The organism is Rhizobacter sp. OV335, from assembly GCF_900142965.1.
In the GTDB taxonomy this organism is placed as follows: Bacteria; Pseudomonadota; Gammaproteobacteria; order Burkholderiales; family Burkholderiaceae_C; genus Rhizobacter.
In genome coordinates this window covers 281,607-338,444 of sequence record NZ_FRCQ01000002.1, presented here as the reverse complement: position 1 = coordinate 338,444, position 56,838 = coordinate 281,607, and the positions used below count along the sequence as shown (strand labels likewise).

General features: G+C 67.9%; 49 protein-coding genes (2 of these 49 running past the window's edge). 26 read left to right on the top strand and 23 right to left on the bottom strand.

Going from position 1 to position 56,838, the window contains the following annotated elements:
- Window positions 1–479, top strand: partial view of an N-formylglutamate deformylase gene (gene hutG / locus BUE42_RS03365; RefSeq protein ID WP_073462693.1) — the 3' portion only. The gene continues 328 nt to the left of window position 1, outside the view; 479 of the gene's 807 nt are visible here — the last part of the coding sequence; the start codon falls outside the window, past its left edge; the stop codon is at window positions 477–479.
- On the opposite strand, the gene hutI is transcribed toward hutG, so the two are convergent.
- From hutI to BUE42_RS03340, 5 genes are all read right to left on the bottom strand, one after another.
- Window positions 426–1,649, bottom strand: a complete 1,224-nt coding sequence (hutI, locus tag BUE42_RS03360) for an imidazolonepropionase (protein WP_073462691.1) — start codon at window positions 1,647–1,649, stop codon at window positions 426–428. The genes hutG and hutI overlap by 54 nt on opposite strands.
- On the bottom strand, window positions 1,646–3,031 hold the full coding sequence (locus tag BUE42_RS03355; RefSeq protein WP_073462689.1) for a formimidoylglutamate deiminase: 1,386 nt from the start codon (window positions 3,029–3,031) through the stop codon (window positions 1,646–1,648). The genes hutI and BUE42_RS03355 overlap by 4 nt, the downstream gene beginning before the upstream one ends.
- Window positions 3,028–3,603: a HutD/Ves family protein gene (locus BUE42_RS03350; RefSeq protein ID WP_073462687.1), complete on the bottom strand. Its 576-nt coding sequence runs from the start codon at window positions 3,601–3,603 to the stop codon at window positions 3,028–3,030. Before BUE42_RS03350 ends, BUE42_RS03355 begins: the two co-directional genes overlap by 4 nt.
- Window positions 3,603–5,318, bottom strand: a complete 1,716-nt coding sequence (gene hutU / locus BUE42_RS03345; RefSeq protein WP_073462796.1) for a urocanate hydratase — start codon at window positions 5,316–5,318, stop codon at window positions 3,603–3,605. Before hutU ends, BUE42_RS03350 begins: the two co-directional genes overlap by 1 nt.
- A 104-nt stretch (window positions 5,319–5,422) precedes the next feature.
- Window positions 5,423–6,358, bottom strand: coding sequence for a LysR family transcriptional regulator (locus BUE42_RS03340; RefSeq protein ID WP_073462685.1), 936 nt, complete (start codon window positions 6,356–6,358; stop codon window positions 5,423–5,425).
- A 142-nt stretch (window positions 6,359–6,500) separates the two neighbouring features.
- Between BUE42_RS03340 and BUE42_RS03335 the strand changes: the two genes are divergently transcribed.
- From BUE42_RS03335 to BUE42_RS03325, 3 genes are read left to right on the top strand one after another with little or no spacing between them, the layout of a single operon-like run.
- Window positions 6,501–6,734 (top strand): hypothetical protein, encoded by a 234-nt coding sequence (locus BUE42_RS03335; RefSeq protein WP_073462683.1) that lies wholly within the window; start codon window positions 6,501–6,503, stop codon window positions 6,732–6,734.
- 51 nt (window positions 6,735–6,785) lie between these two features.
- A complete protein-coding gene (locus BUE42_RS03330) occupies window positions 6,786–7,043 on the top strand; it encodes a hypothetical protein (protein ID WP_143171277.1) in 258 nt (85 codons plus the stop codon).
- Window positions 7,044–7,086: 43 nt separating this feature from the next.
- Entirely contained in the window at window positions 7,087–7,323 is a 237-nt protein-coding gene (locus BUE42_RS03325; protein WP_143171276.1) for a hypothetical protein, read from the top strand.
- A gap of 66 nt (window positions 7,324–7,389) precedes the next feature.
- On the opposite strand, the gene BUE42_RS03320 is transcribed toward BUE42_RS03325, so the two are convergent.
- A complete protein-coding gene (locus tag BUE42_RS03320; protein WP_073462676.1) occupies window positions 7,390–9,255 on the bottom strand; it encodes a phosphoenolpyruvate carboxykinase (GTP) in 1,866 nt (621 codons plus the stop codon).
- 320 nt (window positions 9,256–9,575) lie between these two features.
- On the opposite strand from BUE42_RS03320, the gene BUE42_RS03315 reads away from it, so the two are divergent.
- Together BUE42_RS03315 and BUE42_RS03310 are read left to right on the top strand one after the other, a co-directional pair.
- Window positions 9,576–10,385 (top strand): substrate-binding domain-containing protein, encoded by an 810-nt coding sequence (locus BUE42_RS03315; protein ID WP_159445362.1) that lies wholly within the window; start codon window positions 9,576–9,578, stop codon window positions 10,383–10,385.
- Window positions 10,386–10,398: 13 nt separating this feature from the next.
- The gene (locus BUE42_RS03310) at window positions 10,399–10,968 is read left to right on the top strand and encodes an MOSC domain-containing protein (protein WP_073462672.1); all 570 of its coding nucleotides are present in this window, start codon (window positions 10,399–10,401) and stop codon (window positions 10,966–10,968) included.
- Between the two features lie 22 nt (window positions 10,969–10,990).
- Here BUE42_RS03310 and BUE42_RS03305 read toward each other — a convergent pair whose 3' ends face one another.
- On the bottom strand, window positions 10,991–12,043 hold the full coding sequence (locus BUE42_RS03305; protein ID WP_073462670.1) for an AbrB family transcriptional regulator: 1,053 nt from the start codon (window positions 12,041–12,043) through the stop codon (window positions 10,991–10,993).
- A 121-nt stretch (window positions 12,044–12,164) separates the two neighbouring features.
- Window positions 12,165–13,172, bottom strand: coding sequence for a zinc-binding alcohol dehydrogenase family protein (locus BUE42_RS03300; protein WP_073462668.1), 1,008 nt, complete (start codon window positions 13,170–13,172; stop codon window positions 12,165–12,167).
- Between the two features lie 168 nt (window positions 13,173–13,340).
- Here BUE42_RS03300 and BUE42_RS03295 point away from each other — a divergent pair, with 168 nt between their 5' ends.
- The 4 genes from BUE42_RS03295 to BUE42_RS03280 all read left to right on the top strand — a co-directional run bounded on the left by BUE42_RS03295 (window position 13,341) and on the right by BUE42_RS03280 (window position 20,347).
- Window positions 13,341–14,183: a 23S rRNA (adenine(2030)-N(6))-methyltransferase RlmJ gene (locus BUE42_RS03295; RefSeq protein ID WP_073462666.1), complete on the top strand. Its 843-nt coding sequence runs from the start codon at window positions 13,341–13,343 to the stop codon at window positions 14,181–14,183.
- Window positions 14,184–14,497: 314 nt separating this feature from the next.
- Entirely contained in the window at window positions 14,498–17,740 is a 3,243-nt protein-coding gene (locus BUE42_RS03290) for a glycoside hydrolase family 3 protein (protein ID WP_073462664.1), read from the top strand.
- 637 nt (window positions 17,741–18,377) lie between these two features.
- Complete coding sequence (locus BUE42_RS03285; protein ID WP_083613843.1) at window positions 18,378–19,463, top strand: ParA family protein; 1,086 nt, start codon at window positions 18,378–18,380, stop codon at window positions 19,461–19,463.
- Window positions 19,464–19,474: 11 nt separating this feature from the next.
- Entirely contained in the window at window positions 19,475–20,347 is an 873-nt protein-coding gene (locus tag BUE42_RS03280; protein ID WP_073462661.1) for an SIR2 family protein, read from the top strand.
- A gap of 524 nt (window positions 20,348–20,871) precedes the next feature.
- On the opposite strand, the gene BUE42_RS03275 is transcribed toward BUE42_RS03280, so the two are convergent.
- From BUE42_RS03275 to glpD, 7 genes are all read right to left on the bottom strand, one after another.
- Window positions 20,872–22,605 carry an ABC transporter substrate-binding protein gene (locus BUE42_RS03275; protein WP_047586721.1) on the bottom strand — a complete coding sequence of 578 codons (1,734 nt, stop codon included), beginning with the start codon at window positions 22,603–22,605 and terminating at the stop codon, window positions 20,872–20,874.
- A gap of 89 nt (window positions 22,606–22,694) precedes the next feature.
- Window positions 22,695–23,003, bottom strand: coding sequence for a DUF2160 domain-containing protein (locus BUE42_RS03270; RefSeq protein WP_073462659.1), 309 nt, complete (start codon window positions 23,001–23,003; stop codon window positions 22,695–22,697).
- On the bottom strand, window positions 23,003–23,815 hold the full coding sequence (locus tag BUE42_RS03265; RefSeq protein WP_073462657.1) for a carbohydrate ABC transporter permease: 813 nt from the start codon (window positions 23,813–23,815) through the stop codon (window positions 23,003–23,005). Before BUE42_RS03265 ends, BUE42_RS03270 begins: the two co-directional genes overlap by 1 nt.
- Window positions 23,808–24,698, bottom strand: coding sequence for a carbohydrate ABC transporter permease (locus BUE42_RS03260; protein WP_073462656.1), 891 nt, complete (start codon window positions 24,696–24,698; stop codon window positions 23,808–23,810). The genes BUE42_RS03265 and BUE42_RS03260 overlap by 8 nt, the downstream gene beginning before the upstream one ends.
- Window positions 24,695–25,804, bottom strand: a complete 1,110-nt coding sequence (locus BUE42_RS03255; protein WP_073462654.1) for an ABC transporter ATP-binding protein — start codon at window positions 25,802–25,804, stop codon at window positions 24,695–24,697. The genes BUE42_RS03260 and BUE42_RS03255 overlap by 4 nt, the downstream gene beginning before the upstream one ends.
- 1 nt (window position 25,805) lies before the next feature.
- Complete coding sequence (locus BUE42_RS03250) at window positions 25,806–26,876, bottom strand: ABC transporter ATP-binding protein (protein ID WP_073462653.1); 1,071 nt, start codon at window positions 26,874–26,876, stop codon at window positions 25,806–25,808.
- Window positions 26,867–28,435 (bottom strand): glycerol-3-phosphate dehydrogenase, encoded by a 1,569-nt coding sequence (gene glpD / locus BUE42_RS03245; protein ID WP_073462652.1) that lies wholly within the window; start codon window positions 28,433–28,435, stop codon window positions 26,867–26,869. Before glpD ends, BUE42_RS03250 begins: the two co-directional genes overlap by 10 nt.
- Before the next feature lie 181 nt (window positions 28,436–28,616).
- Between glpD and BUE42_RS03240 the strand changes: the two genes are divergently transcribed.
- From BUE42_RS03240 to BUE42_RS03205, 8 genes are all read left to right on the top strand, one after another.
- Window positions 28,617–29,381 (top strand): DeoR/GlpR family DNA-binding transcription regulator, encoded by a 765-nt coding sequence (locus tag BUE42_RS03240; RefSeq protein ID WP_073462651.1) that lies wholly within the window; start codon window positions 28,617–28,619, stop codon window positions 29,379–29,381.
- A 13-nt stretch (window positions 29,382–29,394) separates the two neighbouring features.
- Window positions 29,395–30,897: a glycerol kinase GlpK gene (glpK, locus tag BUE42_RS03235; RefSeq protein WP_073462650.1), complete on the top strand. Its 1,503-nt coding sequence runs from the start codon at window positions 29,395–29,397 to the stop codon at window positions 30,895–30,897.
- Window positions 30,898–31,186: 289 nt separating this feature from the next.
- The gene (locus BUE42_RS03230; RefSeq protein ID WP_073462649.1) at window positions 31,187–36,316 is read left to right on the top strand and encodes a choice-of-anchor D domain-containing protein; all 5,130 of its coding nucleotides are present in this window, start codon (window positions 31,187–31,189) and stop codon (window positions 36,314–36,316) included.
- Window positions 36,317–36,378: 62 nt separating this feature from the next.
- Window positions 36,379–39,792 carry an RHS repeat-associated core domain-containing protein gene (locus BUE42_RS03225; RefSeq protein ID WP_159445361.1) on the top strand — a complete coding sequence of 1,138 codons (3,414 nt, stop codon included), beginning with the start codon at window positions 36,379–36,381 and terminating at the stop codon, window positions 39,790–39,792.
- Window positions 39,789–39,989 carry a CPCC family cysteine-rich protein gene (locus tag BUE42_RS03220; protein WP_143171274.1) on the top strand — a complete coding sequence of 67 codons (201 nt, stop codon included), beginning with the start codon at window positions 39,789–39,791 and terminating at the stop codon, window positions 39,987–39,989. The genes BUE42_RS03225 and BUE42_RS03220 overlap by 4 nt, the downstream gene beginning before the upstream one ends.
- A gap of 17 nt (window positions 39,990–40,006) precedes the next feature.
- Window positions 40,007–40,390: a hypothetical protein gene (locus tag BUE42_RS03215; RefSeq protein ID WP_073462647.1), complete on the top strand. Its 384-nt coding sequence runs from the start codon at window positions 40,007–40,009 to the stop codon at window positions 40,388–40,390.
- Between the two features lie 39 nt (window positions 40,391–40,429).
- On the top strand, window positions 40,430–40,834 hold the full coding sequence (locus BUE42_RS03210) for a DUF6258 family protein (RefSeq protein ID WP_073462646.1): 405 nt from the start codon (window positions 40,430–40,432) through the stop codon (window positions 40,832–40,834).
- A gap of 306 nt (window positions 40,835–41,140) precedes the next feature.
- Complete coding sequence (locus tag BUE42_RS03205; RefSeq protein WP_143171273.1) at window positions 41,141–41,536, top strand: hypothetical protein; 396 nt, start codon at window positions 41,141–41,143, stop codon at window positions 41,534–41,536.
- 200 nt (window positions 41,537–41,736) lie between these two features.
- Here BUE42_RS03205 and BUE42_RS03200 read toward each other — a convergent pair whose 3' ends face one another.
- The 3 genes from BUE42_RS03200 to BUE42_RS03190 all read right to left on the bottom strand — a co-directional run bounded on the left by BUE42_RS03200 (window position 41,737) and on the right by BUE42_RS03190 (window position 45,623).
- Window positions 41,737–42,660: a hypothetical protein gene (locus tag BUE42_RS03200; RefSeq protein WP_073462644.1), complete on the bottom strand. Its 924-nt coding sequence runs from the start codon at window positions 42,658–42,660 to the stop codon at window positions 41,737–41,739.
- A 42-nt stretch (window positions 42,661–42,702) separates the two neighbouring features.
- On the bottom strand, window positions 42,703–43,947 hold the full coding sequence (locus BUE42_RS03195) for a class I SAM-dependent methyltransferase (RefSeq protein WP_073462643.1): 1,245 nt from the start codon (window positions 43,945–43,947) through the stop codon (window positions 42,703–42,705).
- 359 nt (window positions 43,948–44,306) lie between these two features.
- Window positions 44,307–45,623, bottom strand: coding sequence for an Nramp family divalent metal transporter (locus BUE42_RS03190; protein ID WP_073462642.1), 1,317 nt, complete (start codon window positions 45,621–45,623; stop codon window positions 44,307–44,309).
- Between the two features lie 106 nt (window positions 45,624–45,729).
- Here BUE42_RS03190 and BUE42_RS03185 point away from each other — a divergent pair, with 106 nt between their 5' ends.
- From BUE42_RS03185 to BUE42_RS03175, 3 genes are all read left to right on the top strand, one after another.
- Window positions 45,730–46,113, top strand: coding sequence for a VOC family protein (locus tag BUE42_RS03185; RefSeq protein WP_235002051.1), 384 nt, complete (start codon window positions 45,730–45,732; stop codon window positions 46,111–46,113).
- A 63-nt stretch (window positions 46,114–46,176) separates the two neighbouring features.
- Complete coding sequence (locus tag BUE42_RS03180) at window positions 46,177–46,887, top strand: helix-turn-helix transcriptional regulator (RefSeq protein ID WP_073462641.1); 711 nt, start codon at window positions 46,177–46,179, stop codon at window positions 46,885–46,887.
- Window positions 46,888–46,949: 62 nt separating this feature from the next.
- A complete protein-coding gene (locus tag BUE42_RS03175) occupies window positions 46,950–47,591 on the top strand; it encodes a glutathione S-transferase family protein (protein WP_073462640.1) in 642 nt (213 codons plus the stop codon).
- Window positions 47,592–47,597: 6 nt separating this feature from the next.
- Here the strand turns inward: BUE42_RS03175 and BUE42_RS03170 are convergent, their stop codons facing one another.
- The 5 genes from BUE42_RS03170 to BUE42_RS03155 form a co-directional block, all read right to left on the bottom strand.
- A complete protein-coding gene (locus tag BUE42_RS03170) occupies window positions 47,598–48,989 on the bottom strand; it encodes an amidase (protein WP_073462639.1) in 1,392 nt (463 codons plus the stop codon).
- On the bottom strand, window positions 48,986–50,470 hold the full coding sequence (locus BUE42_RS03165) for an ABC transporter substrate-binding protein (RefSeq protein ID WP_073462638.1): 1,485 nt from the start codon (window positions 50,468–50,470) through the stop codon (window positions 48,986–48,988). Before BUE42_RS03165 ends, BUE42_RS03170 begins: the two co-directional genes overlap by 4 nt.
- Window positions 50,471–50,607: 137 nt before the next feature.
- A complete protein-coding gene (locus BUE42_RS32905; protein ID WP_159445360.1) occupies window positions 50,608–50,778 on the bottom strand; it encodes a hypothetical protein in 171 nt (56 codons plus the stop codon).
- Window positions 50,775–51,572 (bottom strand): ATP-binding cassette domain-containing protein, encoded by a 798-nt coding sequence (locus tag BUE42_RS03160; protein ID WP_073462637.1) that lies wholly within the window; start codon window positions 51,570–51,572, stop codon window positions 50,775–50,777. The genes BUE42_RS32905 and BUE42_RS03160 overlap by 4 nt, the downstream gene beginning before the upstream one ends.
- Window positions 51,569–52,783 carry a fumarylacetoacetate hydrolase family protein gene (locus BUE42_RS03155; RefSeq protein ID WP_073462636.1) on the bottom strand — a complete coding sequence of 405 codons (1,215 nt, stop codon included), beginning with the start codon at window positions 52,781–52,783 and terminating at the stop codon, window positions 51,569–51,571. The genes BUE42_RS03160 and BUE42_RS03155 overlap by 4 nt, the downstream gene beginning before the upstream one ends.
- A 144-nt stretch (window positions 52,784–52,927) precedes the next feature.
- Here BUE42_RS03155 and BUE42_RS03150 point away from each other — a divergent pair, with 144 nt between their 5' ends.
- From BUE42_RS03150 to BUE42_RS03130, 5 genes are all read left to right on the top strand, one after another.
- Window positions 52,928–53,368, top strand: a complete 441-nt coding sequence (locus tag BUE42_RS03150; RefSeq protein WP_073462635.1) for an RbsD/FucU family protein — start codon at window positions 52,928–52,930, stop codon at window positions 53,366–53,368.
- A gap of 69 nt (window positions 53,369–53,437) precedes the next feature.
- Complete coding sequence (locus BUE42_RS03145) at window positions 53,438–54,367, top strand: dihydrodipicolinate synthase family protein (protein ID WP_073462634.1); 930 nt, start codon at window positions 53,438–53,440, stop codon at window positions 54,365–54,367.
- Between the two features lie 25 nt (window positions 54,368–54,392).
- Window positions 54,393–55,391, top strand: a complete 999-nt coding sequence (locus BUE42_RS03140) for a sialic acid TRAP transporter substrate-binding protein SiaP (RefSeq protein ID WP_073462633.1) — start codon at window positions 54,393–54,395, stop codon at window positions 55,389–55,391.
- Window positions 55,391–55,876 (top strand): TRAP transporter small permease, encoded by a 486-nt coding sequence (locus BUE42_RS03135; protein ID WP_073462632.1) that lies wholly within the window; start codon window positions 55,391–55,393, stop codon window positions 55,874–55,876. Before BUE42_RS03140 ends, BUE42_RS03135 begins: the two co-directional genes overlap by 1 nt.
- A protein-coding gene (locus BUE42_RS03130; RefSeq protein ID WP_073462631.1) for a TRAP transporter large permease crosses the window boundary here: on the top strand, window positions 55,873–56,838 show its 5' portion. Its footprint extends 327 nt past the window's final position; only the first 966 of its 1,293 coding nucleotides appear in the window; its start codon is at window positions 55,873–55,875; its stop codon lies off the right edge, out of view. Before BUE42_RS03135 ends, BUE42_RS03130 begins: the two co-directional genes overlap by 4 nt.

Genomic DNA, 56,838 nt, shown 5'->3' with positions numbered 1-56,838 from the left:
CCGGTGCGGCCGAGGTCGAGGCGCGCCGTGAGCGCTTCTGGCGCCCGTACCACGTGGCCTTGCGCGGCGAACTGGAGCGCTTGCGCGACCTGCATGGCGTCGCGGTGCTGTGGGACGCGCACTCGATCGCGAGCGTGCTGCCGCGCTTCTTCGACGGCAAGCTGCCCGACCTGAACCTCGGCACCGACCAGGGGCGCGCCTGTGCGCCGCGCGTGCAGGCGGCGGTCGAAGCGGTGCTCGGCAGCCAGCGCGACTACACCCAGGTCAGCAACGGCCGCTTCAAGGGCGGCTACATCACGCGCCACTACGGCGAGCCGGCGCGCGGCGTGCATGCGCTGCAGATGGAGATGTGCCACGGCACCTACATGGACGAGCCGGCGCCGTTCGGCTTCCGGCCCGACCTCGCGGCCCGCGTGCGGCCGCTGCTACAGCGGATGCTGCAGGCGGCGCTCGACACCGCGATGGAAGCACGCGCGTAGCGGGCTCGCACCGATCGCGTAGCTCAGCGCGGCCGGGTGGTCGACGTCCCACAGGCACAGGTCGGCCTGCTTGCCGACCTCGACGCTGCCGTGCGTGGCCGTGAGGCCCAGCGCCTGCGCCGCGTGGCGCGTGACGCCGAGCAGCGCCTCGGCCGGCGTCATGCGGAACAGCGTGCAGGCCATGTTCATCATCAGCGGCAGGTGCGTACCGGGGCTGGTGCCCGGGTTGCAGTCGGTCGCGACCGCCATCGGCACGCGGTGCCGGCGGAACAGCGCGATCGGCGGCGCCACCGTGTCGCGCAGGAAGTAGTAGGCGCCCGGCAGCATCACCGCCACGGTGCCGGCGCGTGCCATCGCGATGACGCCCGCCTCGTCGACATGCTCCAGGTGGTCGGCCGACAGTGCGCCGAAGTCGGCCGCCAGCGTGGCGCCGTGCTGGTTCGACAGCTGCTCGGCATGCAGCTTGACCGGCAGGCGATGGCGCTGCGCCACCTCGAACACGCGCTGCGTCTGGGCCGGCGTGAAGCCGATCGTCTCGCAGAACGCATCGACCGCATCGGCCAGGCCGTCGCGCGCGATCGCGGGCAGCAGGTGCCCGACGATCTCGTCGATCCAGGCGTCGGCGCGGCCTTCGAACTCCGGCGGCACGGCGTGCGCGGCCAGCAAGGTGGTGCGCACGTCGATCGGAAAGCGTTCGCCGAGCCGGCGCGCCACCTGCAGGCATTTGCGTTCGGCATCGAGCGACAGGCCATAGCCGGACTTGATCTCGACGGTGGTGACGCCGTGCCGCATCAACTCGCGCAGCCGGCGGGCCGAGGCATCGAACAGCGCCTCGGGCGTCGCGTCGCGCGTCTGCCGCACGGTCGAACGGATGCCGCCGCCGGCCCGCGCGATCTCTTCGTAGCTCGCGCCTTGCAGGCGCAGCTCGAACTCGCGCGCGCGGTCGCCGGCGTAGACCAGGTGGGTGTGGCAGTCGATCAGGCCGGGGGTCAGCAGCGCGCCGCCGGCGTCGTGTTCGGCACGCGGCTGCAGGCCGGCCGGCAGTGCCGACATCGGCCCGACGCGCTCGATGCGGCCGTTCGCGATCGCGACGAAGCCCGGCGTCGACGGCGTGCAGGCGTCGTCCCGCCCGTCGACGATGCGCGCGTTGGTCAGCAGCAGGTCGGTCATCGGTGCTCCAGCAGGTGGGCGCGCGCGCTGATGAAGGCCTCGGCGGCGCGCCCGGCGCCTGCATGCTGCCCGTCGTGCACGCGGCACTGACCAGCCACCCACACATCGCGCACGCCGCGGGCGCCATGGGTCGCGAACACATGGCTCGCGAGACGCTGCGAGGCGCTCAGGCCGGCATCGTCGAACGCGGCCAGGTGAACGAAGTCGGCCTGCTGGCCCACGCGCAGGCCGGCGATCGAGCGCCCGCTGGCCCGCGCGCCGCCGGCCACCGCCGACAGCCACATCGCATCGGCCACCTGCGGGTGTGCCGCGCTCGCGAGCACGTTGCGGCGCTGCTTCGTCAGCCGCTGGCCGTATTCGAGCAGCCGCAGCTCCTCGGCCGCATCGACGCACGCGTGGCTGTCGGAACCGATGCCCCAGTGGCCGCCGTCGGCGACGAAGGCCTCGGCATCGAACACGCCGTCGCCGAGATTGGACTCGGTGCTCGGGCACAGGCCGGCGACCGCGCCGCTGCGGGCCAGCGCACGCCGCTCGTACGCATCGAGGTGCGTCGCATGCACCAGGCACCAGCGCGCGTCGACCGCGGCGTTCTCCAGCAGCCACTGCACCGGCCGCTGGCCGCTCCACGCGAGGCAATCGTCGACCTCGCGCTGCTGCTCGGCGACGTGGATGTGCACCGGCGCACTGGCGTCGGCGCCATGCAGCCCGCCGAGCAGGTCGCGCAGCGCCTCGGGCGGCACGGCGCGCAGCGAATGCGGCGCCGCGCCGACGCGCACGCCATCGTGGCGCAGCCGGCCGATCAGCGACAGCAGGCCGTCGACGCTGTTCAGGAAGCGGCGCTGCTCGGCCTGCGCCGGCTTGCCGCCGAAGCCGCTCGCCTGGTACAGCACCGGCAGCATCGTCAGGCCGATGCCGGCCTCGCGTGCGGCAGCGACCAGGCGCAGCGACATCTCGGCCGCATCGGCGTGCACGCGGCCGTCGGGCTGGTGGTGCACGTAGTGGAACTCGCAGACGGCCGTGTAGCCGGCCTGCAGCATCTCGATGTAGAGCTGCGTCGCGATGGCCTGCAGCGCGTCGGGGGTCAGCGCCTGCGCGAAGCCGTACATCAGCGCGCGCCAGCTCCAGAAGCTGTCCTGCTCGGCGCTGCGGTGTTCGGTGAGGCCGGCGAACGCGCGCTGGAAGGCGTGCGAATGCAGGTTCGGCAGGCCGGGCAGCAGCACGCCGTCGACGCGCTCGGTGCCGGCCGGCGCGGGCAGGCCGGCTTCGACGCAGGTCAGCGTGCCGGCGTCGTCCCACTGCAGCAGCACGTCGTCGGCCCAGCCTTGCGGCAGCAGCGCGTGGCGGGCGAACAGCGATCCGGTGGCGGTCGTGGCAGCGCTCATGCGGCGGGCTCCAGCTGCACCAGCAGCGCGCACGGCGCGTCGCCGGTGCATTCGAGGTCGAGCGCGGGCATGCCGTCGCGCCACAGCCATGCCTGCAGCGGGCCGAGCCCGCGCGCGCCGTCGGACCAGCGGCCCAGGCTCGCGAGCAGCAGCCCCGCCGTGGCCGGTTCGGTGCGCACGGCGCCCTGCAGCGCGCGCACGTCGGCGCGCCAGCGGTTGCGGCGGATCATCACGTTGAAGTCTCGGCACGGTCCGTCGACCAAGGTGGCGCTCAGCGCGTCGTCGCCGGAGAAATGGAAGGGCCGGTGCGCCTGGTCGAGCCGCTCGTCGAGCCGGCCGTCGGCCGAGTGCAGCCGCATGCCGGCACCCCGCAGCAGCACGATGCAGCGGTCGATGCCGGGGAAGGCCGAGAACGGTGCATCGCGCTCGACTTCGGCGACGCTGAGGCGCCAGTCGAAATCGGCCGCGGCCTCACGGGGATGCACCGCGAGTTCGCGCGTCACCCCGGCGCCGTTGCGCCAGGCGACAGCCGGCAGCGACTGCAGGTCCAACGTCTCGCTGCGCCCGACCATCAGCGCCCGACCATCGGCAGCTTCAGGTGCTGGACCTGCGCCGTCTGCACCGCGAGGTCGTAGCCGGCATCCGCATGGCGCATCACGCCCGAGCCAGCGTCGTTGACCAGCACGCGCGCCAGGCGCTTCGCGGCCGCGTCGGTGCCGTCGGCGACGATCACCATGCCGGCGTGCTGCGAATAGCCCATGCCGACACCGCCGCCGTGGTGCAGCGAGACCCAGGTCGCGCCGCCCGACGCATTCAGCAGCGCGTTCAGCAGCGGCCAGTCGGACACCGCATCGGTGCCGTCCTTCATGCCCTCGGTCTCGCGGTTCGGGCTCGCGACCGAGCCGGTGTCGAGGTGGTCGCGGCCGATCACGATCGGCGCCTTCAGCTCGCCGCTGCGCACCATCTCGTTGAACGCGAGGCCGGCGACGTGGCGCTCGCCGAGCCCCAGCCAGCAGATGCGCGCCGGCAGGCCCTGGAACGCGATGCGCTCGGCGGCCATGTCGAGCCAGCGGTGCACGTGGGCGTTGTGCGGGAACAGTTGCTTGATCTTCGCGTCGGTCTTGCGGATGTCGTCCGGGTCGCCCGACAGCGCGACCCAGCGGAACGGGCCCTTGCCTTCGCAGAACAGCGGGCGGATGTAGGCCGGCACGAAGCCGGGGAAGTCGAACGCGTTCTTGACACCCTCGTCGAACGCGACCTGGCGGATGTTGTTGCCGTAGTCGACGGTCGCCACGCCCATCGCATGGAAGTCGAGCATCGCCTGCACGTGCACCGCGCACGACTGGGCGGCCGCCTGCTTCAGGCGATCGTGCTGGTGCGGGTCGCGCTGCGCATCGCGCCATTGCGCGACGCTCCAGCCGGTCGGCAGGTAGCCGTTGATCAGGTCGTGCGCCGAGGTCTGGTCGGTGACGATGTCGGGGCGGATGCCACCGGCCTTCGCGCGCCGCACCAGCTCAGGCAGCAGCTCGGCGGCATTGCCGAGCAGGCCGATCGACACCGCCTCGCGCTGCGCGGTGTGGTGCTGGATCAGCGCGAGCGCGTCGTCCAGGTCCTTGGCCTGCTTGTCGAGGTAGCGCGTGCGCAGCCGGAAATCGATGCTGCTCTGCTGGCATTCGATGTTCAGCGACACCGCACCGGCGAAGGTGGCGGCCAGCGGCTGCGCGCCGCCCATGCCGCCGAGGCCGGCGGTCAGCACCCAGCGCCCGGCCAGCGTGCCGCCGAAGTGCTGGCGGCCGGCTTCGGCAAAGGTTTCGTAGGTGCCCTGCACGATGCCCTGGGTGCCGATGTAGATCCACGAGCCGGCAGTCATCTGGCCGTACATGAAGAGACCCTGGCGGTCGAGCTCGTTGAAGTGCTCCCAGGTGGCCCACTTCGGCACCAGGTTCGAGTTGGCCAGCAGCACCCGCGGCGCATCCGGGTGGGTCTTGAACACGCCGACCGGCTTGCCCGACTGGATCAGCAGCGATTCGTCGTCTTCCAGCTCGCGCAGCGACGCGAGGATCTGGTCGAAGCAGGCCCAGTCGCGCGCCGCCCGGCCGATGCCGCCGTAGACCACCAGTTCCTCGGGGCGCTCGGCGACTTCCGGGTCGAGGTTGTTCTGGATCATCCGGAAGGCCGCTTCGGTGAGCCACGACTTGCAGCTCAGCGTGCTGCCGCGCGGGGCCCGCACGACGCGGCCGGGGGCCGAGCGCGCGGCCTGTGCCGCGGCGTGGGCCACGGTCTTCATGTCGGTGGTGGAGTTCATCGGCGGCCTTCGTGGGGGTTCCTGGAAGTGGTCTAGACCACTTTGTGCAGAATGCCGGGACTTGCCCTGCCCGTCAAGCCCGCGGCTCAATCGATGGCAGACTGCGCCGCCTCGACGAGCCGCGCCCGCAGCCACTGGTGCGCGCTGGCCCGGTCGTGCCGCATGTGCCACAGCGCCTCGACGTGGATGCCGGCCAGCGGCAGCGGGATTGGGCGTTGCACCAGCTTGTCCTGGTAGCCGGTGGCCGCGATGAAAGTGCGCGGCAGCACGGTCAGCAGGTCGCTGCTGGCGACCACCCGCCCGGCGGTGAAGAACTGGTTGACCGTCAGCACGATGCGCCGCGTGCGGTGCAGCTGCGTCAGCGCCTGGTCGACCAGCCCGTGCGGCCGGCCGGAGAAGCTGACCAGCAGGTGGTGCGCCTCGCAGAAGCGGTCCAGCGTCAGCTCGCCGTCGGCCAGCGGGTTGCCGCGCCGCATCACGCAGACGTATTCGCTGTCGTACAGGCGCTCGTGGTGGATTGGGCTGGTGCTGCCCTGGGCGACCAGGTTGGCGACCGCGTCCGGGAAGTAGCCGACCGCGAAATCGACCTCGCCACGCTCCAGCAGCGGCCGCGGGTCGCGGGTCGTCAGCGGAATCACCCGCAGGTTCGCGAGCGCCTGGCCCTGTTCGATCTGCTGAACCAGCGAGGGCATCAGCATCGCCGCGGTCGCGTCGGCCATCGCGAGTCGGAAGTTCGCCACATCCTTCTGGGGGTCGTAGTCGCCCGGCGCGAAAGCCTGGCGCAGCGCGGCCAGCGCGGCCTGCACCTCCGGCCACAGCTGCTCGGCACGCGGCGTGGGCTTCACCCCGAACGATGTGCGAGTGAGCAGTTCCTCACCGACGGAGTCTTTCAGGCGCTTGAGCGCGTTGCTGACCGCCGGCTGCGTCAGCGCCAGCCGCTCGGCGGCGCGGGTCAGGTTGCCTTCCGCCATCACGGCGTCAAACACGCGCAACAGGTTCAAGTCAAGTGTGCGGAAATTCATGTTTGGTACTCCTCGACACCGGGATATCACTGGCGTGTATATCACTGATTCACAGCTTTCAGTAGCCAACCCCTGGGGTAAACCCTAGGATTGCGGCATGCGAGGTCGAAAACGATTTCGCGAGTCTTGAAAGGACCCTTCCATGAACCCCGTGATCAGCCTGAATCTCCCGCAAGTGCCCGTCGGCGCCGTCGCGTCCGGTTCGGCATCGCAAGACGTGTGGGGCCGCATCGGCCGCCGTGTCTGGGCCGCATTGGAAGGCGCCGGCCAGACCCGCGCCCGTCCCGAACTGCTGGCGCTGGCCAGCCGCTACGAAGCGTCGCAGCCTGAACTTGCAGCCCAGCTGCGTTCCATGGCTTCCGTTCGCCAGCGCTGACCGACCTCCCCCGAATTCGCCACGAGCGACCCCAACCCCGAAGGAAACATGATGACCACGACGACGATGGACCTGCAAGTCCCCCAACAACGTACCGCCCCGCGCCTGGCCGCACCGTTCGCCGCCGCTTTCGCCGCGCTGCTGAATGCCCTGAAGCCCGCCGAGCGCGTGAACGTGGAAGAAAACCAGGCCGCCCGTGAGGCCGCCGATGTGCGAGTGATGGCTCGCCAGTACCTGAAGACCGATCCCGGCTTCGCTGCAGACCTGTTCGCAGCCGCCGACCGGCACGAAGAGCTGTACGGCAACTGAACCTGTGCCGCTGCCACGGGCGGCGGCACACACCGAGACCACCATGAACCAATCGACTTTCTTCGCTGACTCGCAAGCCTCGACGGCTTTCGTCCAGCGCCTCTCGGACGCTTACGCGTTCGCCACCGCCGCGCTCGCCAACCTGCTGAGCCCGGCCCTCGAAAGCCCGGCCGAAGCCGCGAGCCGCCTGCGCTCGATGGCCGAGGCCTACAGCGACGGCCAGCCGAGCTACGCCGCCGACCTGCGTGCCGCAGCCGACCGGGCCGATGCCCAGGCCTGAGCGCCCGGCGCTGCAACGAGAAGGCCCGCATCTGCGGGCCTTTTTCATGGGCGATCGCGGGTCGCGTCAGCCGGCCAGCCGCGCCTCGATGCGTGCCTTCGTCGCGCTCAGTTCCGCCGGCAGGTGCCAGGCGAGCTGCTTGAACAGCTCGTCGTGCAGCGCCAGTTCGGCCTTCCACGCGCCTTGGTCGACGCCCGTCACCTGCTGGTACTGCGCCGCGCTGAAATCCAGCCCTTCCCAGGTCAGGTCCTGGTAGTTCGGGGTCACGCCGAACACGTTCTCCGCGCCCTGCGCCCGGCCTTCGACGCGCTCGAGCATCCACTTCAGCACGCGCATGTTCTCGCCGTAGCCGGGCCAGACGAACTTGCCGTCGTCGCCCTTGCGGAACCAGTTCACGCAGAAGATCTTCGGCAGCGTCGCGCCTTTGGCTTGAAGCTTGGCACCGAGCGACAGCCAGTGCTGGAAGTAGTCGCTCATGTTGTAGCCGATGAACGGCAGCATCGCGAACGGGTCGCGGCGCACCACGCCCTGCTGGCCCGCGGCCGCGGCGGTGGTTTCGCTGCCCATGGTCGCGGCCATGTAGACGCCTTCGGTCCAGTCGCGCGCCTCGGTGACCAGCGGCACGGTCGTCGAGCGGCGGCCGCCGACGATGATCGCGTCGATCGGCACACCGGCCGGATCGTCCCAGGCCGCATCGAGCGCCGGGTTGTTGGTGGCCGGCACCGTGAAGCGGGCGTTCGGATGCGCCGCCTTCGCGCCGGTCTCCTTCGCGATCGCCGGGGTCCAGCGCTTTCCCTGCCAGTCGGTCAGCTGGGCCGGCGGCACGTCGGTCATGCCTTCCCACCAGACGTCGCCGTCGTCGGTGAGCGCGACGTTCGTGAAGATCACGTCGCGCTTCAGGCTCGCCATGCAATTGAAGTTGGTCTTCTCGTTGGTGCCGGGCGCGACGCCGAAGTAGCCCGCTTCCGGGTTGATCGCGTACAGGCGCCCGTCGGCGGCCGGCTTGATCCACGCGATGTCGTCACCGATGGTCGTGACCTTCCAGCCCGGCAGGCCGCCCGGCGGGATCAGCATCGCGAAGTTGGTCTTGCCGCAGGCGCTCGGGAAGGCGGCGGCCACATGGTGCTTCTTGCCCTCGGGGCTCTCGACGCCGAGGATCAGCATGTGCTCGGCCAGCCAGCCTTCGTCGCGGCCCATCGTGCTCGCGATGCGCAGCGCGAAGCACTTCTTGCCCAGCAGTGCATTGCCGCCGTAGCCGGAGCCGTAGCTCCAGATCTCGCGCGTCTCGGGGTAGTGGACGATGTACTTGGTGGTGTTGCACGGCCACGCCACATCCTTCTGGCCCGGCTCGAGCGGCGCGCCGACGGTGTGCATGCACGGCACGAAATCGCCATCGCTGCCGAGCACGTCGATCACCGCGCGGCCCATGCGCGTCATGATCTTCATGTTGACGGCGACGTACGGGCTGTCGGAGAGTTCGACGCCGATGTGCGCGATCGGCGAACCGAGCGGCCCCATGCTGAACGGCACGACGTACATCGTGCGGCCCTTCATCGCGCCGCGGAACAGCGCACGGTCTCCGGTCTGCAGCAGCGCGCGCATCTCGGCCGGTTCCATCCAGTTGTTGGTCGGGCCGGCGTCTTCCTTCTTCGCGCTGCAGATGAAGGTGCGGTCTTCGACGCGCGCCACGTCGCTCGGGCTGCTGCAGGCCAGGTAGCTGTTCGGGCGCAGCTCGGGGTTCAGCCTCTTGAAGGTGCCGGCGGCGACGAGCTGGGCGCAGAGCCGGTCGTATTCGGCGGTGCTGCCGTCGCACCAGTGCACGTCGCGGGCTTCGGTGAGGGCGGCCATTTCGGCCACCCAGGCCATCAGCCGGGCATGTTTGACATAAGCGGGCGCGTTCAAGCGCAAACCCTCCAGGGCGGGTCGGTTCATCGTGGCTCCAATCGTCAAAGTCAGAAGTGCGGAATCGGGCGAACCTCCGGGCTCGCCCCATGCCGCCAATGACCATCATCAGGAACAGGCGGTTTCATGCCGGATCGGCAATCGGCGTGCCGCCACCGGGCAAGGCATTGTCGTGCGACTGTAATCGCGCCGTAACCACCGGGGCTCGGGGGGCCATGCAAATTGGGAATACGGACATGCAAAGCAGTTGTGACTTTTTCGGCGGTTCTGCGTGGCGGCTGGCCCGGCGGCGCGACGCCGGAACCGGCTGTTGCATGGCCGTTTCTGCGGCCGCTTAAGATCGTCGGATGATGCGACGACGCCTTCTCCTTTCCCTCGCAGCCGCCAGCAGTCTGGCTGTCCCGTTCACCACCCGTGCGGCCCAGCGCAAGTCGCTGGCGGACCCGCTGCTGATGGGCGTCGAGCAGGCGCTGCTCGACTCCGGCCTCGGCCAGGCCTTCCAGAAAGGATTCGGCCGTGACACCGGCGTCGCGGTGCAGGTGTCGGGCGGACAGAGCGCCGCGCTGATCCAGGCGCTGGAGCGCGGCGAGATCGACATGGCGATGACGAACGCGCCGGAACTCGAGATGGCGTTGGAGAAGCAGGGCCTGGCGCACGACCGCCACCGCATCGCGCTCGGCGACTACGTGCTGATCGGCCCGGTCGAGGGCAAGGGCAAGAAGGCCAAGGACCCGGCCGGCGTGCTCGGCGGCAAGGACATCGGTGCCGCGCTGATGGGCATCGCGAACGCGCAGGCGCGCTTCCTCGGCAACAACAACGGCAGCGGCGCTGCCTTGGCCGAGTTGCCGCTGTGGCGCGCGTCGAAGGTCGCGCCGGTCGCACCGTGGTACGTGGCGGCCGACCCGAAGAGTTCGATCATTGCGCAGGCTGCGGCGCAGAATGCCTACGCAGTGGTGGAGCGCGGCGTCTGGCTGAGCCGCTCGACCAAGCCGCTCGCGATCGTCGTCGAAGGCGACCCGCTGCTGGCGACCGAGGTGCACGTGATGCGCGCATTTCGCGTCAACCACCCGGCGGCCAAGCTGTTCACGACCTGGGTGTCGGGCCCGCAGGGTCGCCGCGTCGCGGCCGGCGTGCGCGGCTGGCGCTCGGCGACCGGCTGAGCCGCCGGTGTCGATGCGGCTCGTCAACGTCAACGTCGCCCGCGCGAGCGAGCGGCTGATCAACGGCCGGCCGGTGCTGACGGCGATCGGCAAGCAGCCGGTCGACGGCCCGGTCGCGGCGCAGGCCATGGGGCTGGACGGCGACGAGCAGGCCGACCTCAGCGTGCACGGCGGCATCGGCAAGGCGGTCTACGCCTACCCGAGCGAGCACTACCCGTTCTGGCAAACGGTGCGTGCGCAGGCGCAGGCGGCCGGCTGGGACGAGCCGCTGCCGCCCGGCTCGATCGGCGAGAACCTGACGCTCGCCGGGATGCTCGAAAACCAGGCCTGGATCGGCGACGTGCTGCGCTTTCCCGATTGCGAACTCGCGGTCAGCGAGCCGCGCTTTCCGTGCTTCAAGTTCAATGCGGCGATGGGCTTCAACCAGGCCGTGAAGATGATGGCGGCCAGCGCGTGGTGCGGCTTCTACCTGTCGGTGCGATCGCCCGGCACGCTGCGCGCCGGGCAGGCGTTCGAGCTGGTGCCGGGGCCGCGCGAGGTCGGCATTCCGGAGCTGTTCCGCGCGCGCATGAAGAAGGCCTGAAGACCAGGGCTGAAAAGAAAGCTCAGGCCTTCGGGGCCGACCAGCGGAACATCGGCGTCGCGAGCAGCACCACCGCCGCCATCCGCGTGACGTGGAAGGCCGTCACCACCGGCACGCCCAGTTCCAGCACCTTGGCCGTCAGGCACATCTCGGCGATGCCGCCCGGCGAGGTGCCGAGCAGCACGGTGGCCGGATGCAGGCCGCTCAACTGCGCGACGCCGAGCGCAAAGCCTGCTGACAGCGCGATCATCACCAGCGTGCCCGCCCCCACGCTGAGCAGCCAGCGCGGCGCGGTGTGCAGGAAGGCCGGCGTGAAGCGCGTGCCGAGCGCGACGCCGATGAAGAGCTGGCCGAGGTTGGTCATCCACTTCGGCAGCGCCGACAGCTCGACGCCGGTCGCGGTGAGCCCGAACGCGACGAACAGCGGGCCCAGCACCCACGGGTTCGAGACGCCGCGCCAACGCAGGAAGGCGCCGCCGGCGGCCGTCATCGCGATCAGCTGCAGCAGCCCGTGCCACTCGACGACCTGCGGGCCGGGCAGCGTCGGGTCGAGCCCGTGCAGGCCGGCGAACTGGAAGCCGAACGGGATCGTCAGCACGACCAGCAGGATGCGCAGCGAATGGGCGCTCGCGACCAGGTCCATGCGCCCGCCGAAGCGCTCGGCCAGCACCGCCATCTCGGAGGCGCCACCGATCGCGCTGGCGAAGAACAGCGTCGGCCGGTCGAGCGCCATGCCGGCGTTGGCGCGTGCGAGGTAGAGGCCGAAGCCGGCGCCCAGCAGCAGCGCCCACGCGATGCCGGCGAGGATCACCGCCCAGTGGCTGGCGACGATGCCGACCACCTGCGGCGTGAAGTACAGCCCGAGCACGGTGCCGATGGCCCACTGGCCGGCGTTGCGCAGCGGCGTGGCGGCGACGAGCGGCAGGCCGGCCATGCAGCCGATGGCGGTCGCGATCAGCGGGCCGATCATCCACGGCAGCGGGGTGTGCAGCAGCAGGCACAGGCCGGCGGCCGCAGCGCCGGCGAGGAGGGTCAGGACAAGGCGGGCCGGGCGCCGCGAAAGAAAGGAATGCACCGGCGAATGCTAGCCGCCCGCTCAGAGGACTACCCCCGTTCGCCCTGAGCCTGTCGAAGGGTCTGCGCATACAAGCCGTTCGGCGCTGAGCCTGTCGAAGCGCTGCCCGAAAGGCGATGCGTCAGAACCCTTCCAGCACCACCTTGCCGCGGGCCTTCCCGCTCTCGATGAACGCATGGGCGCGCTTCAGGTTGGCGGCGTTGATCGCACCGAAGTGCTCGCCGAGCGTGCTGCGCAGCCGGCCGGCATCGACCAGCTTCGCGACCTCGTCGAGCAGCTCGTGCTGCTTGTGCATGTCGGCGGTCTGCATCATCGACCGCGTGAACATCAGCTCCCAGTGCAGCGACAGGCTCTTGCGCTTCATCGGCATCACGTCGAGCGGTTCCTTGAAGTCGTCGATCAGCGCCAGCTTGCCCTGCGGTGCGAGTGCTTCCACGATCTGCGTGTAGTAAGTGGGCGTGTGCGTGAGCCCGGCCACTGCGGTGACCTGCGGCACGCCAGCCGCCTGCAACTGCGGCAGCAACGGTTGATGGTGGTCGATCACATGGTGCGCGCCGAGTTCGCGCAGCCAGGCCTGCGTCTCGGGGCGCGACGCGGTGCCGATCACCGTGAGCTTCGTCAGCCGGCGCGCGAGCTGCGTCAGGATCGAGCCGACGCCGCCGGCCGCGCCGATGATCAGCAGCGCGCCTTCGGTGTCGGCCGTCGTGCCGAGGCGATCGAACAGCAGCTCCCACGCGGTGATCGCGGTCAGCGGCAGCGCGGCGGCCTGCGCTGCCGGGATCGACGTGGGTGCATGGCCGACGATGCGCTCATCGACCAGCTGCAGCTCGGCATTGCTGCCCGGCCGCGTGATGTCGCCGGCGTACCAGACGCGCTCGCCCGGCTTGAACAGCGTGACCTTCTCGCCCACCGCCGCGACGGTGCCGACGGCATCCCAGCCGATGACCTTCAGCTGCCCGTCGGCGGGCGTGCTGCCGGCGCGGATCTTCACGTCGACCGGATTCACCGATACCGCTTCCACCCGCACCAGCAGGTCGCGGCCGGCGGCGACCGGGTCGGGGAGCGTGACGTCGAGCAGCGATTCGGCATCGGTGATCGGCAGCGGGCGGCGGTAGGCAACGGCTTTCATGGGGCGACTCCGGAAGGGAAGTGTTCAGTCCCGGCACTGTAGGCAGCTTGGCGGAAATTGATAATCCGGTCTCGCGAACTATCACCTTCAAACAAGATTTGAAGCCGGCGACGACGGTGACCGCGCCAACGACAATACGGGGTTGAACCGCTCTCCAGAAAGCCGCCCATGCTCGCCTACCGACACGCCTTCCACGCCGGCAACCATGCCGACGTGCTCAAGCACACCGTGCTCGGCATGGTGCTGCGCTACATGAACCAGAAAGACAAGCCGTACCGCCTGGTCGACACCCATGCCGGCGCCGGGGGCTACTCGCTCGAAGGCCAGTACGCGACCAAGAAGGGCGAGTTCGAGCAAGGCATCGCCCGCCTGTGGGGCCGCGACGACCTGCCCGGCCCGGTGGCCGACTACGTGGCAGCGGTGCGCCAGTTCAACTCCGACGGCAAGCTGCGCCAGTACCCCGGCTCGCCGGCCTTTGCGCAGATGGTGCTGCGCGCGCAGGACCAGCTGCGGCTGTTCGAGCTGCACAACACCGACCACCGCATCCTCGCGTCCTTCCTCGGCGAGACGAAGAACGTCGAGATCTACAACGCCGACGGCTTCGACGGGCTGAAGGGCCAGGTGCCGCCGTCGAGCCGGCGCGGGGCCATCCTGATGGACCCGAGCTACGAGGGCCACGGCGACTACGGCCGCGTGATCGCCTCGCTGCGCGAAGCGCTGCTGCGCTTCAACGAAGGCGTCTACATGGTCTGGTACCCGCAGGTCCAGAAGCTCGAAGCCGCGCAACTGCCGCGCCGCCTCGAGAGCCTGGCGCCCAAGGGCTGGCTGCATGTGCGCCTGACGGTGCAGGTGCCCGATTCGCAGGGCTTTGGCCTGGCCGGCAGCGGCATGTTCATCCTGAACCCGCCGTATACGCTGCACGACGAACTGCTCGCCGTGCTGCCCTACCTCGTCGACGTGCTGGGACAGTACGACGACGCGAACTACCTGCTCGACCAGAAGACAGCCTGAACTGCTCCGCGTAAGTTAGGTAGCAACCGGTTTCAGCCGAGTTTCACGAAACGCTCGGTAGATTCCCTGACAGACGGGTTTTTGCTGCAGCGCCGTAGCTGCACCGCCGCAATCCGCGCCAGGGCGCGCGGGCGCTTGTGTCGCACCGTGTCACGTGAGTTTTTTCACAGTCTCCAAAACGGATGGCTGGGCTTGTCGCCGCCTTAACGATTGGTAAACGTCTTCTTGCAAGCGCTTTCAGCCGTGGCTATGCTCGCGCCGCGTTCGCACGGTCCGCCGATGCGGGCGACATACCCACAAGAGGAGACAAAGCCATGATTCGTTCTTCCCGCGCTGCCCTGCATGGGCTCGCTTGGGGCCTTGCGCTGACGCTGAGCGCCTGCGGCGGCGGCGATTCCGATGACAGTCCGTCGCCACCACCGCCCCCCGTGAGCACCGACATCCCGACCACCCCGCTGCAGGACTGGCCCGCGATCAAGAGCGCGGTGGCGCGTGACGCCGGCATCGAGGCGCAGGTGGACGCGCTGCTCGCGAAGATGAGCCTGGCCGAGAAGGTCGGCCAGATGACGCAGGTCGAGATCCAGGGCGTGACGCCGGACGACATCAAGACCTACCACCTCGGCTCGGTGCTGAACGGTGGCGGCTCGTTCCCCGGCCAGCACAAGGATGCGCCGGTCGCCGACTGGCTGGCGCTGGCCGATACGCTGTGGGCTGCGTCGATGGACCCGGCCAACCCGAACCCGATCCCGCTGATCTGGGGCACGGACGCGGTGCACGGCCACAACAATGTGAAGGGCGCGACGCTCTTTCCGCACAACATCGGCCTGGGCGCGACGCGTGACCCGGACCTGCTGCGCCGCATCGGCGAGGTCACCGCGCGCGAGGTGGCGCACACCGGCATCGACTGGGCCTTCGGGCCGACGCTCGCCGTCGTGCGCGACGACCGCTGGGGCCGCACCTACGAAGGCTATTCGGAGGATCCGCTGGTCGTGCAGTCGTATGGCGGCGAGGTCATCAAGGGCCTGCAGGGCACGCTCGCGAAGGACGCGAAGGCCAGCGAGAAGGTGGTCGCGACCGCGAAGCACTTCCTGGGCGACGGCGGCACCACCGACGGCAAGGACCAGGGCGTGACCGCGGTCACTGAGGCCGACCTGATCAACATCCACGGCCGCGGCTACTACACCGCGCTGCAGGCGGGCGCGCAATCGGTGATGGCGTCGTTCAGCAGCTGGAAGGACGCAGCCAAGGGCGATACCGCGCGCGCCGACAAGATGCACGGCCAGAAGTATTTGCTGACCGACGTGCTGAAGACCAAGATGGGCTTCGACGGCTTCGTCGTCTCGGACTGGAACGGCCTCGGCCAGGTCAACGCGACCAACAGCGATTCGACGCGGGCCTGCACCAACGCCGATTGCCCGCAGGCCATCAACGCCGGCATCGACATGGTGATGGTGCCGTACGTCGACGACTGGAAGGCCTTCATCACCAACACGATCGCGAGCGTGCAGAGCGGCGAGATCCCGCAGGCGCGCGTCGACGATGCGGTGCGCCGCATCCTGCGCGTGAAGCTGCGCGCCGGCCTGTTCAGCAAGCCGAAGCCGTCGGCGCGCAATGCGAACAGCGAGGTCGGCACGGCCGAGAACCGCGCGGTGGCGCGCGAGGCGGTGCGCAAGTCGCTGGTGCTGCTGAAGAACAACGGCGCCACGCTGCCGCTGGCGCGCAGTGCCAAGGTGCTGGTGGCCGGCAAGAGCGCCGACAGTTTGTCGAACCAGAGCGGCGGCTGGTCGCTCACCTGGCAGGGCACCGACAACGTCAATGCCGATTTCGGCGGCGGCACCACGCTGTGGGCGGCGATCCAGAAGATCGCGCCGAACGCGGTGATCGACACCAGCACCACCGGTGCGCTGGGCAGTGCCGACTACGACGCGGCGATCGTCGTGATCGGCGAGACGCCGTATGCCGAAGGGGTGGGCGACATCGGCAAGACCAAGACGCTGGAGAACGCGAAGCTGCATCCGGAAGATGTCGCGCTGATCGATGCGCTGAAGACCAAGGGCGTCAAGAAGATCATCACGGTGCTGTACTCGGGCCGCCCGCTGTACGTGAACCGCGAACTCAACCGCTCGGATGCGTTCGTCGCCGCGTTTCTGCCGGGCACCGAGGGTGACGGCCTGACCGACGTGCTGTTCAAGAAGGACGATGGCGCGGTCAACACCGACTTCAGCGGCAAGCTGTCGTACTCGTGGCCGAAGGCGGCCTGCCAGGTCGCGCTGAACCATGGCGATGCCGGCTACGACCCGCTGTATGCCTTCGGCTACGGGCTGAGCTATGCCGCGCCGGGTGCCGACCAGGTGGCGCTCGACGAGGCCACCGTGGCGCAGGGCTGCGGCGTGCCGGCCGGTGGTGGCGGCACCACCGACCAGACGCTGGCGGTGTTCGACGGTGCGAACCAGAGCGGGTTCTCGATGCGCGTCGGCGCACCGTCGAGCTGGAGCGTGCTGGTGGGCTTGTCGACCGCGACGAGCACGTCGACGCCGCAGGCCGAGATCACCGCGGTGCCGGTCGACGACAAGGACGGCAAGCAGTGGGCGGCGATCAAGGCGAAGTGGAACGGCGCGGCCGGCCAGCTCTACATGCAGAGCACCAACGACGCCGACAAGCAGGACCTGCAGTCGTACCTGAACTCGAAGGGTTCGCTGGTGTTCGATGCGCGCGTCGCGGTGGCGCCGACCGCGGCGGTCAAGATGCGCGTGGACTGCGGCTACCCGTGCATGGGCGAGATCGACGCGACCAACACGTTCGGCACGCTGCCGGCCAACACCTGGACGGAGCTGGCGATCCCGCTGCAGTGCTTTGCCGACCAGGGCACCGACTTCACCTTGGTGAACACGCCGTTCCTGCTGTACAGCAGCGGCGGGCAGTTCGAGGTGTCGGTGGCGAACATCCGGTGGGACCCGAAGAACACCGGCAACGTGCCGTGCGCGGGCGGGCCGCCGGTCAACGTGATCGCGGTCACGGCCGACAAGGACCTGTACGTCAACGGCATCAGCGATGCGGCGGCACTGGCACCGCCCGGTGCGTGGTCGACCGGCGGCAGTGGCAGCGTGACGCTGACGAACGACGTGGTCGACGGCACCGACAAGCTGATCGACGTGGTGTTCAACGGCGTGACCGACGGGGGCGGCAACGGCGGCATCTTCATGTCGGTGCCGGACAACACGCTGATCGATGCGGCGGCGATCGCGGCGACGGGTGGCGTGCAGTTCGAGATCCGCGTGCTCGACTACGGCAACAGCACGCAGGACTTCTGGACCAAGCTGGTGTGCGACCGCAAGAGCGACACCTGCCGCACCGGCGACCTGAAGGACAAGGTCGGCCACCCGGCGCTCAACACCTGGCAGACGGTGAAGATTCCGTTCACCTCGCCGGACTACGTGGCCAACGGGTTCGAGCCATCGAAGATCACGTCGCCGCTGGAGATGCTGCCGGCGTGGGACGACCAGAAGGGAACCATCCATTTCCAGATCCGCAACCTGCGGATCGTGAAGAACCTCTGAGCGGGGTTCTCGATTGCGGCGGTCGCGCGGGCCTGGCGGTCAGCGCGTGACCCTTCAGGGGCGTGACGCGAGTTGCGCCCTTTTTTTGTTCTTGTCTTGCGTCGGTCTGTGCGGCAAAGGCGCGTGCGGGGAGGCTGTGGCGCGCCGGACGGGGCGGTCTTCGCCCCTCTCGGGGCGAAGACTTCCCTCCGCTGGCTGGTTTGATGGCCCGTCGCCGAAACTCCCGTCACTCACTTCGTTCGTTGTGGTCAAACAGTCGGCGACAGTCAGTTCGCGATCGCGCTACGCGCGGGGCCATGAAACCAGCCAGCTCCGGCGCCCCGTCCCTATTGGCGCTCCACAGCCTCCCCGCACGCGCCTTTGCGAAGCGCCCTGCTCCTTCCTCAGGGTTCTGCAGAGTGATGTGACCCGACGCGATGGTTTCCCGCAAGTATCGGCGGCCGTTTTGCAACGTGAACGTGAGGTCTTAGGACTCGCCGGGCGGCCGCTTGTGGCGCAACTACAGGCGCTTCTTCTCAGTGACGGTCGCGCGGAATGCTCAGATTCGGTCGGTGGCGTTCACAGAGGCATGCGTTTACAGGCTTACACTTTATGCAACACCTATCCCGTCTTACGGTTGCACACGAAAAGGTAGCCAATGGCCTCTCCAAAATCCACATCGCATGACCACGCTCTGAAGCTCATCCAAGACTTAGCCGACAAAGGGAGGAGCGGTGCAAGGGCCATTTGCTTCTTTAATAATAAGGGCGGCGTTGGAAAAACCACACTAGTCGCAAATTTGGCGGCGCAACTTGCGTTGAATCTGAATCAGAGAATACTAGTTGTGGATGCTGATCCTCAATGCAATCTTACCCAATATGTTCTCACTGACAACGAGTTTGAAGGAACTTACGGGGGGCTTTCGGCAACGGGAACTATATATGATGTGATTCACCCTTTGTCAATTGGCAAAGGCTATTCCCGAGATCTTCCCATACGAAAGGTCCCGAAGTTTGGCTTCGACGCAATCATCGGCGATCCGCGCCTTGCATTGAAAGAAGACTTGCTTGCACAAGATTGGCGCGATGCCAAAGCCGGCGGTACACGCGGATTGCGTACTACATTTCTGTTTTCTAATCTTATCGACCGCGCAGCAGAGCACTACGATTTTATATTTTTTGATATGGGGCCGTCACTTGGCGCTATTAATAGATCAATATTGCTGTCGGCCGACCACTTCGTTGTTCCGATGTCAATTGATATTTTCTCCCTATGGGCTATAAAAAATATCGGGCAAGCACTTGGCGTCTGGCAAACCGAGCTTGCTAACGGAATTCGCTTTGCCGAAGACCCATCGGAACTCCCACGGAATCGCCTGAAGGGAAGGAATCTCGGCTTTTTGGGGTACGTGACTCAGCAGCATAAGGAAAAGTCGGAAAACAAGGTTTCTCGGGTTGTGGAGGCTTACAACGCGATCAAAACGAAACTTCCTCACGCCGTGGCGAGTGTGCTCAAGAGCTACTTTCCTTCCCCGACATTCGATCCCCATCTCGGAGACATTAAACATTTGGCAAGTCTGGCTCCCAAATCTCAGACTCTGCACACTCCAATGATCACGGTGACGCTCAAGGGTAGCTATACCGTTACTAGGAGTCAGGCGCGGAAAATTTATGAATCTATTGCTGAGCGATTCTTTGAGAATTTGCTTGCGGTGGAAGCGAAATCAAAAGCCTCTAACAGTTAATCTGCTCCGCCATGGCGACCAAGTTCAACGCGGATCTAGTGGATGACGTGGCGCGGCGTAGGGCCGTACTTTTCATCGGCGCTGGGGCATCAAGGTGGGCGAAGCCCGCGAGCGGCGGAAGTTTCAAGGATTGGACGCAGTTTCTCATCGCAGCGAACGCTAAAATTTCCATTCGACGGGTCAGGACGCTCATCGCCGATTTGATCAGTGCACAAGAGTATCTGTTGGCGTCTGAGTTGTTGAAGTCGAATCTTTCTGATGAGTGGATTGAGCTACTGAAGTCCGAATTTCAACAGGTCGCCGAAGTTTCTAGGCTGCATAAAGCATTGATAGACTTAAATCCGCGTGTTGTAGTCACCACCAATTTCGATAAACTTATTGAGACGGCGTGGTCCACAGCAAGTGGTGACAATTATCCGACCGTCGTCACAGAAATCGACGGCAATGCATTTCGACTGTTCCGCGATGATGAAAAGTACTTAATAAAACTGCACGGCTCAATCGATACCCCGCAAGGCATTGTTTTTGATAAAACAAGCTATCAAGGGGCGGCATTTAATAATAGATATTACGCCGACATACTTGCAACTCTTCTTCTTACTCATACGTTCATATTTGTTGGCTTCTCCATGATGGACCCAGCGGTTACGATGATTGTTGAAAGTGCCGCCTATCGATTTCCTTCAACTCGTCCACATTACATATTTCAGTCAGGAAAGGCCATTCCTGAGGTTGACGGGCTCTGGAAGCGATTGCGAAAGCTATATGTACTAAGATATTCCGATGCTGATCATCATGCGGCATTGGCAGAGCAACTCGAAGAGCTTGGTGCAATGGCGACAAAGCGTCGAAACGAGTTGGCTGCCACTGCATTAAAGAAATAGCATTAATTCTCGCGATATTTGCGCCGTGACTGGGCTGTCGCCGTCAGTATTCGAGAAGAAGTCGCGATTCCGTGGGGAGTTTGCATCGAACCGGCATCGAGCTCGCTGCAGCGTGAGGAGGCAGCGTCAACCCTTCACCGTGCCGAGTTACGCCGTAGCGACTGAATCCGAGCAAGCCCAAGCGCCCAGCTCCATTCAGCCCCACAAACACAAGCCGCCAGCGTGCTGCGGCCGGGGGCGCGCGGCGGAGCGACTTCTGGGGCGACGGAGAAGATCGGTTTCGGGGGTGGCGTGCGCAGCACGCTTCGTAGACCGACTCATCGCCACTGTTTGACCACAGCGAACGAAGTGAGCGGCGGGAGTTTGGCGATGCACCCCCGAAGCCGAGCTTCTTCGTGCAGTCGGCCCGCCAGGGACGACCGCCCCGGCTGAGCCCCGTCGCGCGCCCCCGGCCGCAGCACGCTCGCCGGAGGCACGGAAGGACCCGTGCCCCCGAGAGCGGCTTCAGAACAGCAAGACGCGTATCAGCGAACCTTGCCCGCCTTCCACGCATTCAACAGCGTGTCATACGCGATCGTCTCGCCCTTCGGCTTCTCATTCGCCAGCTTCTTCCACGGCGCGCCCTTGTCGCTCAGCCACTTGTTCGGGTCGCCCTTCGGGTTCAGCTTCGGTGCGCAGCGGGCCATCCCGGCGCGCTCCAGCCGTGCCATCACCTGGTCCATCTCCTCGGCCAGGTTGTCCATCGCGGCCTGCGGCGTCTTCTCGCCGGTCACCGCCACCGCCACGTTCTTCCACCACAGCTGCGCCAGCTTCGGGTAGTCGGGCACGTTGGTGCCGGTCGGCGTCCAGGCCACGCGCGCCGGGCTGCGGTAGAACTCGATCAGGCCGCCGTACTTGGCCGCGTTCTGCGTGAAGTAGTCGTGGCGGATGTCGCTGTCGCGGATGAAGGTCAGCCCGGTGATCGACTTCTTCAGCGACACCGTCTTGCTCGTCACGAACTGCGCATACAGCCAGGCCGCCGCCACCTTGTTCTGGTCGTGGTCCTTGAAGAAGGTCCACGAGCCCACGTCCTGGTAGCCGTTCTGCATGCCCTGCTTCCAGTACGGGCCGTTCGGGCCGGGCGCCATGCGCCACTTCGGCGTGCCGTCGGCATTCACCACCGGCAGCCCCGGCTTCACCATGTCGGCAGTGAACGCGGTGTACCAGAAGATCTGCTGCGCAATCTGCCCCTGCGCCGGCACCGGGCCGCTCTCGCCGAAGGTCATGCCGGTGGCTTCCTTCGGGGCGTACTTCTTCATCCAGTCGACGTACTTCGTCAGCGCGTACACAGCCGCCGGCGAATTCGTCGCTCCCCCGCGCGAGACGCTTGCCCCCAGCGGCGTGCAGCCATCGGCCGAGGCGCGAATGCCCCACTCGTCCACCGGCATGCCGTTCGGGATGCCGATGTCGGCGGTGCCGGCCATCGACAGCCAGGCATCGGTGAAGCGCCAGCCCAGCGACGGATCCTTCTTGCCGTAGTCCATGTGACCGTAGATCGGCTTGCCGTCGATCGTCTTCACGTCTTCGCTGAAGAACGCGGCGATGTCTTCGTACGCGCTCCAGTTCAGCGGCACGCCCAGGTCATAGCCGTACTTGGCCTTGAACTTGTCCTTCAGGTCCTGGCGCGCGAACAGGTCGGCGCGGAACCAGTACAGGTTCGCGAACTGCTGGTCAGGCAGCTGGTACAGCTTCTTGTCCGGCGCGGTCGTGAAGCTCGTGCCGATGAAGTCCTTCAGGTCCAGTCCGGGGTTGGTGTATTCCTTGCCGGTGCCGCTCATGTAGTCGGTCAGCGACATGATCTTGCCGTAGCGGTAGTGCGTGCCGATCAGGTCGGAGTCGGAGATCCAGCCGTCGTAGATGCTCTTGCCCGACTGCATCGAGGTCTGCAGCTTCTCGACGACGTCACCCTCCTGGATGATGTCGTGCTTCACCTTGATGCCGGTGATCTCCTCGAAGGCCTTGGCCAGCGTCTTCGATTCGTACTCGTGCGTCGTCAGCGTCTCCGACACCACCGAGATTTCCTTCACGCCCTTGGCCTGCAGCTTCTTCGCCGCGTCGATGAACCACTTCAGCTCGGCCGCCTGCTGGTCCTTGCTCAGCGTGGACGGCTGGAACTCGGCATCGATCCATTTCTTCGCCTCGGCCTCGCCGGCCCACGCACCGTGGCCCATGGCCAGTGCGGCAGCGGCAAACGCCACGGCATTCATGCGCAACTTCATGTCTGTCTCCTCGTGTACTTCCCGGGGTACTCGCGACACGCCAGCGGGGAAGAATCGCCGGCGGCCTTTTCAAACTGCAGCTCGGCGGCTCAACCCTTGCGCATGACCAGCGCCAGCACGGCCATCGAGACCACGAAGCTGATCCAGATCGACGGCTCCTCCGCCAGCCCGAACCAGCCCACCATCCTTTCGCTGAACGCGACGAACGCGAGGTTCACGTACGCCGCGCTGAGCAGCCCGATGAAGAGCCGGTCGCCGCGCGTCGTCGCGATCGGCAGGAAGCCGCGGCGCAAGGTCGTCGGCGACTTGATCTCCCACACCGTCATGCCGGCCAGCATCAGCACGATGCAGACGAAGAACACCGCCACCGGCAGGGTCCATGCCATCCAGTCGAACATCACACTCTCCCCATCGCGAAACCCTTGGCGATGTAATGCCGCACGAACCAGATCACGATCGCGCCCGGCACGATGGTCAGCACGCCGGCCGCGGCCAGCACGCCCCAGTCCATGCCTGATGCGCTCACCGTGCGCGTCATCACCGCGACGATCGGCTTCGCGTTCACGCTGGTCAGCGTGCGCGCCATCAGCAGCTCGACCCAGCTGAACATGAAGCAGAAGAACGCCGCCACGCCAACGCCGGCCTTGATCAGCGGGATGTAGATCGTCAAGAAGAAGCGCGGGAACGAGTAGCCGTCGATGTAGGCCGTCTCGTCGATCTCGCGCGGGATGCCGCTCATGAAGCCTTCCAGGATCCACACCGCCAGCGGCACGTTGAACAGCAGGTGCGCCAGCGCCACCGCGATGTGCGTGTCCATCAGCCCGAGCGTCGTGTACAGCTGGAAGAACGGCAGCAAAAACACCGCCGGCGGCGTCATCCGGTTGGTCAGCAGCCAGAAGAACACATGCTTGTCGCCGAGGAAGCTGTAGCGCGAGAACGCATACGCCGCCGGCAGCGCCACCAGCAGCGAGATCACCGTGTTGATGGCCACGTAGATCATCGAGTTGATGTAGCCCGAGTACCAGGACTCATCGGTGAAGATCGTGCGGTAGTGGTCGAACGTGAAATGCTGCGGCCACAGGCTGAACGACGACAGGATCTCCTCGTTCGTCTTGAACGACATGTTCACCATCCAGTACACCGGCAGGATCGCGAACACCAGGTACAGCAGCAGGAAGATCACCCGCTTCTTGAAACGGCGCTCATCCATGGGCGGCTCCTTCGCTCGTCGTCGCGTCCTGGCCCACCCGCTGCATCCAGTTGTAGAGGATGAAGCACAGCAGCAGGATGATCAAGAAGTAGATCAGCGAGAAGGCCGCGGCCGGGCCGAGGTCGAACTGGCCGACCGCCTTCTGCGTCAGGTACTGGCTCAGGAAGGTGGTCGCGTTGCCGGGCCCGCCGCCGGTCAGCACGAAGGGCTCGGTGTAGATCATGAAACTGTCCATGAAGCGCAGCAGCACCGCGATCATCAGCACGCCGCGCAGCTTGGGCAGCTGGATGAAGCGGAACACCGCGAACTTGCTCGCGCCGTCGATGCGCGCGGCCTGGTAGTACGCATCGGGGATCGCGCGCAGCCCGGCGAAGCACAGCAGCGCGACCAGCGGCGTCCAGTGCCACACGTCCATCAGCAGCACGGTGAGCCAGGCATCGGTCGCGTTGCCGGTGTAGCTGTAGTCGATGCCCAGCTTCGCGAGCGCCGCGCCCATCAGGCCGATGTCGGTGCGGCCGTAGATCTGCCAGATGGTGCCGACCACGTTCCACGGGATCAGCAGCGAGATCGCCACCAGCACCAGTACCGCCGACGAGCGCGCGCCCTTGGCCGGCATCGAGAGGGCCAGCCCGATGCCCAGCGGAATTTCCACCAGCAGCACCGCCAGCGAGAAGACGATCTGGCGCAGCAGCGCGCCCTGCAGGTCTTCGTCGCGCATCACCGACTTGAACCATTCGGTGCCGACGAACACGCGCCGCTCGGGCGAGATGATGTCCTGCACCGAGTAGTTCACCACCGTCATCAGCGGCAGCACCGCCGAGAACGCGACGCACAACACCACCGGCAAGATCAGCAGCCAGGCTTTCTGGTTGACGGGCTTCATGCCGCCACCTCCACGGAAGAATCGATCAATACATCGTCGCGGTACCAGCAGGTGTGCGCACCGACCAGCGACAGCCACACCGCATCGCCGACGCGCGGGATGCGCTGGTCGGGCGACAGCCGGGCGCGGATCGTCTGCTCGCTGTCGCCGGACCCGATGCGCGCGCCGAGCAGCCAGTAGGTGCCGATGTCCTGCGCCTGCGTCACGGTGGCGGGCACGGCGCCCGCGGCCTCCGGCGCGGCGAGTGCCACGTACTCCGGCCGCACGCCGAGCGCGAAGCTGCCTTCGCCCTGCAGCGGGTTGCGCGCCATCGGCAGCACGCGGCCGGCCACGTCGATGCCCTGTCCGGTCCAGCGCACCGGCAGGAAGTTCATGCCCGGCGAGCCGATGAAATGGCCGACGAAGCGGTGCTGCGGCCGCTCGAACAGCGCCGACGCACTGCCCACCTGCACCGCGCGGCCGCGCGTCATCACGACCACCTGGTCGGCGAAGGTCAGCGCTTCGACCTGGTCGTGGGTCACGTAGACCAGGGTCAGCTTCAGCTCGTGGTGGATCTGCTTCAGCTTGCGGCGCAGCTGCCATTTCAGGTGCGGGTCGATGACGGTCAATGGCTCGTCGAACAGCACCGCCGAGACGTCTTCGCGCACCAAGCCGCGGCCCAGCGAGATCTTCTGCTTGGCATCGGCCGACAGGCCGGCGGCGCGCGTGTTCAGCTGGCCGCTCATCTCCAGCATCTCGGCGATCTGGCCGACGCGCTGGCGGATGCGGTCGGGTGCTACGCCCCGGTTGCGCAGCGGAAACGCGAGGTTCTCGGCGACGGTCATCGTGTCGTAGATGACGGGGAACTGGAACACCTGCGCGATGTTGCGCTGCTGCGGTGACTGGCCGGTGACGTCCTGCCCGCCGAACTTCACGGTGCCCTGCGACGGCGTCACGAGGCCGGAGATGATGTTGAGCAGCGTGGTCTTGCCGCAGCCGGACGGGCCGAGCAGCGCGTAGGCGCCGCCGTCGTCGAAGGTCATCTTCAGCGGCAGCAGCGCGTAGTCTTCGTCGCGTTGCGGGTTCGGCTTGTAGGCATGCGCCAGGTCGAGATCGATGCGTGCCATCTCAGATGCCCTCCCGGTTCGGGGCCACCAGCAACCGGCCCGCAGAATCGAACACGTGTACCTGCGCCGCGTTCAGGTACAGCGTCACCGCTTCGCCCAGCGTGAACTGGTGAACGCCGGTCAGCTGCGCGACCAGCTCGCCGATCGGCGTGTCGACGTGCACGAAGGTGTCGGAGCCGGAGATCTCGGCCAGCTCGACCTTGCCCGGCAACGCCACATCGCCATCGCGCTGGTGGACCCGCAACGCGCTCGCGCGGATGCCGATCGTCAGCGCCGGCGTGCTCGAGGCCGGCAGCGGCACCGAGAGGTTCACGCCCGCCTGCAGCGAGACACCGATCGTCGCGTGCGTGCCCTCGACCAGGTTCATCGGCGGATCGCTGAACGCACGCGCGACGCGGATCGACTGCGGCCGGTGGAACACCTCCGCGGTCGGGCCGTACTGCAGCAGCTCGCCGGCATCCATCACCGCGGTGTAGCCGCCGAGCAGCAAGGCCTCGGTCGGTTCGGTGGTCGCATACACGACGGTCGATTCGCCCGCCGCGAACAGCTGCGACAGCTCGTCGCGCAGTTCCTCGCGCAGCTTGTAGTCCAGGTTCACCAGCGGCTCGTCGAGCAGCATCAACGGCGCCTTCTTCGCGAGCGCCCGTGCCAGGGCCACGCGCTGCTGCTGTCCGCCCGACAGCTCGGCCGGCAGCCGCTTCAGGAACGGCTCGATGTGCAGCCGCTTCGCCAGCTCCTGCACGCGCTCGGCGATGCCCTTCTCGCCGCGCAGCTTCAGCGGCGACGCGATGTTGTCGGCCACCGTCATCGACGGGTAGTTGATGAACTGCTGGTAGACCATCGACACGTTGCGCTCGCGCACCGGCAGGCCGGTCACGTCGCGGCCGTCGGCCAGCACACGGCCTTGCGTCGGCGTGTCCAGCCCCGCCATCACGCGCATCAGCGAGGTCTTGCCGGCCTGGGTCGCGCCCAGCAGCACGGTCACCGCACGCGGGACCAGGGTCAGGTCCAGCGGGTAGAGGTGGGTCTGCGCACCGACCTGCTTGCCGATGCGCTCCAGCGTCAATTCCATGAGGTCTCCGAAGGTCTCGTCTGCGGCGCCGCGGTGGGCGTGCCGCGCCAGTGTTGCGCGCACCAGAGAGCGACTTGCTCGCGCTGGGCCGGTGTCAGGTGCAGGCCGAGCTTGGTGCGGCGCCACAGCACGTCGTCGGGCTCGCGCGCCCATTCGTGGTCGTGCAGGTAGGCCAGTTCGGCCTCGTGCAGCCCGGGCACCACCTCGGCGCCGGGGCCGTTCGCCAGCAGCACCTGCACGCGCGAGCCGTAGCAGCGCGCCAGGCGGTGGCGCATGGCGGCCGGCAGCTGCGGGTGGCGCAGCGCGAAGGCCTGCTCGAAGCGCGCGAAGTCGGTGTCGGGGCGCTGCGGGTCGCCGATCCACACGCTGAGGTCGCCACCGGGCAGGAAGGCGCCGGCCGTCCACGCGCCGCGCGTCGTGCCGAGTGGCGTGGCCAGCAGGTCGGCGGCCTCTTCGGCCAGCTTGCGGAAGGTCGTGATCTTGCCGCCCCACACCGACAGCAGCGCCGCCTTCGAGGTGTCGAGCTCGAGCGAGTAGTCGCGCGTCACCGCCGACGGGTCGCCCGATTCGTCGTCGAGCAGCGGCCGCACGCCGGAGTACGTCCACACCACGTCGGCCGGCAGCACCGGCTTCGCGAAATAGCGGCTCGCCTGTTCGCACAGGTAGGCGATCTCGCTGTCGTCGATGCGGGCGTCGCCGATCGCGCCGTGGTGCTCGACGTCGGTGGTGCCGATCAGCGTGAACTCGCCGTCCTGGTAGGGAATCGCGAAGATGATGCGGCGGTCCGGGTTCTGGAAGATGTAGGCGTGGTCGTGGTCGAACAGCTTCTTCACGACGATGTGGCTGCCCTTCACCAAGCGCAGCGACTTGGCGCGCGGCGCGTGCGTGCCTTCGGCGAGGAACTGCGCGGCCCACGGCCCGGCAGCATTCACCAGCGCGCGCGCATTCAGCGTGTGCGTGCGGCCGTCGCCCGCTTGCAGCGTGACGCGCCAGGTGCTGTCGCCGCGCTGCGCATCGATGCAGCGCCAGCGCGTCAGCACCGTCGCGCCGCGGTCGGCCGCGTCGCGGGCGTTCAGCACCACCAGCCGCGCATCGTCGACCCAGCCGTCGGAATAGACGAAGCCGCGGGTGTACTGCGGCTTCAGCGGCGCGCCGGCCGGGTGCTCGCGCAGCGACACCGTGCGCGAGCCGGCCAGCACCTCGCGCTTGGCGAGGTGGTCGTACAGGAACAGCCCGGCGCGGATCATCCACACCGGCCGCATGCTGGCGTCGTGCGGCATCACGAAGCGAAGCGGCCACATGATGTGCGGGGCGCCCTTCAGCAGCACCTCGCGCTCGGCCAGCGCCTTGCGCACCAGCGAGAACTCGTAGTACTCCAGGTAGCGCAGGCCGCCGTGGATCAGCTTGGTCGAGGCCGACGAGGTGTGCTGCGCGAGGTCGTCCTTCTCGCACACCAGCACGCGCACGCCACGGCCCGCCAGGTCGCGCGCAATGCCGGCGCCATTGATGCCGCCGCCCACGACGAGCACGTCCACGTCAGCCGGCAATGGTTGATTCAAGAAATCGTCTCCTGGCCCATCGACACCTCGCCGTCGGCGAGGTTCGTGTTGTTGTTCGGTGCAGTGTTCGGTTGCGTTCGTTTGTGATCTTCTTTTTTCGTTTTATGCGAAAAACGAAAGTGATGCAACCCAGGAAATCCAGCATCTGTTTTCGTTCGGGCATTCGGTACCCTCCGCCGCCATGACCCCGAACCCGCGCCAATCGCTGCTGCTCGACGAGGTGCGCGCGCGCGGCACGGCCACGGTGGAGGCGCTCAGCGACCAGTTCGGCGTGACGCTGCAGACGGTGCGGCGCGACGTGAAGCTGCTGTCCGATGCCGGGCTGCTGGCGCGCTTCCATGGCGGCGTGCGGCTGCCCAGCTCCACCACCGAGAACATCGCCTATCGGCAGCGCCAGCAGCTCAACGAGCAGGCCAAGCAGCGCATCGCGCGCAGCGTGGCGCAGGGCGTGCCCGAGGGCTGCTCGCTGATCCTGAACATCGGCACCACCACCGAGGCCATTGCGCGCGAGCTGATGCGCCACAAGGGGCTGCGCGTGATCACGAACAACCTGAACGTCGCGGCGATCCTGTCGGACAACCCGGACTGCGAGGTCATCGTGGCTGGCGGCGTGGTGCGCTCGCGCGACCGCGGCATCGTCGGCGAGGCGACGGTGGATTTCATCAAGCAGTTCAAGGTCGACATCGGGCTGATCGGCATCTCGGGCATCGAGAGCGACGGCACGCTGCGCGACTTCGATTTCCGCGAGGTGAAGGTGGCGCGCGCGATCATCGAGCAGTCGCGCCAGGTGTGGGTGGCAGCCGACCACAGCAAGTTCAACCGGCCGGCGATGGTGCAGGTGGCCGGCTTTGCCGAGATCGATGCGCTGTTCACCGACCAGGCGCCGCCCGAGCCTTTCCCTTCCCTGTTGGCCGATGCGGGCGTCCAATGCGAGGTCGCCGCCTGAGCTTCATCACGCCATGAGCACACCGAAATTCCTGCTGGCCCTCGACCAGGGCACCTCCAGTTCGCGCAGCATCGTGTTCGACCGCGCCGGCGGCATCGTCGCGATGGCGCAGCGCGAGTTCCGCCAGATCTACCCGCAGCCGGGCTGGGTCGAGCACGATCCGATGGAGATCTGGCACTCGCAGCTCGCGACCGCGAAGGAGGTGCTCGCGAAGGCCCGCATCAGCGCCAGCGACATCGCGTCGATCGGCATCACCAACCAGCGCGAGACCACGGTGGTGTGGAACCGCCGCACCGGCGAGCCGCTGTACAACGCGATCGTCTGGCAGGACCGCCGCGCCGAGCCGACCTGCGCGGCGCTGCGCGAGCGCGGACTCGAGGCCACCTTCCGCGAGAAGACCGGGCTGATCATCGACGCCTACTTCTCCGGCACAAAGCTGAAGTGGATCCTCGACCACGTGGGCGGCGCGCGCGAGGCGGCGTCGCGCGGCGAGCTGGCCTTCGGCACGGTCGATTCGTGGCTGATGTGGCACCTGACCGGCGGCGCGGTGCATGCCACCGACGTCAGCAACGCGTCGCGCACGCTGCTGCTGAACGTGCGCCGCAACACGTGGGACGATGAACTGCTGCAGCTGCTCGACGTGCCGCGCGAGGTGCTGCCGCAGGTGTTCCCATCGAGCCACATGTACGGCCACACGAAGGCCGGGCTGCTGGGCGCCTCGCTGCCGATCGGCGGCGTCGCCGGCGACCAGCAGAGCGCGCTGTTCGGCCAGGCGTGCTTTCGCGCCGGCCTCGCGAAGAACACCTACGGCACCGGCTGCTTCATGCTGATGCACACCGGTGCGCAGTTCCAGACCTCGACCAACGGGCTGATCACCACCAGCGCGGCGCAGCCGACGGCGCAGACCGAATTCGCGCTTGAGGGCAGCGTCTTCATCGGCGGTGCGGTGGTGCAGTGGCTGCGCGACGGGCTGAACGCGATCAAGGCGAGCAGCGAGGTGCAGTCGCTGGCCGAGAGCGTGCCTGATGCCGGCGGCGTGATGTTCGTGCCGGCCTTCACCGGGCTCGGCGCGCCGTACTGGAAGGCGGATGCGCGCGGTGCGATCGTCGGGCTGACGCGCGGCACCACGGTGGCGCACATCGCGCGCGCGGCGCTGGAGAGCATCGCCTTCCAGAGCGCGGCGTTGCTGCAGGCGATGGGGCGCGATGCGGTGGCGGCGGGCGGCGCGCCGGTCAGCGAACTGCGCGTGGATGGCGGGGCTTGCGTCAACAACCTGCTGATGCAGTTCCAGGCCGACCTGCTGGGCATTCCGGTCGTGCGGCCGAAGGTGATCGAGACGACCGCGCTCGGCGCCGCCTCGCTGGCCGGGCTGTCGTGCGGTGTCTACAGCGGGCTCGATGAACTGGCGAGGCAGTGGCAGGTCGAACGCACCTTCCACCCGACGATGTCGCGCGAGCGTTCGCAGGCCTTGATGGCGGAGTGGGAGCGCGCGGTGCGGCAGACGGTGGCGAGCTGAACTAGCAGCAGATTGTGGAGATTGAATGCAGCGATCGCTGGTATCGCGAATTCGCCACACCCCCATCGGAGTGCCTTGACCGGCCTGCGCCCGGTTCATAACGTGCACCCCCACTGCTGACGCACCGACGGTTGCGCGGCACAGCCGAAGTCGCACGATCGATGCGCATGGCGTGGTGCTCGAAGCTCATTGGGGGAAATCCTTGAATCATTCACGTCATGGGGCCGTGGCACGGCCGCGCATGGCTGTTGCGGTGCTTGCCGCGACGGCCGTTCTTTTCGGCGTTCCGATGGCGGCACTCGCGCAGACGGCCGTCACCGTTCAACCGCCGAACCTGTCGGGGCCGGTGGCGGGCAGCCTGGCCGGGCGGGCATCGGTGGGCGCGGGTGCGGCGACGTACTCGGTGTCGATCGCGGTGCCGCCGGGCACGGCGGGTGTGGCACCTGGCGTGTCGTTGAACTACTCGAGTCAGTCCGGCACGGGCACGCTCGGGCGCGGCTGGGCGCTGGGTGGGCAATCGAGCATCGCGCGCTGCGGCAAGACGTTCGCGGTCGATGGCGTGCGCACCGCGGTGTCGTTGAGCACGGCCGACGTGTTCTGCCTCGATGGCCAACGGCTGTTGCCGGTGACCGGCTCGAACGGCAGCGAGTACCGCACGCGCATCGACGGCTTCAGCAAGATCGTTCCCGTCGTCACCGATGCCGCGAAGGGGCCGGACGCATGGACGGTCTACCTCAAGTCGGGCCAGGTGATGACTTATGGCGGCACGGCCGACTCGACGCTCGACGTGCAAGGCGGCACGCGCAACCTGCGCTGGGCGCTGTCGCGCTCGCAAGACCGGCGCGGCAGCTACTACAGCATCGGCTACGCCAAGGACAGCGCGCTCGGCGAGATGGTTCCGGCGCGCATCCGCTACACCGGCAACGACAGCACGGGGCTGGTGCCGTACAACGCGGTCAACTTCATCTATGAGACCCGGCCCGATCCGTGGCAGGGCTACGTGGCGGGCAGCCTGCTGAGTCGCACGCAGCGGCTGAGGGCGATCCAGACGCGCATCGACACGGCCGCCGACGGCAGTGGCGGCACGCTGGTGCGCGACTATCGCGTGGCCTACAGGACCAATCCGATCAACGGGCGCAGCCTGGTCGACGCGATCAGCGATTGCGACGGCGCGGGCAACTGCCTGCCGGCCACGCGCTTCGCGTGGACGGTGCGCGACAGCGCGGCAGAGACCTTCGCGGCGGCCGGCAGCGGCAACTGGGGTGGCCCGGTGCCGCAGCTGCAGGAGCTGAATCCGACGAACCTGGAGCTCGGCAACAAGACGCAGCAGGTGCAGACGCAGGTGCTGATGGGCGACTTCGATGGTGACGGCGCCGCCGACCTGGTGCGCTCGGACGGCAACGGAACGTGGCGCGTGTGCCTGTCGCGGCGCACGACGTTCTCGTGCCAGACCTGGGCCGGCCCGGCCAACGGAGATCGACCGGTGGTCCAGGGCGATTTCAACGGTGACGGCCGCATGGACATCGCGCTGCCGCCGCAGGCGGGACAGCCCAACGCGAGCTGGAGTGTGTGCCTGTCCACCGGCAGCGCGTTCTCCTGCGGCACCTGGAACGGCCCGGCGGCGAGCGTCAACACGGCGCTGGTGGGCGATTTCAATGGCGACGGGCGCGACGACATCCTGTCTGTCGACAAGAACGGCAGCAAGGGCGGCTCCAAGCTGTGTACTGCGATGGCCACGGGCGGTGTCTGCTCCGCCTATGACACCGCCGAGTTCGTGCTGGCCACGCAGACCGATTGGGAGAGCGGGCCGAACATCAAGAAGGTGACCGGCGATTTCAACGGCGACGGGCGCACCGATTTCATCATCACGCAGAAATCGGGCGCCTTCAGCGACGCAAGTGTTTTCCTGTCGACCGACCAAGGGCTGGTGAGGTCCACGCCGATGGGGCAGACCGACTTCTTCCTGCCGGTGATCCCCGACCCCGGCACCACGGTTCTGTCGGACCAGAACGGCGATCCGTACGACAGCTATAGCGACGTGCTCGAATCCCACGTCCTCAATGGCGTGACCTCCGCCAAGATATGTCGCTCGACCGGCGTGTCACTGGCTTGTTCGCCGATTCAGGGCATGACCAGCGGCATCGGGTTCTCGAACGTCGGCGACTTCGATGCGGACGGCCGCGCCGATGCGTATCGCAGTGCGGCGGTCTGCCAGATCGGCGACAGCGCGCCGTACCAGCTCGGTGCCACCTACGGCGGCAGCGTGAACATTGCCTGCCGAGCGTGGACCCCGGCCAGTCCGGGGACTGCGACGGCCTCGTACGTCGGCGACTTCAACGGCGACAGCATCCCGGACCGGGCCTACTACATCGCCGCCAGCAACTCGGCGGGCAGCTGGTATGTGGCGCTGACGGGCAACGGCGGCAGCAGCGACCTGCTCGAGTCGGTGACCGATGGCGAAGGCCAGCAGACGCAGTTCAGCTACAAGCGCATGGATGACGCCAGCGTCTACACGCGTGGTGCCGACGTGGCTTGGCCGCTGCGCAACGTGGTCAGCGGCCCGCCGCTGGTGTCGCAGCGCCGCGTCGCCAACGGCCAGGGCGGCTGGCTCACCACCGACTACCGCTACCAGGGCCTGCGCAGCAACCTGCAGGGGCTGGGTTCGGCCGGCTTCGAGACGATCGAATCGACCGACGCCTCCACCGGCGTGACCACGCTGAGCCGCTTCCGCCAGAACGACCCGTTCATCGGCATGCCGGAGCAGCTCAAGGCGACGCAGGCCAACGGGGTCGTGCTGAGCCAGAGCGACACCACGCCCGCGTCGTTCGCGACAACCGGTGGTGCGCTGTTCACCTACACGAGCAGCAGCACCAGCGCCACGCGCGACCTGGACAACTCGGCGATGGTGACTCGCACGACGCAGGTCAACAGCCCGAACGGCATCGACGCCTTCGGCAACATCACGTCGAGCAGCGAGACGGTGAGCGGCGGCGGCGACAGCTTCACGACCACAACGGTCAACACCTACGACAACCTCAGCGGCCCCTGGCTGATCGGCCTGCTGCGCAAGACGACGGTGACCAAGGCGGCACAGCAGGCGGGCGACGTGGCGGCCACGCCGTCTGCACTGACGTTCTCGGCCTGCAACACGTTGAGCCCGGCGGCGGTGCCGGCGCTGGCGTGGATCAGCTGCACGCTGGGCAACAGCGGACAGACGGTGGCCTCGTCGATCGCATACGCAGCACCGGCCGGTACCACGGTGACCGGGCCGGCGAACTGTTCGGCCAACACCGCCGATTGCGGCGCGGTGGTGCTGAGCTCCGGCGCAGCCGTCGGCATCTACAGCGGCACGCTCAGCGCGACGCCGTCGCCGGCGGGCGGTGCGGCCTCGAAGGCGGTGTCGTTGACGGTGGCCCCGCCCCCGCTGGTCTTCGTGCCGGTGTCCACGCAGTGGGGCGCCATCGGCGCGGCGTCCGACTCGGGCGACTGGCCGACCATCAAGAACAACAGCAGCGTCTCGTTGCTGATCACCGCGCACACGGCGGTCGCGGGGCCGGCGGGAATCTGGTCGTGGCAAGGCCAAGCAGGCTACTGCCAGCCCGGCACCACGGTGCTGGCGCCAGGTGCGTCGTGCCAGACCTTCTTCGGCACCGGGGCCCAGGCGACACCGGGTTCGTACACTGCTGTCGACCAGATCAGCTACCAGGTGGTGGGTGCCACGGGCACGACCTACACGGTGCAGCAGAGCTACGGCTTCTCGGTGGCGACCACCATGCCCAACGTGAGCAGCCTGTCGTTCGGCAACGTGGCGGTGAACACGACGAGCGCGGCACAGAGCCTCACGCTGACGAACAACGCGACGAACGGCGGGACGCTCGCGAACCTGTCGATCACGCTGGCGGGTACGAAGCCGGGGGACTACCCGCTGACGCACACCTGCGGCAGCGCCCTCGCGGCGGGAGCGGCCTGCACGGTGACGGTGAGCTTCAAGCCGACGGCGATCGCCAACGGCATCGGCGCGAGCGTGCAGGTGCTGGGCTCGTACCCGCGGATGCAGGGTGGTGCCAATGGGGGCATCTCCATCGCGAACGGTGTGAACCTGTCGATTCCGGTGGGCGGCAATGGCACCGGCACGGTGGCCACGCTGACCTCGGCCGCGAGCCTCACGGTGCCCGCGACGTGGTACGGCGCGGCCGCGCAGACGGTCACCGCGACATACCGCAACGACGGCAACCTGCCGATGACCTTGGGCACACCCACGCTCGCGGCACCGCTGAGTGTGGCGAGCAACGGCTGCAGCGCGGTGGCGGCCGGGGCGAGCTGCAACCTGGTGATCAACGCGGCGACCAATGTGCAGGGGATCAACCAGAGTCAAGCCTTTGCGCCCAGCGGCGCAACCACCGCACCGGCGACGACGACGGTGAGCTGGACGACGCGCACGGCCGTGCCGCGCTGGGGATCGACGAGCCTGGCCTTCGGCAACGTGGCCGTGGGCAGCAGTGCGACGCAGGGCATCAGCCTGACGAACGACGGCAACACGGCCTACGACTGGGCGACCAATGCGGGCATCGCAAACCTGCCGGCTGGCTTCGGCGTGAACACCGGGAATTGCGGCAACGTCACCCCGGGCGGCAGCTGCACGGCGACGGTGAGCTTCACGCCGAGCGCTGCGGGCAACTACGCGGGCAGCGGATTGACGATGGCAGCGTATTCGTTCAACACCAACACCAACACCTTCAGCGTGTCGGGGACGGGCTACATCCTGCCGGTCATCAGCGTGTCCACGACGTCGATCAGCGGTTCGTCCACGGCTCCGACGGCGGCGGTGGCGAGCACGGCCTACAGCAACAGCGCACCGACCTCCACCACCCTCACGCTGTCGGTGAACGGCGGCATGAGCCTGACGAACAACACCTTGATCTGTGGCGGGGCATCCACCGGATGCAGTGGCATGTGGCAGGTGGTGTCTCCGACGACGGCCGGAACCTACACCGGCACGATCACTGGCACCTCGTCGATGGGAGGTTCGGTGCCGCCGATCTCGGTGACGCTGACGGTGCTACCGACACCGAGCAACACGACGGTGACGGTCAATCCCACGTCGCTGGCGTTCGGATCGCAGGCGATGGACCAGACCTCGGCGGTGCGGACGGTGACGGTGTCCAACACCGGAGCGGCGCCTGCGGCATTGAACTTCACCTGGCCGGCGATCTCCGGCGGGGCGAGTTTCAGTCGACAGGGCGGCACTTGCGTCGCTGGTGCACAGCTCGGCGCGGGCGCGTCGTGCACCGTGGGTGTGGTGTTCATCACGGGCTGCACGGCTGGCACGCTGAACCAGAACATCACGGTCAGCGGCGGCAACTATCCCGCCGCGTCGATCGGGGTGAGCGGCACGATCAAGACGGGGAAGTGCACATGAGCACGATGAAGAACAAGATGGTCCGGGTCGGGATCGCAGCCGCGCTGCTGGCGCTGTGCGGGATGACGCAGGCGCAGACAGCCGGTCAGCCCGTGACGCGCACGGTGACCTACGAGTACGACGCGTACGGCACGCCGGTCAAGCAGACGGTCGAGCCCGACGACGCGCGCTACACGGTCACCACCGTGATGGAGCCTGACGCGAACTACGGCGTGACGCGCAAGCGCACCGTGACCTGGCGCGACCCGGTCACCGGCGAGACCAGGACGCGCAGCGATGGCTCCGACTACGACAGCCGCTTCCGCTACGCCGAGAAGAGCACCAACGCAAAGGGCCACGAGACCACGAGCACGCACGATGCGGGCAGCGGCAACGTGCTGAGCACGACGGACCCGGATCGGCTGACGGCGCGCTGGCAATACGACGGCTGGGGCCGCAAGCTGCGCGAGAGCCGCGCCGACGGCACGGCCACCAGCACCGCGTACCGACAATGCGCGGACAGCTGCCTGAACGGCGCCGCGACGGTCACCATCACGCAGCAATGGGGCGGTGCAAACGAGGCCAGCCAGACCACCAGCCCGAGCGAGACCTTCGAGGACGCGGCCGGCCACGAGGTGCTGTCGCGCCACTGGGGTTTTGACGGCACCGCCGTGCTCAGCGAGAAGGTCTACGACGCCCAGGGCCGCGTGCAGCGGCTCTCGCGCCCGTACGCCACTGGCCAGAGCGCGGTGTGGACGAGCTACGACCGTGACGCCCTCGGCCGGGTCTGGCAGATCAACGCACCGACCAAGACCGGCAGCGGCGTCGACAGCGCGAGCTTCAGCTACAACGGCCTGAGCCGCACGAGCCTCAACGCGAAGGGACAAGCGCGTACCGAGGTGCGCAATGCCGCGGGCCAACTGGCGTCCGTCACCGATGCGTACGGCGCGACGACGCGCTATGTCTATGGGGCCTTCGGCAGCCTGGCGCGCACGATCGACCCGAAGGGCAACCGCATCGAGATCGGCTACGACCGGCTCGGTCGCAAGACGACGCTGGACGACCCGAACCTCGGGCACTGGACCTACGTGGTCGACCCGCTGGGCCAGACGCGCCAGCAGACCGATTCGAAGCAGCAGACGACGAGCTTCGAGTTCGATGTGCTGGGGCGCATGACGCGTCGACTGGAGCCCGACCTGGACAGCCGCTGGGAGTACGACACGGCCGCAAACGGCACCGGCGAGTTGGCCGAGACCTACACCTGGGCGGCCAACGCGAAGGACTACCGGCGCGTGCTCAGCTACGACGCAGTCGGCCGGCCCAGCAGCACGGTGACGAGTCTGGACGCCGATTACGCGAGCAAGGTGACGTACGACGCGTTCGGACGCCCGGACCGCACGACGCAGAGCCGGGCGGCGCGAGGCGCAGGTGTGACAGCAACGGCTGCAGGCAACTCCTTCCAGCAGCACTACAACGCGCTCGGCTACGTGGACCGCATCGACCGCTATGAAGGCACGTCCACGACCGCAATCACGCTGTGGACCGCGCAATCGATGGATGCGGAGGGCCGGCTGACGCAGGAGCAGCTGGGCAACGGCATGGTCACGCGCCGTGGCTACAACCCGTACACCGGGCGCTTGAACAGCATCCGCAGCGGGGTGTCTGCGGCCGATGCGCAGTACCAGAACGACGGCTACGACTACGACGTGCTCGGGAACCTGGAGAGCCGCAGCCAGCTGATGGTGAACGGTGGCGCCACTCTGAACGAGAGCTTCACGTACGACAGCTTGAACCGGCTGTACACGAGCGCGATCGGCAGCAGTGTCAAGACGACGACCTACGACGAACTGGGCAACCTGACGAGCAAGACCGGCGTGGGGCTGTACCGCTACCCGCCGTCGGGCGCAGGCAGCATTGGGCCGAACGCAGTCTCGGTGGTGCAGGGCACAGTGGCGGGGCTGACGAACCCCGGCTTCGGCTACGAAGTCAACGGCAACTTGAAGACCGGTCTGGGCCGCAGCTACGCGTGGACCTCGTACGACATGCCGTCGAGCATCGACAAGCTCGACGGGGCCAACGCGGTGCAGCGCACGGCGTTCCTGTACGGACCCGATCACGCACGGACGCGCCAGACGATCAGCCCGATGAGCGCGGGTGTGGCCGGATCAGCGACCACAACGATCTGGTACGGCGGCGCGGTCGAGAAGGAGATCGACACCGCGGCCAACACGACGACGATCCGCACGATGCTGCCGGCGCAACTCGGCTTCATCGAGGAGAAGTTCAGCGGCACGGCGATCGCGCCGACAGCGGTTGCCACGCGCAACCTGCGCTACTTCCTGACCGATCACCTCGGCTCCACGCTCGCCGAGATGGACCAGGCTCAGTCGGTGCTGCAGCGCATGAGCTACGACGCCTGGGGCCGCCGGCGCAACGCGGACGGTAGCGACGACTCCGGCCCGCAATGGGGCAACCTGAAGAACACGCAGGACCACAGCGGCTACACCGGGCACGAGCACCTCGATCAACTCGGGCTGGTGAACATGAACGCGCGCATGTACGACCCGCTGCTCGGGCGCCACACGAGCGCGGACCCGACCGTGCCGGATCCGACGAATGCGCAGGCGTTCAATCGCTACAGCTATGTGCTGAACAACGCGTTGGCGTTCACCGACCCATCGGGGTTGGACCCCATACGCATCAACACCACCAGCGACAGCATCTGTTTGGGGAAGCCTGACTGCAGAGTGAAATTCGAATCGGCCGCTGACGACAATGAAACGAAGACAGAGGGCGGCAAGACGGGCGTGGCTGTCAATGACGGCGGTACCACGAAACCTCAGACTTCGAATGAGTCGTCGACAACGAGCCCGGCAAGTTCGGGGACGCCAACGCAATCCCAGCAACAGGCGCCGACAGACCTGGGACCCGCGATCCAGAAGATCAACCGGCAGTTCACGGATGCCATGGAGGCCGGTGACGTTGCAAAGATGCAGCAGCTGTTCCAACAGTACCTCGAATTGAAGGGCGACGACCCCAGTTCCGGACCGAACAAGGTGCGGATGGGCTTTGCCATCGTGACCGTCGCGGGCCGCCAAGGAACCAACGATCTGTCGACACTCGCGCCGATGGCAAGTGCGGCGCTCGGTAGCGGCATGATTGGGGTTGGGGTAACGGTGCCGAAGGCTGGGAGCGCCGCAGCAGTAAACGCGCCCGTCTGGTCGTCTACAAAGAAGCTGTCCTCCGTTGAGAACGCGCTTGGGCATTGGAACAAGCACAAAAGTGAGTTTCCGGAACTGAACAATTCAAAGCAGTATGTTGAAGCGGCGCGGTCCTTGGCTGCGAAGCCACCCGCCACTGCGTTGACGAAGGGGCGAGGCGCGGAGACTTTGATCTACGACCGCGCAACGAATACGTTCTTGGTGAAAGGAACTGATGGCGCTCCAAAAACCATGTTCAGGCCGACCGACGGTATCAACTATTGGAACAAGCAATGAGCACATCTATTGAGGAATTGCATCCTTGTCCCTGCTGCGGCTCTCGAACGCTAGGAGCATTGGGAAGCTATGAGATCTGCGAAGTTTGTGGATGGGAAGATGATCCAGTGCAATCTACAGATCCGGACTACGCGGGAGGAGCCAACCACGAGAGCCTGAACTCTGCGCGGGAGAAGTGGAAGACGAAATTGGAGTAGTCAGCCGGAGGCTGTTGATGTTTGCCAAACAGAAAATATCTGAGGCTGTGATCTCCTGCAGCAACTTGCTGATGTCCGGGCGTACGACGGAGTATGTCTTGCCCACTTTGGAAGCGGCCCTTCCGGAGATCCCTTCAATTGCAGATGCTGCTACGAGAAGGATCTTCGAACGGTGCATTGCTGTTGCGATAGAGCAGATCAAGGTGTCTGATCTTCGCAGCGCGGGCCTGATCCTCAACTTGATTCACAACCTGCCGCTGGACGAAGAGGCCAAGAAGGTCTGGGACCTCGACGATTTTCTTTCGACGGAGTTGCTGACGTTCCTGGGGCACCATGACGAGGTGAAATCATCCGGACAAATTGCTCTCTTTGTCTGTGCGAAGCTGTCAGACCAATTGTGAGGCCCAGGCCACCGCCCTGTTTCGCGCGGCATCACCACTATGAACGTTGTCGATTTTTTGAAGACCATCTACGTCGGCGATCGCGGCTGCAAGTCGGTGTTGATCGATGGCTGGAACTCTGAAGTCAAAGTTCAGGTGACGTGCATCTCTCGCGTTCGATCAACTGCATGGGATCACTACACGGCCGAAGATCTGCCAGATGGTTTCATCGTTTTCGAGGGTGTGAAAAGTGTGGCCTTCGAACCGAGCGGCGTGATTCCGAACGACTCCATCAACGGCATCAGAGCAGAGCCGCTTGCAGGAGAGCAAGCGAAGTACTTGATCGTCATGAACGTGGATGCTGTTGATTCGATCGGTGAACGCACAGAAGTTGAAATCCGAATTCGCGCGGATTCAATGGCGTTGGAGGATCACAGCAAGCCAGGGTACAGGATCACCCGATGACGAGAGCGCCCCGACTCGCGTGGGGCATTTCTACGTCCTGACTGCGTGCGTGTTGACAGCGCCATCAGCCACCCGCAGAACCGGTGTCGTGACCTGAACACGATGCGGCATCCGCGAGCGACACGAAGGTGTGCGAGGTGACGGAGTGCAGCATCCCAGCACGCGCTTCTTGTAGAGCAAGCCGCCGGCCGAACCAGCCATCTGAATCACGCATGGCGCCATCTCGCGGCGGCATACCTATCTGCAATTTCCCTGCACAAAGTGTCCCCAAGCTCAGCGCCGATTCCACCGCTCAAGGAGCAGACGATGACGCAAGCCCAAGCCCAGGCACTGAAAACCCCGACGGCACCCGCCGGCAGGCGCTGGCCCCGATGGAGGATGAGCTGGACCGGCTTCGTGCTGTGCGTGCTCTACCTGTACCTGTGCGTCATCTGCATCTGGATGGCCGGTGGGCTGAGCGCGGCAACGACCGAGTGGCATCGCACCTGGCTGTGGTATCCGCTGGCGCCGCAGACGTGGCTGCTCGATCATGTCGGGCTCAGCTGGGTGATGGATTGCACCAGCTGGCGCGATGCCTACCTGGGGGTGGGCGGTGTCACGTTGCCGGCGCTGTTCGCGCTGGGCGTTGGCGTCGAGTGGCTGGTCCGGCATGTCCGAAGGAAGCGTGAGCGCAGCCCCTCCGGTAGCGAGCCGGTGAATTGAACGCGGAACCCGTGGCCTGTCAGGTCAGCGCGCTGTTGCGCGATCAACCGCAGCCAGCTCGTCGCCAGGAAATGCGTGTCCAGGCGCGTCCCCGGCATGGCCGTCGACCGCATGCCGAGCGCACACCACAGCTGGTGGTCGCGCGGGTGGCTCGCGAGTGTCGCCCGCAAGTTTGACAACAGAAGAGCGCCCTTGGGGGCCTAGGCGGTGCTCGCCGACGCCGGCGCCGAAGTCAACGCAGCCAACGCGCCCGCCTTGCGGTCGAACCATTCGCGCAGCCCGGGCTCGTCGAAGCGCTCGGCCAGCGAGAACGAGGCATCGCGCGTGGTGCGCGCCGCCTCGCCTTCGCCCATCCCGTGCCGGGCGCGCGCCAGTTCGAGCAGCAGGAAGGCGCGGTCGACGTCTTCGCTGCCGTTCGCTTCGATCATCCGGATGCCGTCGCGGGCGGCCCGCGCCGCGGCCTCCCAGTCGCCGAGCGCGTTGGCCACCAGCGCGATCAGGTAGTCGGCCCGCTCCACCTGTATCCAGGTGCCGGCGTGCTGCCAGATCGTCTTGCAGCAGCGCGCGGCCCGGGTCATCGCCGCTGCCACCGCCGGGTCGGCGGTGGCCGGCTGCGGGTGCTCCAGCCAGCCGGAGATCGCGTTGTTGATCGCGCGCGCCGCCATCACCAGCACCGGGCCGCCGGCCGGTGCGGCTTCGATCGCCTGCACGCAGGGCGCGAGGCTCGTCGCCACCAGCCGCGGATCGGCGCTGCCGGCCAGGTGCTGCAAGGCCCCCAGGCGCACCGCGGTGGCCGCAAGCGTCGGGCCGCAGGCGAGCGCCTGGGCCAGCTCGCCCTCGGCCTGCCAGGCCTGCAGCGCGGCGCCGCCCATCGCAAAGGCGACCGCGCGGTTGCGCAGCACCACCGGCGGCTGGCCGGCCAGCGCCGGCAGGGCCTCCAGCAAGGCCCGCGCACCAGGCCAGTCGTGGCCCTTCTCGCCGATCACGTGGTTCACCAGCCAGCTGTACGACGCGAGGTCGTCGGCTTCGAGTGCCGACGGTGCGATCGCGCGCAGCCGTGCGGCCGCGCCGACCAGGTCGGCGTCGTGGTCCTGCATCAAGGCCGATACTTCTGCCAAGGCCATCTCAACTCTCCAGGGTGGGTCGAAGGGGGGTGACCGCGTTCTTCAGGTGAGTGCTCCACATGGTGGCGTCTCCTTGTGATCGTGCTGGCGGTGGTGGGGCCGGTCGGCCGCCGGGTGGCCGTGCCACGTCAGCAGCCGCCGTGAGTGCAGGAAGCTGCAGAAGGCCTCCAGCGTATCGAGCTCGAGCTCCAGCGTGTCGGCCAGCTCGGCGAGCGGGCGGCGGCCGTCGAAGGCGTCGCACAGCCGGGCGGTGTCGCCGTCGAGCGCGCAGGGCAGCGTGTAGAACGCGGTGGCGTTCAGCACGCCCGGCGTGGCCGGGTCGGCCTCGTTGGGGGGCGCCTGCCAGCGGGCGCGCGGGTGCAGCCGCGGGCAACGCAGCGCGCCGGCCATGCCGGGGTGCAACTCATCGCGCTTGACGAAGATGTCGAACCAGTCGACCGGCAGGTCGCCGTCGCCGTAGTGATCGCGGCGCGGCTCGAAGCGGTCGCTCAGCAGCTGTGCGCAGGTTTCGGCGGCGGCCGGGTCGCCCTGGTGCCAGCCGTCCTGCGGAAACTCGGCGGCGATCGCCAGCGAGCCGCCCGGCGGCAGCAGCTCGGCCAGTTGCTGCAGGCACTCGGGCGGCGCCTGCAGGTGATCCAGCACGTTCAGCGCCAGCACCATGTCGTACGACGGCCGCGACATGCCGGGCCCGACCAGGCGCGCCACGCCGGCACGCGCGGCGCGCCGCTGCAGGAACAGCCGCTTCACCGGATCGATCTCGACCACGTCGGTCGCGATGCCGTTCAGCGCCAGCAGCAGCGTGACGTGGCCGGCGCCGGCACCGTAGTCGAGCGCGTGGCGCGGCGCCAGCCGCAGCAGCGCCCGCGCGATGCCGGCATCGGCCAGTTGCTCCGGGCCGAGCAGGTGGGCCCAGACGTCGTGGACCACGTTGCACAGGCCGACGTAGGCGTCGGTGACGGGTTCGTCCCAGGGGCGCAGCACCTCGGTGCGGAACTGCGCCAGCGCATCGATCTCGTCGCGCAGCGCGGTCGGCAGTTGTGCGATGAACTCGATCAGCGCATTCGCGCCCTGGTTCGCCACCTCGGCAGGCTCGGCCGCCTGTCCGGTGCGCGGCAGGTCGTCGTGGCGCAGGCTGTCGTGCACCCACCGGCAGAAGTGCTCGGCGAAGTCGACCGCATCGGCCGGCCGCCGCGGCTGCCATCCGTCGGCGAAGCGTTCGCGCAGCGCTTCGAGCGGCACCGGCGCGAGGCTGCGCGCCGCGATGATCTGCCTGAGTTCGTCGAGCATCGTGCGGCGTCCGTTCAGCGCACCGGGATGCGACGGCCCAGCAGGCGCTGCACTGCGTCGCCACACGCTGGCAAGGTGCTCACGCCGACAATGTTCATCGCTCATCCTCGAACGGCTGACTGCAAAGGGAATCCGCGCGTCCGCTGGAAGCGGTCGATCGGGTACGGCCATGCAACGGCGCGCGGCAGGTGGGCCGCAACCGGACTTCAGCGAGCGTGTGGCTCAGGCGGGGGAACTGACCATCGACGGGGAGTCGATGTCGGCGTGCACGGGGTGGTGCCCGTCTTGGTGTGCACTGGCCGGCGAAGAATAGCGAAGCATCCCCCGCGCTGCAATCCTTTTTTATGGGGATGATCGGCTCAGCGCCAGATCGCCGACACCAGCCACAGGTTGGCCACGCTGATCAGCACGAACAGCGTCCACGCGCCGGCCTTCAGCCACGGGCCGTTCGCGAACGATCCCATCAACGCGCGGTCGCTGGTGAAGCGGATCAGCGGCCAGATCGCGAACGGCAGCTGGAAGCTCAGCACCACCTGGCTGGCCACCAGCAGCTTGCCCACGCCGGCGTCGCCCAGCCACAGCACGCCGCCCAGCGCCGGCAGCAGCGCGAGGCCGCGCGTGATCAGGCGGCGCTGCCAGCACGGGATCTTCAGGTCGAGGAAGCCTTCCATCAGCACCTGCCCGGCGATGGTGCCGGTGAAGGTGGAGCTCTGCCCGGCCGCGAGCAGCGCGACGCCGAACAGCACCGACGCGAACACGCCGCCGACCAGCGGATCCAGCAGGTGATAAGCGTCCTGGATCTCGGTAACCTCGGTGTGCCCGCTGCCGTGGAAGGCCGAGGCCGCGAGCGTCAGGATGGCCGCGTTCACCAGCAGCGCGAGCGACAGCGACACGATGGTGTCGAGCGTCGACAGCCCGATCGCCTCGCGCTTGCTCGCATCGTCGCCCTCGACGTGGCGCGTCTGCACGATCGATGAATGCAGGTACAGGTTGTGCGGCATCACGGTGGCGCCGAGGATGCCGATCGCGAGGTACAGCGCCTGCGGGTTCTCGATCGCCGACAGGCGCGGCACGAAGCCCTGCGCGACGGCACGCCAGTCGGGCCCGACCATCGCGAGTTCGACCGCGTAGCAGACGCCGATCGTCACGATCAGCCCGAGCACGATCGCCTCGATCTGGCGGAAGCCCTGGCCCTTCAGCCCGAGCACCACCAGCGTGTCGAATGCGGTGATCACGATGCCGGTCACCAGCGAGACGCCGAACAGCAGGTGCAGCGCGAGCGCGCTGCCCAGCACCTCGGCGACGTCGCACGCGATGATCGCGAGTTCGGCCAGGATCCACAGCACGCGGCTGGTCGCCTTCGGGTAGTGGTCGCGGCAGGCGCGCGCGAGGTCCTTGCGGGCGACCAGGCCGAGGCGCAGCGAGAGCGTCTGCAGCAGCATCGCCGCGAGGCTGGACAGCAGCACCACGCACAGCAGCGCGTAGCCGTAGCGCGAACCGGCCTCGATGTCGGTCGCCCAGTTGCCGGGGTCCATGTAGCCGACCGACACCAGCAGGCCCGGCCCGGCCACCCGCAGCAGCTTGCGCCACGGCGGGGCCCCGGCGGGGATGGCGATGCTGCCGCGGACTTCGGACGGGCAGAACGGGGCGGTGGCGGTGCGCGGCAATGAAAACATGGGCCGGATTCTGCCGGCTGCTGACAAGACGTTGTCAGCAGTCGCCGCGCAGCATCGCGGCTCTGTTCGATCCCACCCACCCATCGACACCACCCCGGAGACCGCCATGACCGATCCCATCCGCAGCGCCCTCAACTGGTTCGAGATCCCGGTCACCGACCTCGACCGTGCGCAGGCCTTCTACGAGAAGCTGTTCGCGACCACGCTGCGCCGCGAGCCGATGGGCGACGTGACGCTGGCGGTGTTCGGCTACGACAATCCCGGCGTCGGCGGCTGCCTGATCGCCGGCGACCGCGTCGCGCCGCCGTCGCAGGGCGGCACCATCGTCTACCTGAACGCGCAGCCCTCGCTCGATGCGGTGCTCGACCGCGTGCAGGCGGCCGGTGGCGCGATCACCACGCCCAAGGTCACGCTGCCGGGCGACATGGGCTGCTTCGCCCACATCGCCGACAGCGAAGGCAACCGCATCGGCCTGCACGCGCTGGCGTAGCATTCGCGCCCAGGAGACGTCGATGAACGCCACCCCCGGCTCCACGAGAGCCCACCCCCACTGATGCGCCGCGCCGACCGCCTGTTCCAGCTGGTGCAGCTCGTGCGCGGGCGGCGCCTGACCACGGCCGAGTTCATCGCCGAGCGGCTCGAGGTGTCGGCGCGCACGGTGTACCGCGATGTCGCCGACCTGCAGTTGCAGGGCGTGCCGATCGAGGGCGAGGCCGGTGTCGGCTACCGCATGCGCGCCGGCTTCGACCTGCCGCCGCTGATGTTCACCGGCGAAGAGGCGCAGGCGCTGGTGGCGGCCGTGCGGATCGCGCAGCCGCGCATCGATGCGGCGCTGGCGGCGCGTGCCGATGCGGCCCTGTCGAAGATCCTGTCGGTGCTGCCCAGCGCGGCGCGCGCGGCGGCCGAGAGCCTCGCGCTGTATGCCCCCACCTTCGAGTTCGACCCGCGCGCGCGCTCGCACCTGGAGCTGCTGCGGCTGGCCGCCGAATCGCGCCGCCGCGTGCAGCTGCAGTACGTCGACCTGAAAGAGGTCAGCACTGAGCGCACCGTGCGCCCGCTCGGTTGCTTCTACTGGGGCGCGGTGTGGACGCTGGCCGCGTGGTGCGAGACCCGCGAGAGTTTCCGCAGCTTCCGCGTCGACCGCATCGCCGAGATGATCGTCACCGACACCGCGTTCCGCGATGAGCCGGGCAAGACGCTGGCCGACCTGTTCCGCCACAACGAGGCGGCGGCCGAGGCGCATCGGAACGCGAACGCGGCCTGAGCATCGGCAGGGTCCCATGGGCCGCCCTCTAAGATGGCGGACCCCCACACCCCACCCTGCCCATGATCCAGCTGTATTACTTCCCCGGCAACGCCAGCATGGCGCCGCACATGCTGCTCGAAGAACTCGGCATCCCGTTCGAGCTGGTGCGTGTCGAGAGAGAGAAGGGCGCGTTGCGCTCCCCCGAATACCTGAAGATGAACCCGAACGGGTTGATCCCGGTGATGGTCGACGGCGACTTGGTGCTGTACGAGTCCGCGGCGATCTGCCTGCACCTGCTCGATGCGCACCCGCAGGCCGGCCTCGCACCGGCGCTCGGCACGCCGCAGCGCGCGCATTTCTACAAGTGGCTGATGTGGCTGACCAACTCGCTGCAGCCGGCGCTGATCTCGTACTTCTACCCGGACCGCTACGTGCGCGACGAGGCAGTGGTCCCGCAGGTGAAGGAATGTGCCGAAGCGCGCGTCGGCGCGCTGGTCGACCTCCTCGAGGCCGAACTCGCATCGCACGGCAAGCCGTGGCTGCTGGGCGATGCGTTCAGCGCGATCGACCTGTACGCGCTGATGCTGTGCCGCTGGACGCGCGGCTTCCACCGGCCGGCGCGCACGTTGCCGGCGCTCGGGCCCTATCTGCAGCGCGTGCTGGCGCGGCCGGCGGTGCAGCGGATGGTCGCGAGCGAGGGATTGAAGCCGCCGCTGGTGTGAGCCCGGTCAAGGCGTGGGCCACGCCCGCTGCGCCGGCCGCATCTGCTCCCACGCCCGCGCCAGCTGCAGCACGCCCAGGTCGTCGTGCCGCGCGCCGATGATCTGCAGGCCGATCGGCAGTCCGTCGCTCGTGTAGCCGCAGTTGATGCTCGCCGCCGGTTGCTCGCTCATGTTGTACGGCAGCGTGAACGCGATGTGCTCGAATGGCCGCGCCGGGTCGTTGGTCGGGCACGGCAGCTCGGCGGCGAAGGCCGGCATCGGCGCGGTCGGCGACAGCAGTGCGTCGAACGGCCGGCAGGCCGCGACAGCAGCCTCGCGCATCGCACCCATCTGGCTGTAGCCGTGGAACACCTGCGCGCCGCTCAGTGCCGCGCCGCCGCGCGCCCATTCGACGATGAACGGCAACACCTTCGCGCGCCGGGCCTCGGGCAGCGCCGCGATGTCCATCCAGGCGCGGCAGCGCCAGAAGCGGTCCATGCCGTCGATCATCTCGCGCGTCATGAAGGGCGCGACCGGTTCGACGATCGCGCCCGCGCCCTCGAAGGCACGCGCCGCGGCGTCGACCGCCGCCCGCACCTCGGCCTCGACCGGCAGGCCCCAGCCGGCGTCCATCAGCAGGCCGAGCCTCAATCCACGCAGCGGGCGCTCGAGCTGCGACCACGCGATGTCCTGGTGCGGCAGGCTCATCGTGTCGCGCATGCCGGGGTCGGGGCGCGACAGCACGTCCATCATCAGCGCCGCCTCGGCGACCGTTCGCGTCATCGGCCCGGCGACGCGGCCGGCGTAGGGCGGCTGGATCGGGATGCGGCCCAGGCTCGGCTTCAGCGTGAAGATCCCGCACCAGCCGGCCGGCAGCCGCACCGAGCCACCGATGTCGGTGCCGACGTGCAGCGGGCCATAGCCTGCTGCAGCGCCCGCGGCGGCACCGGCGCTGCTGCCGCCCGGGTTGCGGCGCAGGTCCCACGGGTTGCGGGCCAGCGGGTGAAAGCTCGACAGGCCGGACGACAGCATCCCGTAGTCGGGCATCGTCGTCTTGCCAAGGATCACCGCGCCGGCCTCGCGCAGCCGCGCGGCCGGCGGCGCATCGGCCACGGCCGGCACCAGCTCGGTGGCCGCGGTGCCCAGCGGCACCGGCGTGCCGCGCGTCGCGATGTTCTCCTTGATCATCGCCGGCACGCCGTCGAGCGCGCCGAGCGGTGCGTTCGCGAGCCAGCGCGCCTGCGAGGCCTCGGCCTGCGCGAGCGCCGCGGCCGCATCGAGCGCGTAGGTCGCGCACAGCCGCGGCTCCCAGGCCGCGATGTTCGCGAGCACCGCGCGCGCCACCTCCACCGGCGACAGCGTGCGCGCCGCGTAGGCCGCCAGCAGCTCCACGGCACCCAGCTGCGCGAGCGCGTTCATTGCCAGCTCACCGCGCCCATGTCGTTCGCGAACACCGGCGAGCTGCTCCACAGGCCCTTCAGCCGCTTGTTGGCGACCAGGAACTGCGGCAGCTGGAACAACCAGGCGTTGACCGCGTCGTCGGCCAGTCGGCGTTGCGCATCGGCGAGCAGCTTCAGCCGCTCCTTCGCGTTGGTGCTGGCGTTGTACTTCGCGACGATCTCGGCATAAGCCCTGCTGTCGTAGCCGAAGTAGTAGGCCGGGTCGGCATACACCGCGAAATCGAGCGGCTCGACGTGGCTGATGACCGTCAGGTCGAAGCTGCCCTTGAACGGTCCGGCCAGCCACTGCGCCCACTCGACGTTGTCGATCTTCGCGACGATGCCCACCTTCGCGAGCTGCGCCGCGACGATCTCGCCGCCCTTGCGCGCGTACTGCGGCGGTGGCAGCGACAGCGTCACGTTCAGCGGCGTCGCGACGCCGGCCTCCTTCAGCAGCGCGCGCGCCTTGTCGGGGTTGTACGGGTTCACGCCGGTCAGGTCGATGTAGCCGGCGTCGCTCGGCACCATGTGGCTGCCGATCGGCGCGCCGTGGCCTTCCATCGCACCGGCGATCACCGCCTTGCGGTCGATCGCCATCGCGATCGCGCGGCGCACGCGCACGTCGTCGAAGGGCTTGCGCTTGTTGTTGATCGCGACGATCGTCTTGCCCTCGGTGCCGCCGATCGCGACCGTGAAGCGCGGATCGCTCTGGAACTGCGCGAGGCTCTGTGCGGCCTGGAAGCGCGGGATCGCGTCGACGTCGCCGGCCAGCAGCGCGGCCGATTGCGCGGCCGGGTCGTTGATGATGCGAAAGCTCAGCTTCTTCAGCTTGATGGCTGCGGCGTTGCGGTAGCCGTCCCAGCGCGACAGCATCACCGCGCTGCCGCGCGACCAGCTCTCGAAGCGGAACGGGCCGGTGCCGACCGGCCGGGTCGCGGTGGTGGCGGCGCTCTTCGGGTCGAGGATCACGGCAGTGTTCTCGCCGAGGCGGAACAGCAGGTTGCCGTCGGCCTTCGCGAGCACCAGCACCACCGTGTGCGCATCGGGCGTCTCGATGCGGGTGATGTTGTCGAACACCGTTTTCTTCGCCTTGTTGGTGCTGCCTTCGGCGCGGGCGCGCTCGAAGCTGAACTTGACGTCGGCGGCGTCGAAGGCCTCGCCGTCTTGGAACTTCACGCCCTTCTTCAGCTTGAAGGTGTAGAGCCGGCCGTCGGGGTCGATGCTCCAGCTGTCGGCCAGCAGCGGCGTCACGCTGCCGTCGACGTTGATCTTGGTCAGGCCCTCGAGCACGTTGTAGTGGACGATCTCGCCGATCGACGCGGCCGCCGAGGTGGTGGGGTCGAGGCCCGGCGGCTCCAGCGTGATGCCGATGACGGCGCTGTCCTTGCGGGATTGCGCGGTGGCGAGCGTCGCGGCGCACAGCAGCAGCGTGGCGGTGGTCTTGAGGGCGGCGATCTTCATCGGGCGGATGGTAGCGGCAGCCCGATTCCGCTCGCCCTGAGCCTGTCGAAGGGCCGCGCTGAGCTTGCCGAAGCGCTGTCCGCAGGCTTCGACAGGCTCAGCCCGAACGGCTGCAGGTGGGCAGGACTTCGACAAGCTCAGCCCGAACGGTGGGGTGCGGGCCCGACATCATCGAACTCGCGGAGCAGTTCGTTCAATTGCTCCGGCGTGACGAACTCACCTCGCTCGATCTCGGCCAGCGCCTCCGCCAACTCCTGCTCGTCTTCTGCAGACAAGGAAGACGGCGCAGACTTGGAATGGGCGTTCATGCTCCCAGCGTACTCGCAGCCGATACCAACGCGCGTGTGTACGCATGCTGCGGCGCCCGAAGCACCTCGTCCGATGCACCGCGCTCGACGACCTCGCCACCGCGCATCACCACCACCTCCTCGCACAGGTGGTCGACCACCGCGAGGTCGTGGCTGATCAGCAGGTAGGTCATGCCGAAGCGCTGCTGCAGGTCGACCAGCAGGTTCAGCACCTGCGCCTGCACCGACACGTCGAGCGCGCTCACCGGCTCGTCGGCGACGATCAGCTTCGGCCGCGTCACCAGCGCCCGTGCGATCGCGACGCGCTGGCGCTGGCCGCCGGAGAACTCGTGCGGATGCCGCGTGGCGTCCGACGCGCGCAGCCCGACCGCCTCCAGCGCCTCGGCCACCCGCCCGACCGCATCCGCCTCACCCACGGGCAACGGCTCGGCGACGATGCGACCGACGCGCTGGCGCGGGTCCAGCGAGCTGTACGGGTCCTGGAACACCATCTGGAAATCGCGCCGTGCCGCGCGCAGCTCGCCCGGCGCCAGCGCATTCAGGTCGCGCCCGCCGAACAGCACCCGTCCGCTGCTCGGCGGCTCGAGCGCCATCGCGATGCGCGCGAGCGTCGACTTGCCCGAGCCCGATTCGCCGACGATCCCGAGGTTGTGCCCGGCCCGCAGCGTCAGGCTCACGCCGCGCAGCGCGTCGACCCCCGGTGCTGGCTGCAGCAGCCGCTCGCGCGGCAGCGTGTAGCGCCGCGTCACCTGCTCCAACGCGAGCAGCGGCAGCTCGCCGGCCGGCGTGCTCAAGTCAGCAACTGGCGTGCCGCCAGGCTGCGCATCAGCGCGGTCAGCCCGAAGCGCCACGGCGCGATCTCGTCGCAGCGGCGCACCCGGTTCACCAGCGCGCCGAACGCCGGCGACGACACCGTGACCACGTCGCCCACCACGTGCGTGAAGCCCTGGCCCGGGCCCATGCGGTCCTGCGTCGGCGCGAGCATGGTGCCGAGGAACAGCATCAGCCCGTCCGGGTACTGGTGGTGCGGGCCGATCGCCTGCGCGGCCAGGTCCAGCGGGTCGCGGCTGATCTTCGCGAGCGTGTCGCGGGCCTCGACGCGGAAGCCGTCCGGCCCCACCACGCGCAGCGCGATCTCGCAGCGGCGCAGGTCGTCGATTCCGAAGTGCGCATCGAACAACCGGATGAACGGCGCCATCGCGCACGACGCGTTGTTGTCCTTGGCCTTGCCGAGCAGCAGCGCGCTGCGGCCTTCGAAATCGCGCAGGTTCACGTCGTTGCCGAGCGTCGCGCCGCGCACCCGGCCGTGGCTGTCGATCGCGAGCACCACCTCGGGCTCCGGGTTGTTCCACGACGAGCCCGGGTGCAGGCCGACATCGGCGCCGGTGCCGACCGCGGCCATCGGCGGCGCCTTCGTGAATATCTCGGCGTCCGGCCCGATGCCGACCTCGAGGTACTGCGACCACGCGCCCTGCGCGATCAGCACCTCCTTGACCTGGGCCGCCTGCGGCGAGCCGGGCACGATGCCGGCCAGGTTGTCGCCGAGGATGCCGGTCAGCGAGCGGCGGATCGCATCGGCGCGCGACGCGTCGCCGCGCGCCTGCTCCTCGATCACCCGCTCCAGCAGGCTCGCGATGAAGGTGACGCCGCTCGCCTTCACCGGCTGCAGGTCGCAGGGCGCCATCAGCCAGGCCTGCGTGCCGTCGCGCAGCGATTCGTCGCTGTTGGCCAGCGCCGCCTCATAGGACGCGATGCGCGGCGCCTGGCCGTCGCGCAGCGCCGACTGCACCGCGAACACCGGGTCGTCGAGCTCCAGCAGCTGGCTGCTGGTGGCGGCCACCATCGACAGGTCGTGCAGGTCGTCGCCGGTCAGCGTGACCAGCGTCGGCCCGACGCCGGGCACCCACAGGCGGCCCAGCAGCGTGGCGCGCCGGGCATCGTGGGGCAGCGATTCGGCCACGTGCAGGGGCAAGGGCGGGAATTGGATGTGCTTCGGAATGCTCATGGAGGCTCTCGCGGCAGGGGGTGACAGGGCAGGATCGACAGAGCAGAAGGGTTTGTCCCGCTGAAGACTGCGGGGGCCGGCGCTTACCATGACACTTCGCGTGTCCGGCGCCGCTGTCCCACAAAGAAAGCGAAGGAAGTCCCGATGCTCAAGACGATATCGCCGCTGCTCACGCCCGATGCGCTTCACGCACTGGCCAGCATGGGCCACGGCGACGATCTGGCGATTGTGGACGCGAATTTCCCCGCCGCCCAGGTGGCGCAGCAGGCCGGTGCGCGGCTGGTGCAGATCGCCGGCGCCGACGCCCCTGCCGTGCTGGCGGCGCTGCTGCCGCTCTTTCCGCTCGACACCTTCGTGCCGCAATGCGCCTGGACGATGCAGGTGGTGGATGACGCCCGCACCGTACCGCCGCCGGTGGCCGAATTCCGCAAGCTGCTGCGTGCCGCCGGTGAAAACGAGCCGGCCACGCTGGAGCGCTTCGCCTTCTACGAGCAGGCCCGGCGCGCCTTCGTGATCCTGCGCACCGGCGAGCAGCGCAAGTACGGCAACCTGCTGCTGCGCAAAGGGGTGGTGGCCACCGACTGACGACCCGCTGTCCGGTTCAGGCGCGAGGGGGGCCGCGCCGTCATCCGCTCCCATCCTCGGGAGAAGACCATGACGATTCCTGCTGCATCCGCCTCGTTCCACGGCATCTGGCCGGCGCTGCTGACGCCGCTGAAGCCCGACCTCGGCATCGACCTGCACCGCTTCGGGCTGCACGCCCGCGCGCTGGTCCACAACAAAGGCTGCGGCGGCGTCGTGCCGTTCGGCACCACCGGCGAGGGGCCGTCGTTCTCGGTCGCCGAGCGCCGCGACGCGGTCGACGCGCTGGTCGGCGAAGGCGTGCCGGCGCCGCAGATCCTGGTGTCCACCAGCTGCGCCGCGCTGCCCGACACGCTGGCGCTGACCCGCCATGCGCTCGCGATCGGCGCTCACGGCTGCCTGATGATGCCGCCGTTCTTCCTGAAGGGCGTGAGCGACCAGGGTGTCATCGACTGCTACCGCCAGGTGATCGACGGCGCGGCCGACGACCGGCTGCGGCTTTACCTGTATCACATCCCGCAGGTGAGCGGTGTCGGGCTGTCGCGCAAGGTGGTCGAGACGCTGAAGCGCCTGTACCCGCAGACCATCGTCGGCGTCAAGGACAGCAGCGGCGACACCGCGCACACGCTGGCGCTGGCCGATGCCTTCAACGAGACGCTGATGGTGACCGCCGGCCACGAGCCCGACCTGCCCGAACTGGCGCGGCGCGGCAGCACCGGGGCGGTCAGCGGGCTGGCCAACTTCATGCCGCACGTGGTGCAGCGGCTGGCCGGCCGGCCCGATGCGCCGAACACCCCGCACGACGTGTCGCGGGTGCGCCTGCTGCTCGCAATGCTGGGTTCCTACGCGCTGACACCCGCTTTGAAGGGCATCATGGCGGCCCTGAGCGGCGAGCCCGGCTGGTTGCGGGTGCGGGCGCCGCTGGTGGCGCTGACGCCGGACCAGATGCACACGCTGCAGCATGCGCTGAAGCCGATCGCGCTGGACCTCGACGTCGATTGATCCGAACAAGGAAGCTGGAGACTGCATGATTGTTGATTCACGGCGCCGCCGCCTGGCGGCCGGCCTGGTGTTGTCCGGATTCGCCGCGCCCGCTGCGCGGGCCGCCGGCAAGACGCTGTTGCGCATCTCGACCCCGGCGGTGCCGGACGACTGGCACGCGAAGATGTGGACGGTGTTCAAAGATGCGCTCGAGCAGTCGGCCCCCGGCGAGTTCGAGCTGCAGGTCAACCTGAACGCGGCGCTGTTCAAGCAGGGCACCGAGCCGGCGGCGATGGCGCGCGGCAACCTGGAGCTGGCGTCGATCTCGGCCTTCGACATCGCGAAGCTGCTGCCGGAGTTCTCGATCTTCACCGCCGGCTACATGCTGCGCGACCCGCAGCACCAGCAGAAAGTGTTCAACGGCCCGATCGGCGACGAGATGTTCAAGCGCGTCTCCGACCAGCTCGACGTGACGGTGCTCGCCACCGCCTACCTCGGCACGCGCCAGCTCAACCTGCGCGATACCCGCAAGGTGATGGTGCCGGCCGACCTGAAGGGCGTGAAGCTGCGCATGCCCGGCTCGAAGGACTGGCTGTTCCTCGGCCAGGCGCTGGGCGCGACGCCGACGCCGCTGGCCTTCGGCGAGGTCTACCTGGGCCTGAAGACCGGCACGATCGACGGCCAGGACAACCCGCTGCCCACCGTGCGCGCGGCCAAGTTCTACGAGGTGACCAAGCAGCTGGTGTTGACCAGCCACCTGGTCGACGGGCTGTTCATCGCGGTCGCCAACAAGACCTGGAACGCGGCCCCCCCGGCGCAGCGCCAGAAGCTGAAGGCGGCGGCGCAGTCGGCGGCGCGCTGGAACAACGAGAACCGCATCAAGGAAGAGGCGCAGCTGGTCGACTTCTTCAAGCAGCAGGGCCTGCAGGTGACGACGCCCGACGTGGCCGCCTTCCGCCGCGCGGTGCAGCAGGCGTATGCGGCGTCGGAGCAGGCGAAGTCATGGCCGCCGGGGTTGCTCGAGCGCATCAACGGAGTCTCGTGATGCAACGGTGGCTGAAACGCGGCGCCGAGGCGGTCGGCGGCGGGCTGTTCGTGTTGCTGTTCCTGGTGTTCCTGGTGCAGATCGTCGCGCGCTTCGGCTTCAACCGGCCGCTGCCGTGGACCGACGAGCTGGCGGTGGTGCTGTACGTCTGGGTGATCCTGTGGTCGACCGCGTTCGTCGTGCCGCAGCGCGAGCACGTGGCCTTCGACCTGGTCTACAACGCGATGCCAGCAGGCATTCGGAGGGTGTTCCGCGGGCTCGCGGCGCTGCTGTTCGGCGGCCTCGCGCTGTGGGCGCTGCCGGCCAGCTGGGACTACATCCACTTCATGGCGCGCGAGGGCACGCCGGTGCTCGGGCTGCCGTTCATGGCGGTGTTCCTGCCGTTCGCGCTGATGCTGGCCGGGGTGGTGGTGCGCAGTGCGCACACCTTGTGGCGCATCGCGCGCGGGCTCGACCAGGAACTGAGCGGCGAGGTGAAGGCATGACGGCGGCGCTGTGGGCGCTGGTCGGCGTGCTGGTGGCCGGCTTCGTGCTGCGCGCGCCGATCGGCTTCTCGATGATCGGCAGCGGCATCGCCTACCTGATCGTCAAGCGGCAGGATGTCGGCCTGGCAGCCGAGCAGGTGCTGAACGGGCTGTACAACAGCTATGTGCTGCTGGCGGTGCCGCTGTTCATCTTCGCGGCCAACCTGATGAACGCCGGCACCATCAGCGAGCGCATCTTCGACTTCTGCCGCATCCTGGTCGGGCGGCTGCGCGGCGGGCTGGCGCAGGTCGACATCCTGGTCAGCGTGGTGTTCTCGGGCATGAGCGGCAGCGCGATCGCCGATGCGGCCGGGCCGGGGCTGGTGACGATCCGGCAGATGCTGAAGAAGCCGGAGTACACGCCCGGCTTCGCCGGCGCGGTGGTGGTCGCGAGCGCGACGCTCGGGCCGATCATCCCGCCGTCGATCCCGATGGTGATCTATGCGCTGGTGTCGGGCAGCTCGGTCGGTGCGCTGTTCCTCGGCGGCGTGGTGCCCGGCGTGCTGATGGCGCTGCTGATGATGGCCGTGGTGCATTTCATCGCGACGCGGCGCAACATGCCGCGCGAAGACAAGGTGCCGCTGCGCGAGTGGCCGCTGATCGTGTGGCGCGGCGCGTTGCCGCTGTCGCTGCCGGTGCTGCTGCTGACCGGCATCTACACCGGCATCTTCACGCCGACCGAGGCGGCCGCGGTGGCGGCGCTGCACGCGCTGGTGCTGGCCGGCGTGGTCTACCGGGCGCTCAGCTGGCGGGTGCTGTGGGGCGTGGTGATGGAGTCGACGCGCTCCAGCGCGGTGATCACGATGATCCTGGCCGGTGCCTTCATGATGAACTACGCGTTCACTGCCGAAGGCGTGCCGCAGTCGCTGGCGGCGTGGATGGCGGGCTTCGATCTCGGGCGCACCTCGTTCCTGCTGCTGGTG

Coding starts and splice junctions, on each gene's coding strand:
- hutI (WP_073462691.1), bottom strand. CDS start 1,649: ATGACCGACCTGCTGCTGACCAACGCGCGCATCGTCGACGGGCGGGAC.
- BUE42_RS03355 (WP_073462689.1), bottom strand. CDS start 3,031: ATGAGCGCTGCCACGACCGCCACCGGATCGCTGTTCGCCCGCCACGCG.
- BUE42_RS03350 (WP_073462687.1), bottom strand. CDS start 3,603: ATGGTCGGGCGCAGCGAGACGTTGGACCTGCAGTCGCTGCCGGCTGTC.
- hutU (WP_073462796.1), bottom strand. CDS start 5,318: ATGAAGACCGTGGCCCACGCCGCGGCACAGGCCGCGCGCTCGGCCCCC.
- BUE42_RS03340 (WP_073462685.1), bottom strand. CDS start 6,358: ATGAATTTCCGCACACTTGACTTGAACCTGTTGCGCGTGTTTGACGCC.
- BUE42_RS03335 (WP_073462683.1), top strand. CDS start 6,501: ATGAACCCCGTGATCAGCCTGAATCTCCCGCAAGTGCCCGTCGGCGCC.
- BUE42_RS03330 (WP_143171277.1), top strand. CDS start 6,786: ATGACCACGACGACGATGGACCTGCAAGTCCCCCAACAACGTACCGCC.
- BUE42_RS03325 (WP_143171276.1), top strand. CDS start 7,087: ATGAACCAATCGACTTTCTTCGCTGACTCGCAAGCCTCGACGGCTTTC.
- BUE42_RS03320 (WP_073462676.1), bottom strand. CDS start 9,255: ATGAACCGACCCGCCCTGGAGGGTTTGCGCTTGAACGCGCCCGCTTAT.
- BUE42_RS03315 (WP_159445362.1), top strand. CDS start 9,576: ATGCGACGACGCCTTCTCCTTTCCCTCGCAGCCGCCAGCAGTCTGGCT.
- BUE42_RS03310 (WP_073462672.1), top strand. CDS start 10,399: ATGCGGCTCGTCAACGTCAACGTCGCCCGCGCGAGCGAGCGGCTGATC.
- BUE42_RS03300 (WP_073462668.1), bottom strand. CDS start 13,172: ATGAAAGCCGTTGCCTACCGCCGCCCGCTGCCGATCACCGATGCCGAA.
- BUE42_RS03295 (WP_073462666.1), top strand. CDS start 13,341: ATGCTCGCCTACCGACACGCCTTCCACGCCGGCAACCATGCCGACGTG.
- BUE42_RS03290 (WP_073462664.1), top strand. CDS start 14,498: ATGATTCGTTCTTCCCGCGCTGCCCTGCATGGGCTCGCTTGGGGCCTT.
- BUE42_RS03285 (WP_083613843.1), top strand. CDS start 18,378: ATGGCCTCTCCAAAATCCACATCGCATGACCACGCTCTGAAGCTCATC.
- BUE42_RS03280 (WP_073462661.1), top strand. CDS start 19,475: ATGGCGACCAAGTTCAACGCGGATCTAGTGGATGACGTGGCGCGGCGT.
- BUE42_RS03275 (WP_047586721.1), bottom strand. CDS start 22,605: ATGAAGTTGCGCATGAATGCCGTGGCGTTTGCCGCTGCCGCACTGGCC.
- BUE42_RS03270 (WP_073462659.1), bottom strand. CDS start 23,003: ATGTTCGACTGGATGGCATGGACCCTGCCGGTGGCGGTGTTCTTCGTC.
- BUE42_RS03265 (WP_073462657.1), bottom strand. CDS start 23,815: ATGGATGAGCGCCGTTTCAAGAAGCGGGTGATCTTCCTGCTGCTGTAC.
- BUE42_RS03260 (WP_073462656.1), bottom strand. CDS start 24,698: ATGAAGCCCGTCAACCAGAAAGCCTGGCTGCTGATCTTGCCGGTGGTG.
- BUE42_RS03255 (WP_073462654.1), bottom strand. CDS start 25,804: ATGGCACGCATCGATCTCGACCTGGCGCATGCCTACAAGCCGAACCCG.
- BUE42_RS03250 (WP_073462653.1), bottom strand. CDS start 26,876: ATGGAATTGACGCTGGAGCGCATCGGCAAGCAGGTCGGTGCGCAGACC.
- BUE42_RS03240 (WP_073462651.1), top strand. CDS start 28,617: ATGACCCCGAACCCGCGCCAATCGCTGCTGCTCGACGAGGTGCGCGCG.
- glpK (WP_073462650.1), top strand. CDS start 29,395: ATGAGCACACCGAAATTCCTGCTGGCCCTCGACCAGGGCACCTCCAGT.
- BUE42_RS03230 (WP_073462649.1), top strand. CDS start 31,187: ATGGCGGCACTCGCGCAGACGGCCGTCACCGTTCAACCGCCGAACCTG.
- BUE42_RS03225 (WP_159445361.1), top strand. CDS start 36,379: ATGACGCAGGCGCAGACAGCCGGTCAGCCCGTGACGCGCACGGTGACC.
- BUE42_RS03220 (WP_143171274.1), top strand. CDS start 39,789: ATGAGCACATCTATTGAGGAATTGCATCCTTGTCCCTGCTGCGGCTCT.
- BUE42_RS03215 (WP_073462647.1), top strand. CDS start 40,007: ATGTTTGCCAAACAGAAAATATCTGAGGCTGTGATCTCCTGCAGCAAC.
- BUE42_RS03210 (WP_073462646.1), top strand. CDS start 40,430: ATGAACGTTGTCGATTTTTTGAAGACCATCTACGTCGGCGATCGCGGC.
- BUE42_RS03205 (WP_143171273.1), top strand. CDS start 41,141: ATGACGCAAGCCCAAGCCCAGGCACTGAAAACCCCGACGGCACCCGCC.
- BUE42_RS03200 (WP_073462644.1), bottom strand. CDS start 42,660: ATGGCCTTGGCAGAAGTATCGGCCTTGATGCAGGACCACGACGCCGAC.
- BUE42_RS03195 (WP_073462643.1), bottom strand. CDS start 43,947: ATGCTCGACGAACTCAGGCAGATCATCGCGGCGCGCAGCCTCGCGCCG.
- BUE42_RS03190 (WP_073462642.1), bottom strand. CDS start 45,623: ATGTTTTCATTGCCGCGCACCGCCACCGCCCCGTTCTGCCCGTCCGAA.
- BUE42_RS03185 (WP_235002051.1), top strand. CDS start 45,730: ATGACCGATCCCATCCGCAGCGCCCTCAACTGGTTCGAGATCCCGGTC.
- BUE42_RS03180 (WP_073462641.1), top strand. CDS start 46,177: ATGCGCCGCGCCGACCGCCTGTTCCAGCTGGTGCAGCTCGTGCGCGGG.
- BUE42_RS03175 (WP_073462640.1), top strand. CDS start 46,950: ATGATCCAGCTGTATTACTTCCCCGGCAACGCCAGCATGGCGCCGCAC.
- BUE42_RS03170 (WP_073462639.1), bottom strand. CDS start 48,989: ATGAACGCGCTCGCGCAGCTGGGTGCCGTGGAGCTGCTGGCGGCCTAC.
- BUE42_RS03165 (WP_073462638.1), bottom strand. CDS start 50,470: ATGAAGATCGCCGCCCTCAAGACCACCGCCACGCTGCTGCTGTGCGCC.
- BUE42_RS32905 (WP_159445360.1), bottom strand. CDS start 50,778: ATGAACGCCCATTCCAAGTCTGCGCCGTCTTCCTTGTCTGCAGAAGAC.
- BUE42_RS03155 (WP_073462636.1), bottom strand. CDS start 52,783: ATGAGCATTCCGAAGCACATCCAATTCCCGCCCTTGCCCCTGCACGTG.
- BUE42_RS03150 (WP_073462635.1), top strand. CDS start 52,928: ATGCTCAAGACGATATCGCCGCTGCTCACGCCCGATGCGCTTCACGCA.
- BUE42_RS03145 (WP_073462634.1), top strand. CDS start 53,438: ATGACGATTCCTGCTGCATCCGCCTCGTTCCACGGCATCTGGCCGGCG.
- BUE42_RS03140 (WP_073462633.1), top strand. CDS start 54,393: ATGATTGTTGATTCACGGCGCCGCCGCCTGGCGGCCGGCCTGGTGTTG.
- BUE42_RS03135 (WP_073462632.1), top strand. CDS start 55,391: ATGCAACGGTGGCTGAAACGCGGCGCCGAGGCGGTCGGCGGCGGGCTG.